This window comes from Oribacterium sp. P6A1 (genome assembly GCF_000702885.1).
Lineage (GTDB): Bacteria > Bacillota > Clostridia > Lachnospirales > Lachnospiraceae > Oribacterium.
In genome coordinates, this window is record NZ_JNKO01000011.1 from 1 (window position 1) to 57,671 (window position 57,671).

The 57,671-nt window shown below is 44.5% G+C and carries 48 protein-coding genes, 4 tRNA genes, 1 rRNA gene and 2 pseudogenes (1 of these 55 running past the window's edge); 4 read left to right on the top strand and 51 right to left on the bottom strand.

The features are described from left to right. The 10 genes and pseudogenes from T515_RS17375 to T515_RS09055 form a co-directional block, all read right to left on the bottom strand. Nucleotides 1–94, bottom strand: a 16S ribosomal RNA gene (locus tag T515_RS17375); the annotation flags it as partial. Between the two features lie 608 nt (nucleotides 95–702). After that, nucleotides 703–873 (bottom strand): hypothetical protein, encoded by a 171-nt coding sequence (locus tag T515_RS17380; RefSeq protein ID WP_155988341.1) that lies wholly within the window; start codon nucleotides 871–873, stop codon nucleotides 703–705. Between the two features lie 289 nt (nucleotides 874–1,162). Further along, nucleotides 1,163–1,873, bottom strand: coding sequence for a response regulator transcription factor (locus T515_RS09020; RefSeq protein ID WP_036610067.1), 711 nt, complete (start codon nucleotides 1,871–1,873; stop codon nucleotides 1,163–1,165). Nucleotides 1,874–2,015: 142 nt separating this feature from the next. Beyond that, entirely contained in the window at nucleotides 2,016–3,998 is a 1,983-nt protein-coding gene (locus tag T515_RS09025; protein ID WP_051671594.1) for a DUF4118 domain-containing protein, read from the bottom strand. 104 nt (nucleotides 3,999–4,102) lie between these two features. Continuing rightward, nucleotides 4,103–4,750 (bottom strand): potassium channel family protein, encoded by a 648-nt coding sequence (locus T515_RS09030; RefSeq protein WP_036610072.1) that lies wholly within the window; start codon nucleotides 4,748–4,750, stop codon nucleotides 4,103–4,105. Nucleotides 4,751–4,857: 107 nt separating this feature from the next. Further along, a pseudogene (locus T515_RS09035) lies at nucleotides 4,858–5,831 on the bottom strand (potassium transporter TrkG). Nucleotides 5,832–6,055: 224 nt separating this feature from the next. After that, complete coding sequence (locus T515_RS09040) at nucleotides 6,056–8,215, bottom strand: ATP-dependent helicase (RefSeq protein ID WP_036610075.1); 2,160 nt, start codon at nucleotides 8,213–8,215, stop codon at nucleotides 6,056–6,058. A 383-nt stretch (nucleotides 8,216–8,598) separates the two neighbouring features. After that, nucleotides 8,599–10,638, bottom strand: a complete 2,040-nt coding sequence (locus T515_RS09045; protein WP_036610079.1) for a HelD family protein — start codon at nucleotides 10,636–10,638, stop codon at nucleotides 8,599–8,601. Nucleotides 10,639–10,724: 86 nt separating this feature from the next. Further along, nucleotides 10,725–11,765 (bottom strand): GTP-binding protein, encoded by a 1,041-nt coding sequence (locus tag T515_RS09050; RefSeq protein ID WP_036610081.1) that lies wholly within the window; start codon nucleotides 11,763–11,765, stop codon nucleotides 10,725–10,727. Between the two features lie 25 nt (nucleotides 11,766–11,790). Continuing rightward, a complete protein-coding gene (locus tag T515_RS09055; RefSeq protein WP_036610084.1) occupies nucleotides 11,791–12,591 on the bottom strand; it encodes a sigma-70 family RNA polymerase sigma factor in 801 nt (266 codons plus the stop codon). Between the two features lie 148 nt (nucleotides 12,592–12,739). On the opposite strand from T515_RS09055, the gene T515_RS09060 reads away from it, so the two are divergent. Then, the gene (locus T515_RS09060) at nucleotides 12,740–13,558 is read left to right on the top strand and encodes a Cof-type HAD-IIB family hydrolase (RefSeq protein ID WP_036610087.1); all 819 of its coding nucleotides are present in this window, start codon (nucleotides 12,740–12,742) and stop codon (nucleotides 13,556–13,558) included. A gap of 131 nt (nucleotides 13,559–13,689) precedes the next feature. Here the strand turns inward: T515_RS09060 and T515_RS09065 are convergent, their stop codons facing one another. The 8 genes from T515_RS09065 to T515_RS09100 all read right to left on the bottom strand — a co-directional run bounded on the left by T515_RS09065 (nucleotide 13,690) and on the right by T515_RS09100 (nucleotide 22,387). Next, a complete protein-coding gene (locus tag T515_RS09065) occupies nucleotides 13,690–15,150 on the bottom strand; it encodes an SseB family protein (protein ID WP_036610089.1) in 1,461 nt (486 codons plus the stop codon). After that, a complete protein-coding gene (locus T515_RS09070) occupies nucleotides 15,090–15,404 on the bottom strand; it encodes a hypothetical protein (RefSeq protein WP_036610091.1) in 315 nt (104 codons plus the stop codon). The genes T515_RS09065 and T515_RS09070 overlap by 61 nt, the downstream gene beginning before the upstream one ends. Before the next feature lie 142 nt (nucleotides 15,405–15,546). Beyond that, entirely contained in the window at nucleotides 15,547–16,392 is an 846-nt protein-coding gene (locus tag T515_RS09075; protein ID WP_036610093.1) for an HAD-IIB family hydrolase, read from the bottom strand. A gap of 74 nt (nucleotides 16,393–16,466) precedes the next feature. After that, on the bottom strand, nucleotides 16,467–18,128 hold the full coding sequence (locus tag T515_RS09080; RefSeq protein ID WP_036610095.1) for a diguanylate cyclase: 1,662 nt from the start codon (nucleotides 18,126–18,128) through the stop codon (nucleotides 16,467–16,469). 243 nt (nucleotides 18,129–18,371) lie between these two features. Further along, entirely contained in the window at nucleotides 18,372–19,658 is a 1,287-nt protein-coding gene (locus T515_RS09085) for a TRAP transporter large permease (RefSeq protein ID WP_036610097.1), read from the bottom strand. 3 nt (nucleotides 19,659–19,661) lie between these two features. Continuing rightward, nucleotides 19,662–20,144, bottom strand: coding sequence for a TRAP transporter small permease (locus T515_RS09090; protein ID WP_036610099.1), 483 nt, complete (start codon nucleotides 20,142–20,144; stop codon nucleotides 19,662–19,664). A 187-nt stretch (nucleotides 20,145–20,331) separates the two neighbouring features. Next, entirely contained in the window at nucleotides 20,332–21,456 is a 1,125-nt protein-coding gene (locus tag T515_RS09095; protein WP_242839359.1) for a C4-dicarboxylate TRAP transporter substrate-binding protein, read from the bottom strand. A 193-nt stretch (nucleotides 21,457–21,649) separates the two neighbouring features. Beyond that, the gene (locus tag T515_RS09100) at nucleotides 21,650–22,387 is read right to left on the bottom strand and encodes a glycerophosphodiester phosphodiesterase (RefSeq protein ID WP_036610101.1); all 738 of its coding nucleotides are present in this window, start codon (nucleotides 22,385–22,387) and stop codon (nucleotides 21,650–21,652) included. 552 nt (nucleotides 22,388–22,939) lie between these two features. Between T515_RS09100 and T515_RS09105 the strand changes: the two genes are divergently transcribed. Beyond that, nucleotides 22,940–23,584: a hypothetical protein gene (locus tag T515_RS09105; protein ID WP_036610104.1), complete on the top strand. Its 645-nt coding sequence runs from the start codon at nucleotides 22,940–22,942 to the stop codon at nucleotides 23,582–23,584. Nucleotides 23,585–23,824: 240 nt separating this feature from the next. On the opposite strand, the gene T515_RS09110 is transcribed toward T515_RS09105, so the two are convergent. From T515_RS09110 to T515_RS09190, 17 genes are all read right to left on the bottom strand, one after another. Continuing rightward, nucleotides 23,825–24,193: a DUF1667 domain-containing protein gene (locus T515_RS09110; protein ID WP_036610106.1), complete on the bottom strand. Its 369-nt coding sequence runs from the start codon at nucleotides 24,191–24,193 to the stop codon at nucleotides 23,825–23,827. 14 nt (nucleotides 24,194–24,207) lie between these two features. Beyond that, nucleotides 24,208–25,476, bottom strand: a complete 1,269-nt coding sequence (locus T515_RS09115; protein ID WP_036610108.1) for an NAD(P)/FAD-dependent oxidoreductase — start codon at nucleotides 25,474–25,476, stop codon at nucleotides 24,208–24,210. After that, nucleotides 25,473–26,918, bottom strand: a complete 1,446-nt coding sequence (locus T515_RS09120) for an NAD(P)/FAD-dependent oxidoreductase (RefSeq protein WP_036610111.1) — start codon at nucleotides 26,916–26,918, stop codon at nucleotides 25,473–25,475. Before T515_RS09120 ends, T515_RS09115 begins: the two co-directional genes overlap by 4 nt. A gap of 239 nt (nucleotides 26,919–27,157) precedes the next feature. After that, nucleotides 27,158–28,657 (bottom strand): glycerol kinase GlpK, encoded by a 1,500-nt coding sequence (gene glpK, locus T515_RS09125; protein WP_036610113.1) that lies wholly within the window; start codon nucleotides 28,655–28,657, stop codon nucleotides 27,158–27,160. A 90-nt stretch (nucleotides 28,658–28,747) separates the two neighbouring features. Then, entirely contained in the window at nucleotides 28,748–29,323 is a 576-nt protein-coding gene (locus T515_RS09130) for a glycerol-3-phosphate responsive antiterminator (RefSeq protein WP_036610115.1), read from the bottom strand. A gap of 368 nt (nucleotides 29,324–29,691) precedes the next feature. Beyond that, the gene (locus T515_RS16620) at nucleotides 29,692–30,399 is read right to left on the bottom strand and encodes an MgtC/SapB family protein (RefSeq protein ID WP_051671597.1); all 708 of its coding nucleotides are present in this window, start codon (nucleotides 30,397–30,399) and stop codon (nucleotides 29,692–29,694) included. A 4-nt stretch (nucleotides 30,400–30,403) separates the two neighbouring features. Further along, nucleotides 30,404–31,132: an MgtC/SapB family protein gene (locus T515_RS09140; protein ID WP_036610118.1), complete on the bottom strand. Its 729-nt coding sequence runs from the start codon at nucleotides 31,130–31,132 to the stop codon at nucleotides 30,404–30,406. Nucleotides 31,133–31,506: 374 nt separating this feature from the next. Further along, a complete protein-coding gene (locus T515_RS09145; protein WP_036610121.1) occupies nucleotides 31,507–32,781 on the bottom strand; it encodes a dihydroorotase in 1,275 nt (424 codons plus the stop codon). Nucleotides 32,782–33,333: 552 nt separating this feature from the next. Continuing rightward, the gene (gene trxA, locus T515_RS09150) at nucleotides 33,334–33,651 is read right to left on the bottom strand and encodes a thioredoxin (RefSeq protein ID WP_036610123.1); all 318 of its coding nucleotides are present in this window, start codon (nucleotides 33,649–33,651) and stop codon (nucleotides 33,334–33,336) included. A 218-nt stretch (nucleotides 33,652–33,869) separates the two neighbouring features. Beyond that, nucleotides 33,870–33,942 (bottom strand) — tRNA-Thr (locus T515_RS09155). A 267-nt stretch (nucleotides 33,943–34,209) separates the two neighbouring features. Then, on the bottom strand, nucleotides 34,210–35,094 hold the full coding sequence (locus T515_RS09160; protein ID WP_197026418.1) for a quinate/shikimate dehydrogenase: 885 nt from the start codon (nucleotides 35,092–35,094) through the stop codon (nucleotides 34,210–34,212). Between the two features lie 18 nt (nucleotides 35,095–35,112). Next, nucleotides 35,113–35,832: a YoaK family protein gene (locus T515_RS09165; RefSeq protein WP_036610129.1), complete on the bottom strand. Its 720-nt coding sequence runs from the start codon at nucleotides 35,830–35,832 to the stop codon at nucleotides 35,113–35,115. 275 nt (nucleotides 35,833–36,107) lie between these two features. Continuing rightward, the gene (locus T515_RS09170) at nucleotides 36,108–36,311 is read right to left on the bottom strand and encodes a helix-turn-helix transcriptional regulator (RefSeq protein ID WP_155988343.1); all 204 of its coding nucleotides are present in this window, start codon (nucleotides 36,309–36,311) and stop codon (nucleotides 36,108–36,110) included. A gap of 45 nt (nucleotides 36,312–36,356) precedes the next feature. Further along, on the bottom strand, nucleotides 36,357–37,100 hold the full coding sequence (gene rlmB / locus T515_RS09175; RefSeq protein WP_036610134.1) for a 23S rRNA (guanosine(2251)-2'-O)-methyltransferase RlmB: 744 nt from the start codon (nucleotides 37,098–37,100) through the stop codon (nucleotides 36,357–36,359). A 28-nt stretch (nucleotides 37,101–37,128) separates the two neighbouring features. After that, nucleotides 37,129–37,662, bottom strand: a complete 534-nt coding sequence (locus tag T515_RS09180) for a Mini-ribonuclease 3 (protein ID WP_081832756.1) — start codon at nucleotides 37,660–37,662, stop codon at nucleotides 37,129–37,131. A gap of 12 nt (nucleotides 37,663–37,674) precedes the next feature. Further along, nucleotides 37,675–39,081: a cysteine--tRNA ligase gene (cysS, locus tag T515_RS09185; RefSeq protein WP_036610137.1), complete on the bottom strand. Its 1,407-nt coding sequence runs from the start codon at nucleotides 39,079–39,081 to the stop codon at nucleotides 37,675–37,677. A 219-nt stretch (nucleotides 39,082–39,300) separates the two neighbouring features. Continuing rightward, the gene (locus tag T515_RS09190) at nucleotides 39,301–40,755 is read right to left on the bottom strand and encodes a S1C family serine protease (protein WP_036610142.1); all 1,455 of its coding nucleotides are present in this window, start codon (nucleotides 40,753–40,755) and stop codon (nucleotides 39,301–39,303) included. 242 nt (nucleotides 40,756–40,997) lie between these two features. Here T515_RS09190 and T515_RS09195 point away from each other — a divergent pair, with 242 nt between their 5' ends. Beyond that, nucleotides 40,998–41,930 carry a diacylglycerol/lipid kinase family protein gene (locus T515_RS09195; RefSeq protein ID WP_036610145.1) on the top strand — a complete coding sequence of 311 codons (933 nt, stop codon included), beginning with the start codon at nucleotides 40,998–41,000 and terminating at the stop codon, nucleotides 41,928–41,930. Nucleotides 41,931–42,017: 87 nt separating this feature from the next. Here the strand turns inward: T515_RS09195 and ispF are convergent, their stop codons facing one another. From ispF to T515_RS09275, 16 genes and pseudogenes are all read right to left on the bottom strand, one after another. Beyond that, the gene (gene ispF / locus T515_RS09200; protein ID WP_036610147.1) at nucleotides 42,018–42,485 is read right to left on the bottom strand and encodes a 2-C-methyl-D-erythritol 2,4-cyclodiphosphate synthase; all 468 of its coding nucleotides are present in this window, start codon (nucleotides 42,483–42,485) and stop codon (nucleotides 42,018–42,020) included. Between the two features lie 12 nt (nucleotides 42,486–42,497). Continuing rightward, a complete protein-coding gene (locus T515_RS09205; RefSeq protein WP_051671598.1) occupies nucleotides 42,498–44,027 on the bottom strand; it encodes a S41 family peptidase in 1,530 nt (509 codons plus the stop codon). Between the two features lie 160 nt (nucleotides 44,028–44,187). Further along, nucleotides 44,188–45,447 carry a murein hydrolase activator EnvC family protein gene (locus T515_RS09210; protein WP_242839360.1) on the bottom strand — a complete coding sequence of 420 codons (1,260 nt, stop codon included), beginning with the start codon at nucleotides 45,445–45,447 and terminating at the stop codon, nucleotides 44,188–44,190. Next, the gene (locus T515_RS09215) at nucleotides 45,448–46,356 is read right to left on the bottom strand and encodes a cell division protein FtsX (RefSeq protein ID WP_036610149.1); all 909 of its coding nucleotides are present in this window, start codon (nucleotides 46,354–46,356) and stop codon (nucleotides 45,448–45,450) included. Nucleotides 46,357–46,763: 407 nt separating this feature from the next. Further along, nucleotides 46,764–47,417 (bottom strand): annotated as a pseudogene (gene ftsE, locus T515_RS18450) (cell division ATP-binding protein FtsE); the annotation flags it as partial. A gap of 275 nt (nucleotides 47,418–47,692) precedes the next feature. After that, nucleotides 47,693–48,784, bottom strand: coding sequence for a PucR family transcriptional regulator (locus tag T515_RS09225; RefSeq protein WP_036610152.1), 1,092 nt, complete (start codon nucleotides 48,782–48,784; stop codon nucleotides 47,693–47,695). A 307-nt stretch (nucleotides 48,785–49,091) separates the two neighbouring features. Continuing rightward, a complete protein-coding gene (locus T515_RS09230) occupies nucleotides 49,092–50,204 on the bottom strand; it encodes an ABC transporter ATP-binding protein (RefSeq protein ID WP_036610155.1) in 1,113 nt (370 codons plus the stop codon). Between the two features lie 169 nt (nucleotides 50,205–50,373). Next, a complete protein-coding gene (locus T515_RS09235) occupies nucleotides 50,374–51,024 on the bottom strand; it encodes a S1-like domain-containing RNA-binding protein (RefSeq protein ID WP_036610158.1) in 651 nt (216 codons plus the stop codon). A 114-nt stretch (nucleotides 51,025–51,138) separates the two neighbouring features. Then, nucleotides 51,139–51,864 (bottom strand): acyl-[acyl-carrier-protein] thioesterase, encoded by a 726-nt coding sequence (locus T515_RS09240; RefSeq protein ID WP_036610161.1) that lies wholly within the window; start codon nucleotides 51,862–51,864, stop codon nucleotides 51,139–51,141. 303 nt (nucleotides 51,865–52,167) lie between these two features. Further along, the gene (gene mscL, locus T515_RS09245; RefSeq protein WP_036610164.1) at nucleotides 52,168–52,644 is read right to left on the bottom strand and encodes a large conductance mechanosensitive channel protein MscL; all 477 of its coding nucleotides are present in this window, start codon (nucleotides 52,642–52,644) and stop codon (nucleotides 52,168–52,170) included. A 152-nt stretch (nucleotides 52,645–52,796) separates the two neighbouring features. Continuing rightward, on the bottom strand, nucleotides 52,797–54,326 hold the full coding sequence (locus T515_RS09250; protein WP_036610167.1) for a hypothetical protein: 1,530 nt from the start codon (nucleotides 54,324–54,326) through the stop codon (nucleotides 52,797–52,799). Further along, entirely contained in the window at nucleotides 54,323–55,204 is an 882-nt protein-coding gene (locus tag T515_RS09255; protein WP_036610170.1) for an ABC transporter ATP-binding protein, read from the bottom strand. Before T515_RS09255 ends, T515_RS09250 begins: the two co-directional genes overlap by 4 nt. Beyond that, nucleotides 55,197–55,556 carry a GntR family transcriptional regulator gene (locus T515_RS09260; RefSeq protein ID WP_036610173.1) on the bottom strand — a complete coding sequence of 120 codons (360 nt, stop codon included), beginning with the start codon at nucleotides 55,554–55,556 and terminating at the stop codon, nucleotides 55,197–55,199. The genes T515_RS09255 and T515_RS09260 overlap by 8 nt, the downstream gene beginning before the upstream one ends. Nucleotides 55,557–55,987: 431 nt before the next feature. Beyond that, nucleotides 55,988–56,059, bottom strand: a tRNA-Gln gene (locus T515_RS09265). 33 nt (nucleotides 56,060–56,092) lie between these two features. After that, nucleotides 56,093–56,164: transfer RNA gene (locus T515_RS09270), tRNA-Gln, on the bottom strand. 116 nt (nucleotides 56,165–56,280) lie between these two features. Then, nucleotides 56,281–57,468 (bottom strand): FAD:protein FMN transferase, encoded by a 1,188-nt coding sequence (locus T515_RS09275; protein WP_051671599.1) that lies wholly within the window; start codon nucleotides 57,466–57,468, stop codon nucleotides 56,281–56,283. Nucleotides 57,469–57,653: 185 nt separating this feature from the next. Here T515_RS09275 and T515_RS09280 point away from each other — a divergent pair. After that, a tRNA-Ser gene (locus T515_RS09280) sits at nucleotides 57,654–57,671 on the top strand; it runs 68 nt beyond the window's last position.

Genomic DNA, 57,671 nt, shown 5'->3' on the forward strand with positions numbered 1-57,671 from the left:
AGAATCACTAGGTTTCATCTCTCGCTCGTTCGACTTGCATGTGTTAGGCACGCCGCCAGCGTTCATCCTGAGCCAGGATCGAACTCTCATCTTAAATGTTAAGAGATTTCTCTCTTTAAGTTCTTCCCGTTCAAAACTTAAGCTTGGCTTTTGTTCTGTCCGTTATTCTTTACTGCGAATAAATTCGCTTACGATTTGCATCGTTTCTGAAAATCTAATTCTTAGAATCTTCAGGGTCTGTGTATTAATCGATCTTTGATTTTCAAGGTTCGTTATCACTCATTTTCAAGAACTGGTGTTCCGGTTCTCTCGAGCGCTTAGTTATATTAGCAACTCGATTTGTAGATGTCAAACACTTTTTGAAAAAAATTTGATCTTTGAAAAATGAGTAAAAAATGACGGAATTCTGAGGTCAGAATAACGAAAAATGGTCACGGAACTATATCGACGTTAGAGGGTCTGATACATAAATGTATAACAAAAACACATCCGTGGTATTTCGACTACGGATGTGTTTTGAAAGGTAGTTTGATTATTGGTAAAAAAGAAAGATAGTTACTATCTTAAAATAAGAATTGAGTGTTAAAATTCGATATCATTCTTCTCTACATCATCGATAGCGTCTTCCGCTGTATTAACACTGGACTCTGCTGTATCTATGCTTTCTTTAAAGTCATCTTCTGCTTTTGATACGTCAGAAGCTCAGGTTTCGTGACTGTCTGTTGTATCAGTTGTCTCGGTGGAAGCCTTTGCATCAGATGATTCATCGGCTTTTGTTCCGGCTAAAGCTGTCATTGGCTGAAGAGCCATGCTCGCGGAAATACCGATTGCCAATGCCTTTACGATCTGCTTCTCGAGTTTGTTCTTTCTCATTCTACTACCCTCTTTTTAAAAATAATCAAACACTGTAAATTGTTTTTACCCAATGCGTAATATCCTACAGTACGTGATATTAAACATGGAATCAAAACTTAAATTTGATTTGCGAATTTACAATTAATAATTAAGTAAATAAGCTGATTTTTAATAAAATCATAAAAAAAGTACCCACAGTGTGAAGCCGTTGGTACTTTTAGAGATAAATAATTAAATTGTATGTAAGGGTCAAAGGACGGTAGTTATGAGTATTCAGCATCATTCGAAGGCTCTAAACAGGAAATAATCAGTCCACTTTCAGCATCCTGTAGCCGATGCCTATGTGAGTCTGAATATAGTGAGGAGAATCCGGTGTGGCTTCAAGTTTTTTTCTAAGTGTTACCATAAAAACTCTTAATGAGGCTATGTCATTATCCCAGCTCTTTCCCCAGATATTTTCTGTTATGTAGGTATGAGTCAGCACCTTTCCGGTGTTTTTGGCCAAAAGACAGAGAAGCTTGTATTCCATAGGGGTGAGCTTCATTTCTTCTCCGTCAAGATAGGCGCATCCCGCCGAATACTCTATCTTCAGTTTACCGTTAGTATAGACAGAACTGTCGGAAGAGCTGTCGCTCTTCATCAGCGCAAGACGTCTTACCGTAACTCTGAGTCTGGCCAGCAGCTCTTCCACTGAGAAGGGCTTCGTGAGATAGTCATCTGCCCCTGCGTCCAATGCCTCTATCTTGTCTGCATCATCACTTCTGGCGCTAATGACTATAATGGGCATGTTGGACCAGCTTCTTATCTGTTTTATGACTTCTATTCCATCCATATCGGGAAGCCCCAGGTCCAGAAAAACAACCTCAGGATTGTGAGATGAGGCCATCATAACTGCCTCGTTTCCGTTATTGGCTTTTAAATATCTGTAATCATGGGTTTTTAATGTGGTTATGATGAGATTCTGTATGGGGATATCATCTTCTACCACCAAAACAACAGGACTATTGGAATTATTCATTTGAACCTCTTCTATTTATTATTTCGCCTGAGACTTAGGCATTAAACAGGTTAAGACTACTATTCGCCGGTATATTTAACCGCAAATACTCCACAGCTGTCTGCATTATCCAGGATGCAAAGCTGAAATCGCTATAGTTTCATCATATATCAATCTTTGCGGCGCCTATGTCCATGGGCAATTCTATCTCAAAGCAGCAGCCGGTGGGAACATTGTCCTTAAGGCTTATCTTTCCGCTGTGTGCTTCAACTATGGATTTGCAAAGTGCAAGTCCCAGCCCCAGACCTCTTCGTCCGTCGGCTACCTTGGATTGTCCGGTGTAGAACATCTCAAATATATGAGGTTTTATGGAATCCGGGATGCCCGGTCCGTTGTCTATGACACTCACCACCGCTGTGCTGCCCCTCTGTTCGCTTCGTATCATAATCTCTGAACCTGTCTGAGTATTCTTTATGGCATTGTTTATAAGATTGATCAGCACCTGCATGATCAGTCTTGAGTCAATGTTTACGAGAAATATGTCATCGCTGTTCTGAAGGCTTACGTGATGCTGACAAATATTTCTGTCCACATGCTTAAGGGCTTCCTCGATAACATCGTTTATTACATCCATGGACATATGAAGTTCCATCTGGCCATTTTCGATTCGGGAAATGGACAGAAGATTCTCCACCAGATCCACCAGCCACTCGGAATCGTCGTAGATATCTGAGAATATTTGCTTCAGCGTTTCTGTATCCAGCTGCTCAAAATGATTTAGGAGATTGCTCGCATTTCCGGATATGGAAGTAAGGGGAGTACGGATATCATGGGAAATGGAACGTAGGAGGTTTGATCTCAGCTGTTCATTACGCACCATGATGGAGGCCTTTTCCTTTTCTTCCGCATTTCGGAGACTTTCAAGTGCCAAAGCACATTCTCCAAGTATAGACATAAAAACGCTGTTTTCAAAGGTCTCCAGAGGAATTCCGTTCAGACGGATGGCGATGACACCGTAGCAGTAGTCATTGAGACAGATAGCATGGTATTGGGATTCCGCGGTACTGTATTTTTCCAGTTTCAGACCCGCTGCCTGACGGTTTTTGAATACCCATTTGGCTATCTCATATTCGTTTTCGTCTGACAGCTCTTCTTCATCCGGATAATTTGATGAGTTGAAAGCTGCTGCCCTGCCAAGATCACCCTTCATATCTCTCGGATAAACCATAACATCTTTATCAAGAAGGGTGATGATCTGGTAGGCGGTTATCCTTATTACTTCCTCTGAACCATCTGCCTTCTGGAGAAGCTGGTTGGTATCAAAAAGAACCTTCGCCCTGAAAGCTTCCCGTGCGGACTGCTGAGCGTTTTTCTTCAGTTTGTTGGCCAGAGAACCGGTTATAAGTGAGGACGTAAGCATGATGATGAAGGTGACTACGTACTCTGTCTCATAGGTATGGAAGCTGAATCTGGGCTCTATAAAGAACCAGTTAAAGAGAAGTACGCTGGCAAGAGAACCCAGGACACTGTAAAAAGGGCTTACGGTGATGACCGAAATCACCAGAACGCCAAGTATAAAGACGGTTATGATGTTGGATTCGGAAAATCCGAACAATGTAAAAATCAGTCCTAACCCTGTAGATGCCATTAATAAAAGTAGTGTAAGTATGGCATCCTTCAGTGTAGGACGGATTTGATCGGTTATATGGCTTTTTTCTTTCTGCTGTTTAAGGTCTGCAACAGAGTCAGGGATGATGTACACGTCAACGTCGGGAGCATTGAGAATGATCTGCTCTGTCAGGGACATCTTTCCCCAAAGGTGCCGCCTCCTGGCACCGCTTCTTCCCACAACGATTTTTGTGGTGTTGGAGATGTGGGCGTATTCTGCGATCTGAAGAGACACATCATCTCCGATTATGGTGGTGACGGAAGCACCCTTCTCTTCTGCATATTTTATGTTATTCTGCAGTCTTACCTTATCTTTTTCCGGAAGGCTGTCATAGTTTGCCGATTTGATATAGAGAGCGGTAAGTGTTGCATGGAATGCTTCCGCCATTTTGGAAGCAGCCTTTATTACTTTTATGTTTGAGGGGGATGGTGATATACAAACCAGTATATGCTCGTCCTTTTCCATATTTTTGTCCATTAATTCCTCCATGGGTCAGGCTTGAGCCGGATTTATCAGAGCCCTTATCTGACCCGCCAAATAAGTTTAAAACTTTTTTCTCCATGGGAGTGGCGTCTTTTCTGTCACATATGGAAACATTTCTGTATGGATTTCTGTTCTCCAAGTACCAGCATGGTTTTCCCGCTGTCCAGGACCATTTCCGGGGTGACTGTCAGATTCATTTTACCGTTTTCCTTTACCGCCATGATATTTATTCCGTATTTTTTTCTGATGTCAATGTTTCCGATGCTCTTTCCTTCCCATTCTTTTGGGACAGGCACCTCAAATATAGCATAGTTTTCATCTAGTTTGATGTAATCAAGAATGTGATCTGAAGCATAGCGTATGGCTGCCCACTCTGCTATCTGTTTTTCCGGGCTAATGACTTCATCGGCGCCGTTTCTAAGGAGGAATTTTGCCTGAACCTCCCGGTCAGCTCTTGATACCACCAGCTTTCCGCCCAGTTCCTTGAGAAGTGAAGTGGTCTCCAGGGAACTCTGGAAATCTCCACCTATGGTAACTATACAAACGTCATAGTTGTTTATGCCGAGGGAACGAAGAAAGGTCTCGTTGGTGCTGTCTCCTATCTGGGCATCTGTAACTATGGGGAGCACGCTGTTTATGCGTTCTTCATCTTTATCTACGGCCATGACTTCATGACCAAGGGAATGGAACTCTCTTGCAAGGAGTGAACCGAAGCGGTTTACTCCTATAAGTAATATTGATTTCATTGTAAAAATCCTCCCGGCGGGGATATATTTATTCATTCCGGTATATCTGAATGTAAATTATCTTGTAGTTTTAGTTTTGTGATTCAGTGTATTTATAATATGGGTGTCTAACCTACATTTATCTTCTCTATGGGGCATCTCGCCACTTCCATTCCGGTGCTGTTCACAGCGGCGAAAAGAAGTGTAAGTCCTCCAACACGTCCGAAGAACATGAGAAGTATTAGTATCATATGAGAAAATGTACTGAGACTTGGGGTAAGTCCCAATGAAAGACCTACGGTTCCTATGGCTGAAGCTGTTTCAGCGGTAGCATGGAAAAATCGTAGAAGAAAAATATGGCTGTAGGAACGGTAATAAGCATGAAGGTGGTAGTCAGTATGACTTTGCTCTGCATCCTGTAGCGCTTGAAATTAAGTTTATGAACAGCCATATCATCCCAGGTGAGGAAACCTATACCGCCCAAAACGATCAGAAGTGATATGGGAAGTATGATGGTGACATCATCACTTAGTGCTGTTAAGGATGAAAATGCTCCCGACTTGTTGCCCATGAGGTCAAAGCCCGCATTACAGAAGGCCGACACTGAATGGAAAATCGCCATCCAAATGCCCTTTATTCCGAATTTAGAGCAGAATGAAGGCAGCATCATGACAGCTCCTATGGCTTCTGTAAAAAAAGATACCTTAAATATGAAGGCGGTCATCTTAACTATGCCGCCTATATGGTGGGCGGAAATGCTGTCCTGCAGCATACTCCTTTGAAGTAAAGATATCTTTTTTCCGGAAACTGTTGCTATAAATGCAGTTACGGAAATTATGCCGAGTCCCCCTATCTGTATAAGAAGCATGATAATAAGCTGTCCGAATGCTGACCAGTAGCTTGAGGTATCACGAATTACGAGGCCTGTTACGCAGACAGCTGAAGTTGAGGTAAAAAGAGCCTCTTCCGGTGATGTCCATTGCCCAAGGGCTGATGATAGGGGCAGCATAAGAAGCAAGGCACCTATTATTATCACACTAAGAAAACCTATTATTATGATCTGGAAAGAAGTTAGTTTTTTCTCCAGTAACTCTATATTCATCATGATCCTCCGTTATCTTACTGTACTCATATGATACAGAGGATCTGACAAAGATGGTGTTAAGGATATGATGACTGATATTAAGATTGTATTAATGGCTTCCCATGCCTTTTGGCAAGGCATGAGGAGATATGAAAGAAAAAAGGATGTGCCATGGGAATCCTGAGGCACATCCTTTTCCTGTAGAGCGCCCCGCGGCGCACGTTACTAACGGGTTGTATTTATCAGTTTTCTGCGGGAGTCATCTTCACCCTGAAGGAAATCTGCCGCTCTGTCGGCATGTCATCAAACTTTATGGTGTAGGCATTTTTGTCCATATCCACTTCTTTGATGGTGCCGGTTCCGAAGGCTTTATGCTTTATCCTGTCTCCGATGGAGAAAAGATCAGAATGTGTTGTTGCACGGAAATGTGAATCTATAAGTGCTATGTAGCTTCTGGTCTCAGACAAGAGAGAAGCTTTTGGTGCCTCTGTGTAACTGAGAAGCCCGGGATCTATGTCCAGGATGAATCTTGAAGGGTATCTGGGTGATCCGTCAAAGTTTCTGCCGGCAGCTTCTGAAATATAGAGGCCCTTTTCCGCGCGGCTCATGGCAACAAAAGCAAGGCGGCGCTCCTCTTCCATGCCTTCCAGAGTGTTGGTCTTCTTCGACGGAAATATTCCCTCTGACATGCTGCAAAGGAATACGTAAGGAAATTCCAGTCCCTTTGCGGTATGGACTGTCATGAGACGGACTCTGTCAGTGGTATCCCGGATATCCATGTTTGAGAACATGGAAACACTTTTGAGATAGCTCTCAAGATCTGTCTCTTCTCCGGCTCCGGTTTCGAATTCGAAAACAGACTGCTTTAATTCTGCAAGATTGTCCAAACGCTCCTGGGATCCTTCGGTACGGAGCATGTTTTCATAACCGGATTCATTCAGAATGGAGATCAGTACCTCGGAAATGTTCTTTTCTTCATAGGAAGCTGCATATTTCTCAATGAGAGCTATGAACTTCTGAGCCTGGGTTCCTTTGAAAAGATCATTATCAACATTCTTAACCAGCGCTTCATAGAGAGTTCCCCCATGCTCCGCTGTGTAGTCTTCAAGAAATTTCATGCGGCGGACACCCAGGTTCCGCTTGGGAACATTGGCGATGCGTCGGAAAGAAAGGTCGTCTTTGAAGACCACCATTCTGAGATAACAAAGAGCATCCTTTATCTCCATGCGCCCGAAGAACTGAACACCGGAATAAATGGTGTAGGGAATCTTTGATTTCAGGAACACCTCTTCTATGGTTCTTGTTACATAATGGGCACGGTAAAGACAGGTTATATCCTTATACTCCACTCCCATCTGGTGCAGGGTCTCAATGTTTTTCACTATCCATGTGGCTTCCTGAACAGCATCATCTGCGAGATGACAGACAACGGGAACACCCTCAGGGAGAACAGGCTTCAGATCCTTGGACATTCGCTGTTTATTCTTACTGATAAGGGAATTGCAGACCTTCAGTATCTCCGGAGTGGAACGATAGTTATCAAGCATCATGATGGTCTTGGTTCCAGGGAAGTGCTTATCGAAATCCAAAAGATATTTAACATTGGCACCTCGCCATGTGTAGATGGTCTGGTCCGGATCTCCCACTATAAAAAGATTCTTGTGATAAGCGCACAGAACCTCCATGAGACGGTACTGCAGAGGGTCAATATCCTGGAATTCATCGATTTCAATGTACTCAAGCCGCTTTTGCCACTTAAGGGCTATTTCGGGATGCTCCTGAAAAATATAGAGACTGAGTATGATGAGGTCGTTGTAATCCACCGCAAAGGTCTTTCTTTCCTGGTAGAGATAACCGTAGAAAAGGATGTCATTGACCTCAGTGGCCTCCATATATTTCTTATGAAGCTGATCTATGGGAAGATTTATCATGTCAAGGAAATAGGAAGGTTCGGATATGCACTTTCGCATCTCGAACATGTCCCTTGCGTTTCCAAAGGTTTTGTCCCGAAGAGTCAGCCCCCTTTCTTCATATATGATCTTCAGCATCTCATCTATGTCGCCGTTGTCCAGTACCATAAAGCTTTTCGGATAGCTGATGGCATGGCTGTCCTCCTGCAGGATGTTGACACAGAAGCCATGGAAGGTGTTGATATAGCCGGTATCGTTGTCACCTGTCAGCTTGTGGATACGCTGGCGCATCTCATTGGCAGCCTTGTTTGTGAAGGTTACGCACAGGATATTCCCGGGAAGAACTCCGAGTTCATTTACGAGATATGCAAATCTGTGGGTCAGAGCCCGGGTCTTTCCTGAGCCGGCCCCTGCGATCACACGGACAAAGCCTTCTGTTGATGTGACTGCATCAGTTTGTGCTTCATTTAATCCTGCAAGAATATCTTCCATAGAACTACATCTTTCTATCAAACTACATGTAAAGTATTGTTAATGTAAATATACTAGCACGTTTGTTCTGTAAAATCAACAGAACCATTGCTGTGGATTTTGATTATTCAGGGTCAGTTTAGCAGCATTATCCTGAAATAAACGAAAAAAGCCACTGAGCTTTTGATAACTCAGTGGCTTTGATTTATAGGATTTAAGGTATATGCCCCAGGAGATTTATTTACGGAAAAACGTAACGGTTTTCGTGGCAGAGGGGCACAGCCGGTGATTCCCTGTCCCATGTAGACAGAACAAATTCATCACATATCCATGCGGTCAAAAGAGAGGCACAAGTGGTGCCGGGCTTTTGGTGTTGCCTTTAAACTCAGAATTCCCTGCTGTTATCAAAGAGTCACAAGGGGTGAAAGCTTGCCGTCAGCCAATACTATGATCTTCTCTGTGGCTCTTGATATAGCAGTGTACAGTCTGTGTCTGAAAAGCGGTCTGTCTGGGTATTCGCCGGCTGTTACATCAGGAAGGATGACAGTGTCAAATTCCAGGCCCTTTGCAAGTTTCAGTTCCATCATTACCACTCCGCTCTTGGGAAGAGCTTCATAGGAACGAATCACGTGAGGTGTATCGTCTCCCAGAGTTCTGGTTATCAGATTAATGCCGGAACGGTCCTCACAGATGATGGCGGTGAGACCCTCTGCACGGGTATTCTCCGCAATAACAGATCTGAGCTTTTCTGCATATTCCTCATGAGTTTCACAGGCTATGACAGTAGGCTCTATCCCCTCTCTCTGAACAGAATTTGTCTGTATGCGGATCTCCTTCGGAAGGAGACTTGTGAACAGCTTTGTGATCTCAGGGGAAGAACGGTAGCTGGTCATGAGGGAAAGATTTGTAACTTCCTTTCCCTGGGATGTGAACCAGTTTTCGATGTCCTTGAATGTGGCGGTTCCGCTGTGGATGGACTGGAACTCGTCTCCCAGCATCATGAAGTGAGCATTTTTAAAATACTTGGTCATGATCATGAGCTGTGCCTCTGTGTAGTCCTGAACCTCATCAACTATCACATAACGTGTGTTATGATCACTGAAACCCGTGAGGGACATCTTCAGATAGGTATACTCTGCCGGAGTAAGATCCTCCTTGCCCAGTATGTGCTTGCCTATGGCGCTGATATCCAGCCAGTCAAGGCTTCTTATCTTCTCTGCTACGCCTCCGAACTGGTTTTCATCAGGATCCTGATCATCAAAGCTGATATCATCGGCTCCAAGTTCCCTGTTCTTACGCTCCATCTTTCTTGCGTTTTTACGGGCCAGCTCCTGCAGTTCCTCAACGGCTGTCTGGATTATCCAGGAAGTTGAGGAAGAATTACCGTGCCTTCTGAGAACCCCGGCAATCTGCTTTTTATCGAGAACTCTCACGCGCTTAAGATTAATATTGTGAAGATAACGCTCATCCAGCTTGAAGCCCCTGAGGCCCTCATCTATCTGATGAAGAGAGTCTGCTTCTGTGATGTCAGCCTCTCCGAGACTGTCGACTCCGAGAGAATCAAGGAAGTCTGACCAGGTCATGGTGGTAGGATTGGCCTCTCCCATCTCAGGCAGTACATGATCAATGTACTGCTGGAAAACAGGATTTAATGTTATGAGGCATACCTGATTAGGACGGAGATTTTTACGTCTTCTGTAGAAAAGATAGGCTATACGCTGAAGAAGAACAGAGGTTTTTCCGCTTCCTGCGATTCCCTGTACCAAAAGAACAGGAACATCCGGATGCCTGATAATGGCATTCTGTTCCTTCTGAATGGTCTCGGTGATTGACTGCATCTTATCTGTACGTTTTCTCGTAAGGGAATGTATGAGAAGCGGGTCTTCCAGTGCGATCTTTGTATCAAAATAAGCTTTCAGCACATTCTGTTCGATGTCAAACTGACGGCGCAGCTTCAGATCCACAGGAATCTTTCTTCCGTCAACCTCATAGGAAGTCTCACCCATCTGCTGGTTATAGTACACTTCGGCTATGGGGCTTCGCCAGTCAATGACAACGGGCTCATGATCCTCATTTGAAACGGAGGTGGTTCCGATATAATAGGACTCTTCCTCAGTCTCCTCAGGGAACTGCACATTGATACGGGCAAAGTATGGTCTCGGCAAAAGTCTGTTGACTTTGGACAGAGCTGTGCTTACTGTACGGCTGCTGATGTTTAGCTCCTCTACTGCACGGCTCATGGTTTCAAACTCGATGAGGGTTTCCTGGGATTCCTCGATACCTACAAAGTCATACTGAAGATCGTCGCTGACAGTATTCTTCTCTTCCTGGGCCTGATTCTGGAGGTCAATGAGTTCTGCCTCCATCTGTGCCTTCATGTTTGTGAGCTTGTCATAAAGCTGGTTCAAATGTTTCTGTTCTTCTGTAAAAATATTATCCTGCATTATAAAATCTTTCCATAAAATGTGTAAATGTAAACGGACAGGTATCCCGGGTTTGACTGAGAAAATGAGTCCGAAAAACGATACCACTATACTGTAACGGCTCCGGGGAAATATCCCGATATTATATTCTTATCGAGCTTTTCTCCTATTATTATAAGAACCTCCTGAGTCGGTTTATCCAAGGGCTTTATCTCAATGTTTTGTCCGGTGGCATTTATTTCTGTAAATCTGTCTTCTGAAAGAGCCATAAAGCCCTTTATCCTGATAATGTTTCCGGCGCCGGTATCCTTAAAAAGTCTTGTGATTCGATCCCTTAAATCATTTACATCTGTTCTGAAACCAATGTAAAACAGGGTGCCGAAATCACTGCTGCTGAAAACAGGAAGCTTCACATGGCTCGCGTGCCGGTATCCTGCCTTCGTTACAGACTCAAAATCCTGATCTGTGAGGGTTTCCCAGTCCTTTGCAATTATGTCCCTTTCCATGGAAAATCTTCGCTTGCAGCTATACTTATCCATGTATTTGTTCAGTTGGTTGATTATCCTGTCTGCAATCTCAGACGGAGTTTCACAATTCACCGGAGATCTATCGGTATTTCCTGCCTGTTGGGAAGAATCACTTTGCAGCCGCCCTTTAAAAGGATATAAGGGATCACACAGCTTGCTGACTACTATCTTTCCGGCGCTTGCGCACTCGGACATGAAAAGGTACTCTGACTCTTCTGAAAGAGTTTCTGACATGCTGCCGTCCACTATAGAGATGACAGAACCTGTCTCATACCACCTGTCCAGAGGACTCTCGCAAAGAGTGTCAAAGAACTCGTCCATGTCGTATATGCCGCTTGGCTCTATGATGACTCTGGTATATCCCAGCATCCCCATACTGATAAGCTTGGTTCTGAATCTTCTCTGATGAGCCTCATGCCCGTCTCCCCCCACAACCATCTCAAGCTCGCAGCTGGGACCCAAAAGATCGTTCAGCAGAACCATGTCAATGTTTATGGCGCCGTAGTCGTTCTCGAGGATGCAGATCCTCTCTCCCTGCTCTATAAGGTATTTTGCGTATTTTTTAATAAAGCTTGTTTTTCCGGAACCCAAAAATCCGGTAATCAGATCAATTTTGATCAAAGTTCTGAATGTCCTCCTATTCAAGTCAGTTCAGTTCCTGACGGAGCTTCTTTAGAGCCCTCTGCTCACGCTGGCGTATCGCCTCGATGGAGACCCCGTATAGTCCGGCTATCTCCTTAAGTGTGTGCTGTTTGCCATCATAAAGTCCGTAACGAAGCACCAGAGTATCACGCTCATCATCCGAAAGTGTGCTGAGGGAGCGATACAGTTCCTGATGAAGCTCCTGCTCTATGACAGTATCCTCAACATTGTCCGGAGAAATCTCCAGATCCATCAGTTCTGATGAATCCTCCTCATCCTTTCCTATCTTCCGGTTGAGAGAAGTTGTTCCCAGTACGATGTTGCTTAGACTAAGGCACCGCTGGACCTCTTCTTCAGAGAAACCGGTATCCTGCATGATGGCGTGAATCATAGCAGTTCCTTCAAGGTGTTCAAGGTCATATTTTCTCACAACAGACTGAACCTTAAAGATTCTTTCAAGCTGGTGGTTTGAAAGTCTGATACCGAAGCCTGCGTTGTATATCTCTTTTACTATACTGTCCCGGATCCAGTAGACCGCATAAGTGGAGAATTTGGTACCAAAAGATGGGTCATAGTTTTTTGCGGCACGGATCAGACCTATCTTTCCTACACTTTCCAGATCCTCTCCGCTCAAAGTGTGGTTTGACAGGTTCACATAGTTTCGGACTATCTGCATAATGAGACCTTTGTTTTTGTTGCAGAGTTCTGCCTCGGCCTGAGAAGTGCCTGCGCTGTTTTGGATAGCTTCCACCAGTGCCCTGTTCTCTTTTTCCAGCTCTTCATAGTTGATGGATGTCTTGTCCAAAATAAGCCTCCAAAAGTTAAAAAAACTTTGTTTTGTCCGAAGTAATCTATCTATTATATATTTTTCCTATTTCTTAATCAACTGTGCTATGATGGTGCAGTGTAAAATATGGATGGAATTATACATATTTAATAAGGCGGGGAAAAGCATGAAATATAAGATGATAGCTCTGGATCTGGATGGGACACTCACAAATTCCCAAAAGACAGTTTCAGAGAGAAATAAAGAAGCATTGAAAAAGGCTGCAGAGATGGGGGTACATATAGTTCTTGCCTCAGGAAGACCCCTGGTGGGGATCAGGCCTGTGGCGGATATGGTAGGTCTCAAAGAAATCGGAGGATATATGCTTGCCTATAACGGTGCACATATTGTAGATGGTGTTACCGGTGAGACCATCATGGAGACTATGATCCCTGAAGGATACTATCGGGATATAGTCAAATATGGTTCCATGTATGAAGATGTAACCATAGTAAGCTATAACCATGAGGGGGCGGTCACCCTTGATGATACCAATGCTTATGCTCTTCTTGAAGCAAAGATCAATAAGGTTCCTCTCCGTAAAGTGGATGATCTTTGCGAAGCTTTGGATGGACCTGTCTGCAAGTTCCTTTGTGTAGGTGAACACAGTCATCTCCGTGAAATAGAAAGGCTGCTGAAAGAAAAGTATGGAGATAAGCTCAGTATCTTCTTTTCTGAGACCTACTTCCTTGAGATAGTTCCCCCCGGAATAGAAAAGGCGGCCTCTCTCAGAAAGCTGATGGAAAAGTTTGGAATTGACCGTACGGAACTTATCGCCTGCGGTGATGGTATGAATGACATAACCATGATAGATTACGCAGGACTTGGTGTGGCTATGGAGAACGCACAGGATGCTCTCAGGTCAAGAGCAGATTATATTACAGACACCAATGATAACGACGGTGTCGCGGAAGTGATAGAAAAGTTTATTCTTGAAAAGCAGTGATAAGAAAAAGGCGATTCCGGATTTGTCCGGAACCGCCTTTTATAATACATGGTTTTGTTATGATGGGGTGTCATAAGCAGCTCTGTGCATCAATTACCCCTTATAAACACAGCGTACACATATGTATCGGATTATTTATTTCTTCTTGAATTAAGGCTGATAACGTTTGAATCTGCCCCGTCATTAGCTTCTGCAGCAGGAGCCTGAGGTGCAGTCTTAGCGGCTTCGTTAGCCTGAGGAGCCTCGCGGCGCTCGATAACCATGCCCTGTCCCTTAGGATTTATGATGATACCGTTATAGTTGCCGATAAATCTGTTCACACCCTTGAAGTCAGCACGAATAGGCTTGAAAGGTGTGTTTCCGAAACTCTTTGAATACTCAAAGATATCTGTGAAAACAGGAAGCATATTTTTGTTGTTAATGCTTATAACCGGTAACTGAATGCGATGATTCTGCTTCTGAGCGTTTTCTGCAGCAGAATCTGCATCTTCTGTAGCCTGATTTGCGGCCTCTGTGTTTGAAGGAACATCAGATGGCTTTGCGGAATCTTCTTCCGCCTCATAAGGATTCTCGGTTTCACCGGCTTCAAGTGTACGAAGAGGAACGATAAATGTAGACTTCGGAACAAGCTGCATGATGCGGTTGAACTTGCCCTGAAGGATCTCCTGACGCTTGCCGTAGTTTACAGGCCACTTTATCTCTGCTACATAGTCGATAAGAGCAAAGCTTAAAGCAGGATTGTATGGAGGAATCTTTTCGGGATCCTCATTGATATAGAAAGGTGCGGAAATCTCGCTGCGGCGAAGGAAGCCCTTGTACCAGCCATTATCGACGATGACATTCTCCAGACCGAGGAAATACATGAAATCAAAGATCTTGAGCTGGATCTTTCCGTCAGGTCTTTCTGTGTTGACAGACATTCCTGGAACTTCGATGACACGTGTCATACGAAGCTGCTCGCCGTAAAGCTTTGCTGCGATGTTGGCATGTTCCTCATCAAGATACATCTGGGCATAACCGCCGTCCAGAAGAGGATAGCCTGTTCTGGCATCATAGATAACGTAAAGCTTCTCTGCGGAACGAACGAGATTCAGGAACTGGTTACGGATCTTCTGATGATTCTGCTCGTAGTTGTCGAGAGCCTTCATTCTGTTTGCTGTTACCATGGCAACCTCAAGGAAAAGAATCTCCTGAAGGCTCAAGTCCTTCAGCATCTCAGGCTTGATTTCCGGCTCAAATATGATCTTTCCGATCTCTGCCTTACGCTCTTCCGTAAGTGGATCCTCGATATTTGTTGAAGGAAGGACAGGCTTCTCATTTGTTTCTGCCGGGGTTGTCTCGGGAATCTGAGACTGAGCCTCTTCCTCAGTGTTTTCTTTACCTGCAGAACCGTTTACAACTGTGAGATGAGGTTTCTCTTCAGGCTTACGAACAAAAAGATTTATAGGCATAAGTCCCGGCCATTTAAGGTCCTTATGCTCATCTTCCTGACGCTTTACGGCCTGATCGTGCTGTTCCTGCTTCTGCTCCTCTATTTTCTGCTCAGCTTCAGCTTTTTTTCTGTTTCCACCAAAAAAGTCAAATAATGCCATTTTCTATGCTCCTGTAGATTTATTTTGCGGATGCCATTGCGTATTTCGTAAGGCGCAAGCTCTTCATCCAGCATTTGTACTGTGTGTAAAAGATTTACATACTTTCGAAGGTTGCCTTTATTTATCCACCAGTCATGCTGCTTCTTTTTCCCCTCATATTTCCCTAAACGGATGTACTCAAGCTGCAGCTTTCCGGCACTAAGGCGAAGTGTTTCCAACTCCTGCTTCTTTTTTTCGTAAAATTCTTTGGTCATTTTAACCCCACATAAGTGAATATTATAACAAAAAAGCCGAAAGCTTGCATTAGTTTTAATGTCAGGCTTTCGGAAAAATATATTACGACGTGAGTGTCAAAAGGGATATATGACCGCTTCGGACTTTGCAATCCTGCTTATATCATATTAAACCAAGTTCATTCATGGCATAGGCTATTCCGTCATCTTCAACCCGCTTTGTAATAAAAGGGTCAAATGCTTCAAGCTCAGGTGCGTGTTTTCCCATGGCTATGTTGTTTCCGCAGGCCTTGAACATCTCGATGTCGTTGGTGCTGTCTCCGAAACCATAGGCGTCATCCCTGGTAAGTCCGAGGTACCCGAGCATGCGGTCTACGGCATTGCCCTTGCCGTGTCCTTTGGGAACATTTTCATAGAACCCATTTCCGCGGTCGATGATATGGAACATACCTGAGAATTCTCTGAAAAAGCCCTCTGCATCAGACGGGTTATGGCTTGCAAAGGCCTCCCCCTTTCCGTTTCCCATGCCGTCATCGGAATGGACGCAGAACTTGGAGATCTCAAAGTCGCTGTCGTAGTCTGAGGTATCAAGGCCGCCTTCCGAACGGGTAAAAGCATCCATGTAACTGTAATAGTCCCTAAACAGCGGATGGGCTTCAAGGAGAGCATCCGTAGGGTTACAGTGCCATCCGTTCCTTCCTTCAAGGTACAGAAGCATACCGTATTTGTCGGAAGCCAGCTTGATCTGTTCCTTCATCTCCTTTGACAGTTTATAGTAGTAGACCGGAGACCCCTTATATATCAGCTCAGTTCCGCAGCCGCAGAGATATCCGTCAACGGCAGCCATGCCCTGAACTTTTTTAAGCATCCCGCTGGTTCTTCCGGAATTGATAAAGACCTTGTTGCCGAGCTCTCTTGTTCTTTTTATGGCGGAAAGCGCACTTTCCGGTATTATATGTGTTTTTTCGTCAAGTAAAGTTCCGTCTACGTCAAAAAATAGTGCTTTCATATAGTGTTTCCCATGATGTGATTTAAAAGAATATGAATCATGACCGGTTTACGATCATGATTCACTAGCTAAGATTAATCAGTTATCTCCACTATCTGTATGCGGCCTTTTCGTTCCTTCTTTGCTTCATACAGAGCATTATCTGCATTCTGGAAAAATGCCCACTCCCTGTCATTATCCGAAGGAGTCTTGATATAAAGACCCTGAGAGATGGTGACAGGCACTTTGAAATCGATGCCTGTATTTTTGATATATTCCTCCAAAAGGTCCCTGACTGTTTCGGTGTAGGCGATCATCTCCTTTGGATGCATACCGTAATACAGAATGAAAAATTCATCTCCGCCGAATCTGGAAACTATGATCTCGGAATCCTCCAGAAGCTGTAAATGTTTATGACCGGAGTCTGAGGCTGCAGTTTGAGCCTCGAATTTTTCAGCCTTGTGTTCCTGATGAATGAGTATCAGCTTTTTCAGGACCTTTCCGATGGTCTTGAGAACGATGTCTCCGACCTGATGGCCGTAAGTGTCGTTTATCTCCTTGAAGTGGTCAAAGTCAAGCATTTCTACACCGAGAGGTCTTAAGTTGTATGAAGCCTCAAAGCACTTTGACAGCTTCTCTTCCATGACCCGTCTGTTTGGAATCTCGGTAAGAGTATCCATGCGGACTTCTATCTCCAGATGTTGCTTTTCCTTACTGATTTTTGCTATTTCTTCCTTAGAGGTAAAATATGACAGCAGCATCTTGCCATCGGCTACTTCTGCAAAATCCTGAAACTTCCAGTATCGTTTCAGCTCAGGCAGCAGCTTTTCGGTGTCGCCGGTCTCTTCATAATAGTTTATCCTCTTTCGGCAGATGTCCTGAAGGTGCCAGTAATAGTTCGTATTTTTCAGAATACCTTCAAACATTTCCGCTACCTTAAGCATATTGTCATAATGCCTTATTTCGTACAAACGATTCAGAAAGTCGTTTATTATCAGAAGGAACTCTCCCGCACGATCGGCGATCTCCAGGCAGTTGTCGATGGCCTGTTTCTCCACAAGGGCCGCGTCGGGAGCATTGGTCCAGTATTTATAAAAGAACTTCGGAACATAGTTGTAAGGAGAGTTCTTGAAGGTGGGCTTCATCTTTAAGGTTTTTTCAAAGGACTCCTGATAGTACTTTACCTTATCGTACTGCTTAAGAGCAGTGAGGGTCATAATGAAAGTTGCATAATGTATGGGAAGTGAATCTGTCTGGTTTATGAATTCCGGATATTTCTTTACTATCTGGTCTGCTTTCAAAGAATATCTCAGGGATTCTGCATACAGTTTTTTAAAGTACAGGCACTGTGCGAAATGCATGTAACTCTTGTAAATCGAAAGCGGAAGGTTCTGCTGCTCCGCTATCTCAAGTTCTCTTGAGTATGCTTCAAGGGCATTGGCAAGATTTCCCTGATTCATATATGAAACACCCAGCATGGAGATAACATGGCAGGCGGTGTCATAATCTTTGTAGTTAAGCAGGAAATGACTTGCTGTATTGAAATACCTGGTGCAGTTATCTGTATCCGACAGGATAAAGTATGCATAACCAAGGGAGTAGTAAAGTTCGCCGAGAACGTCATATTCGTTTGCGGCATTTGCTTCTCTCATAATCTCAGAAATAAGAGTTATACACTTTTGCGGGTCAGAACGGGATATTTTTTTGATCTTTAGATATTTCTTTCTGAAGGTTTCCGAGTATTTTCCCAGGGTCATGGTTCACCTCAAGTAAAGCAGGTTTAATAAAACAGGTTTTGAACGTCTCCATAAGGAAAAGCGTTAAAATTCAACCTAATATACTTTACTATATTTTGGCCTGTGTCACAATCCGTGACATAAAAAATCCGCGGAATGACATATAGATCATTTCGCGGATTTTATGAAGGAAAAGAATCAGCTTATTATGAAAGCGATGCAGGATCAGCACTACTACTGTTCCTGATCCTGTTTCGGAATTCACTAGAATAAAAGGTTCGGTATGAACAGTGTCAGATTCGGGAAATATGTGACTATAAAGAGAGCGACCAAAAGGGCCACAATAAATGCCACGTCTTCTTTTACAAATTCCGGAATGCTGCACTTGGTGATACTGCACACCGTGAACATCATGGAGCCGAAAGGCGGTGTCAGACCACCGATCATGATATTTACGATGATGATGAGACCGAAATGAACCAGATCGACACCCATGGTTGAAACTACAGGGATAAGGAGCGGCGCAAGAATGATCATTGCAGCTCCGCCTTCCATGAACATACCTACGATAAGAAGTATGCAGTTGATGATGAAAAGCATGAGGTACTTGTTGGAAGTGATGCTGAGGAGCGCTTTGGAGATAAGTCCCGGTATTCCTTCCCATGTCATGTACTGGCCGAAAACATTGGCAGCTACTATGATGAGAACTACACCGGCAGTACCTTCCACAGTCTCTTTAAGGATAGGTGCGATATGCTCGGGCTTCAGCTCCTTATAGATAAATGCTCCGACGATTATACAGTAGAGCACCGCTACTGCTCCGCACTCTGAAGGTGTGAAGATACCGATACGCATGCCGCCGATGATTCCGAAGGGGAAGAATATAGCCCAGATGGAATCAAGTGCCTGATGTCCGATTTCTTTTGCTGTTGCAGGCTTTTCTCTTGTTGGTTTATACCCTCTTTTTTTGGAAATGATGTGTACAGTCACCATAAGGCATATAGCCATGAAGATGCCGGGAATGTAACCGGCCATGAACATCTTTCCGACGGAGACATTGGCGATAAGGGCATAAATGATAAGGTTGATTCCCGGGGGGATGACAGGTGTTACTGCAGAGGATGCGGCAGTGATTGCAGCGGCAAAGCCTCTGTCGTAACCGCGGCGTTCCATCTCGGGAACAAGCATCTTCGCTTCCATGGCTGCGTCTGCGTTGGCAGAACCGGATACGCCGCCCATAAGCATACTGAGGAGGACATTGACCTGGGCAAGAGCTCCCGGCATGTGACCTGTCAGTACATCTGCAAAGGACATGAGCTTTTTACTGATGCCTGCGTAGTTCATGATGGAACCGGCCATTACGAAAAACGGGATGGCCAGAAGCGAAAAGGACTGTGAGCTTGTTATGAATTTCTGAAGGATCAGATGTGAAGGTGATCCTGTGTTGGCGAATGCAAAGTAGGCAAGTGTTGCGCCAAAAAGTGCATAGGCGATGGGAATACCTGTGAAGTATAAGATCAACACGATAAAAAGCGGGGTTAATCCTGACATCTCTTATGCCTCCTTTTCTGTTTTTTTAGGGAAAGCCATGATCATCTTTACGAGATGCACTACTGTATAAACAGTCGTAAGTCCGAATCCGGCGATAAGTGATGAGCTTACCCAGGCTGAGGAAATTCCGAGTACCGACGTTGCGATTTTGTGGGTCTTGTCAACGTAAACACAGGCAAGATAAAGAATGTATGCATTTACGGCGAAAAGCACCAGTTGAACCAGTATCTTCACGATCTTCTGTAAAGTCTCAGGAAGCATGTTTACCAACATGTCTATGCCAAGCTGTGTACCATTCCGATATGCTCCGGCACTTCCGATGAATATCGCCCACACAAAGCAGTTGGTGGCGACTTCTTCGCTCCAATATATACCCTTGTTCAGAAAATATCGGAAAAATACATTTGTGAGGACCAAAACCGTCGTGATGACAATCAGGAGGGCTGCAACGGCTTCCTCCGGATTCTGTCGTATGAATTTTTTCATATGCGCTCCGAACCTGTTTTTGTCAGCCCTTTTGGATTTCGCTTCGCGAGAGACTGACTTGATAATTAAATATTCAGGAAAGGAGGAAAGCTTAACTTCCTCCCTTCCTGAAGAATGATTCTATATTCTGTTTGTAATCCGGATATCAGCATGCATCAGTGTTTTGCATTTAACAGGCTGAATCTGATTACTGTGGCATGTTCTTGATGTACTCCTGGAACTTGTCATAAAGACCTGGTGTAACGCCCTTGTTCTCTTCCATATCCTTGTAAAGAGGAGCGATCTTTTCCTGGAATGCAGCAGAATCAACTTCGTTGAACTTGATTCCCTGATCCTTCTCAAGAGCTTCCATCTGAGCCTTCTCGTTCTCTGTGATCTCCTTGACCATCTCTACTGCACCCTTGTCGAACTCCTCCTGAAGGATGGTGCGGTACTTCTCAGGGATGCTGTTGTATACGTCAACATTGATATATGCGCCGCAAACACCGAGAAGGTGCTTTGTAAGAGCCATGTTCTTTGCAACTTCTGCGGAGCCGTTTGAACCGTAAGCGTCGATGGTTCCCTCGAGTCCGTCAACTACGCCCTGCTGAACTGCAGAGATGGTATCTGCAAATCCCATAGGTGTTGCTGTAGCGCCCATGGCATTTAAAGTATTTACATAAAGCTCTGACTTAGGTGTACGGATCTTCATTCCTACCAGGTCCTCAGGCTTTTCGATAACCTTGTTTGTCATCATGGAACGGAAACCGAAGATATAGCCGAGATTAAGAATCTTGATGCCCTGCTCCTCGAGCTTTGCTTCCATATCCTGTACTTCGGGAGTTGTAAGAAGGTACTGGTACTGCTCATAGCTTGTAACAAGCATAGGTCCTGCAAGAACGTTGAAGTCTTTTACATAGTCTGCAAGGTAGCTTGGATCCTCGACAGAAATAAAGTTAGCGCCCTGTGCAACCTGTGCTACGCCGTCCTGATATACAGGGAGCTGTGACTGTGGGAAACACTGAATGTCGATGGCACCGTTTGTCTTCTCTCTTACATTGTCAGCTATCTTCTGCATGTTCTTTGTAAGAGCCTCGTTAGGTGCGAATACGTGGCTTAATTTTAATTCAAGGTGATAGTCGTCGGGTGCTGCTTCAGCCTCTTTCTTTTCATCAGCCTTTGATTCTGCCGGCGCAGCAGCTTCTGTCTTGGCTGCCTCTGTTTTGGCTGCCTCTGTTGTTCCGCCTGCATTTGATCCGCCGCATCCTGCGATGGTTGCTGCTGTCATAGCTGCTGCCATGATAACTGCAAGTGCCTTGTTCATTTTTCTCATAAATGACCTCCTGGTTATAAATAGATGTGGGGCTAATGTTTCCGTCCCCCCATGGTGATACACCGGTTCCCTCATGAATACCGGGCATCTTTATACATAGACCCGTTACCTTTCTTTCGGGTCCTGGAAACTACTCTATACATCCGGAAAAACCTTCACGGTTCAGTTTCTCAGGGTTTTATGATGCGGTATATTATCCGCACATTTCTTTTCTTATTGCTGAAATCCTGTCAGGGAAGTTTCCGATGATGGTATCTACACCAACTCTTATCATCTCCCTGATATCTTCTTCCTTATTTACCGTCCAGGTGTTGATCTCCACACCTTCCTTTTTGATTTCATCAACTATTTCTTTTGTATTGTTGTAAAAAATAGGATGATAGCACTCTACTCCGGCTGCCTTCACATACTTTCCGGGGTTAAGTATCCATGATTCTGTAAGGAATCCGCACTTGATCCCGGGACAAATAGCCTTTGTCCGCATAACACTGTAGTGGTTAAAGGAAGAAATGATTATGCGATCCACCATATCGAATTCACGAACCAGATCCATGACCACCTTCTCGATACCTTCGTATACAAAGATACCGGTCTTAAGCTCTATGTTGGTTATGAGCTTTGTGGGTTCCAAAAGCTCCAGATACTCACGAAGCGTCATAATCTGCTGCGGTTCAACCTGCCCTGCAAATCTGAATGACAGGTCTGCCTTTTTCAATTCATCAAGGGTGTAATCTTTTACATAACCCTTCATATTTACGCAGGTTCTATCCAGAAGCTCGTCATGAATGATGACCGGTTTTCCGTCCTTTGTAAGATGGACGTCCATTTCGATACCGTCACAGCCGGGTGTTTCGATAGCTTTTTGGAAAGCAAGCTTTGTATTCTCCGGGAAGTTACCGGAAAAACCACGATGTCCAAAGTTTTTGACCATTTTTTCCTCCGTTCCGGCAGTATGAACTCAGTCATTTCACAAGGGTGAGCGCTGTGATACCTGCCTTGAACTGCTATTAAAATGATATATAGCGTATAAAAGATGGATTTCTTCTATAAAATTAAGTGATTTAAGCTGGAAAATAAGCAAATAAAGCAAAAAAATACGCCCGACTAAAAATCATCTGACAGAGCAAATGATTTTACAGCTGAACGTCGTCTCATCTCTCCAACACAACCGCATATCTCGTTACATTCCTATGATACATCTTTAGTGACATTTTCTCAAGAAATAATTGTGATAATTGCATAACAAATAGTGGGATTGTTAAAAAATATACATTATATTGCACAAAAACCGCACTGTATTAAAATTCAGGCAGCAGCTGCAAAAATCCATGCATTATTAAAAGATGAAACATGCATGTGATGCCGGAAACGGTGGAGTTTCACCGGAAATACAGAAATGCGGAACAGATTATTGTTTCCGGAAAATTGCCGAAATATATATTATGGCAGATTCGGTTTGAAGGTTTTAGGAAAGGAGCAAAACATGACGCATAAGTTAAAGAAAAAAATAACGGGTATTTTAGCTGTTGCAGTTCTCATATGCGGATTGCCGTTTACAGCATTTGCAAAAACAAACAGTAAAAGCTTTTCCAAGGGTGAAATCAAGGACAACAAGTATGTGAATGAATATTTCGGATACAGTATCGGTGCCCCCAAAGGATACAGCTTCTATGATGACAAAGATCTGGCGGAGTTCAATGAAGTGACTGAAGCTTTTATTAAAGATGCGGATGCCGTTAAAAAGAGTATAGATGCCGGAGAGGCTGTTATCTTAGCCTATGCCGAAGGAAGTGACGGATACAGCAATGTGAATGTAGGTGTGTCTCAGGGCGGCGCTGAAATCGAAAAGCTTGATGATAAAAAAGAGGTGTATGAAGAATATGTTGATGCAATAAAGGAAACTCTTGAATCTATGGGATTCACGGTTGAAAAAACCGGTGTTAAGGATGAAAAGATCGATGGAGAAAAGACATACTCCCTGTGGTCAAAGTCTTCCATCAAAGGTATAGATCTGTATCAGAAGCAGACCATGTTCTTCACCGATGACTATATCATGACCGTAACAGCCACCACCATAGGTGAAGATAAAACTGATGACATATTTAAGGAAATAAAGAAGCTGTCATAATTAAGATATGGCCTGACCTGCTAAAGGGCTTGATGATTAGTATATCCTCATTCGGAAAAATCAAAATTAATTATAAAGCACATTTTCTGAGGTAAAAAAAGGCTGTGGTCAGTGACCACAGCCTTTAAATTGCGAGAAGATATTCTTTTAGGTGTAAATCTCCGGACCGTAAAAGCTATACTCTGATGTGCGTTGAAAAGCCGATATCAGACTGCTTAACACTTTGCGCTGCCGGAAATCTCAGCCCACCTTTGCGATGTTTCTTGTGGCTACAACAGATACACCTGTGCCTGCCACATCCTCAATGAGAACGTCTCCGATATGTACCGGTGCATCACATTTTACGTGGTTTATGTCATGCATTACCGCAAAAATCTTATCCTTTGGAATATCCGATGCCGTTTTGCAGCATACTCTTGCCTTGTCTCCGCCTGTGACAGCTATGGTGGAAGTTACGATACGTGTCGGATTCGTAACTTCTTTTCTTGCATAGATATCGCCTCTCTTACAGGTATTTCCGGAAACGGATATAACCTCTCCCTTTTCCATCTCAACTGTTACCTGGCAGCCCATCGGACAGCCGATACATGTTAAATGTCTCTGTTCCATCTTCTGTCCTCCTTTCAGTCTTTCTCGATCTTGATGGTGATAGTTTCCATTTCAGGGCGATCAAGAAGATCCTGCTTTTTAACCATAACCTGCTCCATTTCTCCGGGAGCCAGGATCTGACGCTTTCTGTGCTGAACGCGCTCTTCACCGTAATAAACGCTTACATAGGAATCCTTGTAAACATCACCTACTCTGAAACGAACTGTGAGGTTATCGTCCATACGTCCGGGATCGATGGTTGAAGGAACTGTGTATCTTGCACCGTCGGTGGCATTGACATGAATAACCTTTCCGGTGGCGTCAGCATCGAGATTTCCGTTCACATATTTAACGGCGTTAAGACCTGCACGGCCTGCCTCCTCTGAAACATAGTCAACCAGATCGTGAACGTGGAGAACATTACCGCAGGCAAAAACACCCGGGATGTTGGTCTCCAGACTCTCGTTTACAACAGGACCTGAAGTGATGCGGCTCATCTCAACGCCGGCAGACTGTGACAGCTCATTTTCCGGAATGAGACCGCAGGAAAGAAGAAGTGTATCACAGGTATAGCGCTCTTCTGTTCCCGGAACAGGCTTTCTGTCAGGACCAACCTCAGCAATGGTTACAGCTGTAATGTGCTCTCTTCCCTCGATATCGATAACTGTGTGTGAAAGCTTGAGAGGGATTCCGTAATCATCAAGACACTGAACGATATTTCTCTTGAGACCGCCGGAGTATGGCATGAGCTCTGCCACAACCTTGACTTTGGCGCCTTCAAGTGTCATACGGCGTGCCATGATGAGGCCAATGTCTCCGGAACCAAGGATAACAACCTCTCTTCCGGGCATGTAACCCTCGATGTTTACAAGTCTCTGTGCGGTACCTGCGGAGAAGATTCCTGCAGGTCTGTAGCCCGGGATATTGAGAGCTCCTCTCGGACGCTCGCGGCAGCCCATGGCGAGGATAACTGACTTGGCCTGGATCTGGAACATGCCGTCTTCCTTGTTCATGGCTGTGATTACCTTTTCAGGTGAAATGTCCATGACCATGGTGTTTAATTTATATTCTATTCCCAGCTCAAGTACCTGTGTTATAAAGCGGCCAGCGTATTCAGGGCCTGTAAGCTCCTCCTTGAAGGTATGGAGGCCGAAACCGTTATGTATGCACTGGTTGAGGATTCCGCCAAGCTCTGAGTCTCTTTCCAGGATCAGAATGCTGTCGCAGCCTGCATTCTTTGCAGCAGCTGCTGCGGCAAGTCCTGCGGGGCCGCCGCCTACTATTACGATGTCTACTGTATTCATTCTGCTACCTCCTTGGAGTGTTCAAGAACAATGTTTGATTTTCCGCCGCTCTTTGTAATTTCTGTAAGGGGAAGTCCCAGCTCTCTGGAAAGGATATCCATAACACGGGGACTGCAGAAGCCTGACTGGCAGCGTCCCATGCCGGCACGGGTTCTGCGCTTTACGCCGTCAAGGGAACGGGCCCCAAGAGGTCTTCTGATGGCATCAAGGATCTCACCCTCTGTGACTGACTCACATCTGCAGATGATCTGACCGTAGGCAGGTTCTTTTTTAATGAGCTCATTTCTCTCTTCGATGGAAAGCTTCTTCGGATCGAGAATGTCTTTTCTTGTTCCGATCCAGTTTTCCTTTTCTGTGAGAGACATCTTGTCACGAAGGAGATTTCCAATGAACTCTCCGATAGCCGGTGAGCTTGTGAGTCCCGGAGACTCGATTCCTGCGCAGTCGATGAATCCCGGAGCATCTTTGACTTCACCCAGGATAAACTCGTGATGATCCTCATGGGCACGGAGTCCGGAGAAGGAAGTAATGACTGAACGAAGTGGCAGGTTCTTAACGTTCTCGGAAGCCTTTGTGGAAATCTCGTTGAGACCGAACTGTGTTGTGTTTGTAGCGTCCTTATCTTCCTGATCGATGGCTGTAGGTCCTACCAGAAGGTTTCCATGTACAGTCGGAGCCACAAGGATTCCCTTTCCGTACTTTGTAGGCTGTGGGAATATGGTATGACTTACGTGATCGCCAACGGTTCTGTCCAGGAGATAATACTCTCCGCGGCGCTCGATGATATTGATCTTTTCAGAGCTTACCATGTTGTGGAGCACATCTGCGTACACGCCGGCTGCATTAACAACATACTTTGCTGTGTATTCGCCGTTGTTTGTACGGATGTGCCAGAGACCGTCCTGCTTTCTCTCCAGCTTCTCGACCCGGGTGTTGAAGCGGAAGTCTACGCCGTTTACAGCTGCATTTTCAGCCATGGCGATGTTCAGTTTGAAAGGACAGATGATACCGGCTGTCTCTGCGTAAAGTGCGCCCTTTACATCATCGGAGATGTTGGGCTCCATTTCGAGAGCCTCTTCTCTTGTGAGAAGCTTCATGCCGGGAACTCCGTTCTTCACACCTCTGTCATAGAGATCCTTAAGTCCCGGAAGCAGCTCTTCATGGATGCAGACAACGAGGGAACCGTTTCTCTTGAAAGGAATGTCAAGGTCTCTGCAAAGATCGTCCATCATTTCGTTTCCGCGAACGTTCATCTTTGCCATGTTTGAGCCGGGCTCGGCATCGTAGCCAGCATGGATGATGGCGCTGTTTGCTTTGGAAGTTCCGCAGCAGACATCCTCTTCTTTTTCAAGTACGCATACCTCTGTCTGATAGCGTGAAAGCTCTCTCGCAACGGCTGCGCCGGTGACGCCGGCACCGATAACGATTACATCATAAGTCATATTCTATCCTCCCTTTTAGGAACTGAAGCCCATAAAGATTAGCTTTTTTTGGGCTGTTCTTCATAATTTTCGTGAAAATCCGGAATCTGAGGGAATCCTTGGCGGATTCCTTTGAAGAGCTCAAAGCCGCGTGGCTCCTTCGATTAAAAATCGAAGGCAGGTAAAGTCTGAATCCCTGCGGGATTCCCCTGAAGCGCTCAAAGCCGCGTGGCTCCTTCGATTAAAAATCGAAGGCAGGATCAACAACTCTCTCTGTCCCATCCGAAGGTGGCTTTTACTGCCTGATTCCATCCCCGGATTTCTTTTTCTCTGTCCACATCTCTCATTTCGGGATCGAACTTCCTGTCGATCTGCCAGTTCTTCTTGACATCTTCCTTACTGTCCCAGAAGCCTGTGGCAAGACCTGCCAGGTATGCAGCACCCATGGCTGTTGTCTCAACGCATTTTGGTCTGTGAACCGGAGCGTTGATGATGTCTGACTGGAACTGCATGAGGAAGTTGTTCTTGCAGGCTCCTCCGTCAACCTTAAGAGAAGTAAGGTGAATGTCAGAATCCTTTTCCATGGCTCTCAGAACATCGTTTGTCTGGAATGCCAGGGACTCCAGTGTGGCTCTGATGATGTGGTACTTGTTTACGCCTCTTGTGAGGCCTGTGATGACACCTCTTGCAAAAGGATCCCAGTAAGGTGCGCCGAGTCCTGTGAATGCAGGAACCACGTAGCAGCCGTTTGTGTTCTTGACTCTCGTTGCGAAATACTCTGAGTCCGCAGAACTGTCGATGACACGAAGTTCATCACGAAGCCACTGTATTGCGGCACCTGCCACATATACGGAACCTTCCAGTGCGTAATTAACTTTTCCGTCCAGTCCCCAGGCGATGGTGGTGAGGAGTCCGTTGCTTGAGAAAACCGGTTTTTCGCCTGTGTTCATCAGCATGAAGCATCCTGTACCGTAGGTGTTCTTTGCTTCACCCGGCTCAAAACAGGTCTGACCGAAAAGTGCGCACTGCTGGTCTCCGCCTGCTCCTGCTATCTTAATTGGGCCTCCAAAGAATTCAGGATCGGATTCGCCGTAGATATAGCTTGAAGGCTTAACTTCAGGAAGCATGCACTTGGGAATGTTCAGCTTCTTAAGGATATCCTCATCCCACTCAAGTGTATTTATATTGAAAAGCATGGTTCTGGAAGCATTGGAATAATCGGTTACATGAACCTTTCCCTTGGTGAGCTTCCAGATAAGCCAGCTGTCTACGGTTCCGAAAAGAAGTTCGCCCTTTTCAGCACGCTCCTGGGCGTTTGGCATGTGGCTCAGGATCCACTGGAGCTTTGTGGCTGAAAAATAAGGATCGATGATAAGTCCGGTCTTCTTCTGGAATGTTTCCTCAAGACCTTCAGCCTTTAACTTTTCTGCTTCTTCAGCGGTTCTTCTGCACTGCCATACGATGGCGTGACATATGGGCTGTCCTGTCAGCCTGTCCCATACGATGGTGGTCTCACGCTGATTTGTTATACCTATGGAAACGATATCTTCAAAGGTAGCCCCTATCTTCTGCATAGCCTGACGGGCAACTGACAGCTGTGACTGCCAGATTTCTGTGGCGTCATGCTCGACCCAGCCGGGCTGAGGGAAAAACTGTGTGAATTCTTTCTGCACTACTGAGCAGATATTTCCTGCCTTGTCGAAAAGGATGCAGCGGTTGCTTGTTGTACCTGCATCCAAAGCCATTACATATTTAGCCATATCCTGGATGTCCTCCTGTTCTCGGATAGAGTTTTTAGTGTTCGATGAATGTGTAAAAGTAGATATCGGACCGCTTCGCGCTCCTGTGATCTACATTTCCCAAATAGCCTGATTTGTGGTTGATATGGAGATAACTCCGTTATTCAGGGCGTTCAGGACTTCTGTTTTGTTTGTTATAAGTCCGCTTGCCATGAGTCTCACTTTCGAGATCTTTCTTATCTTCTCGAAAAATTCCGGAAGAAGTATTCCCGGAAGAACTTCAATTATGTCAGGCTGTACCTCTGCGTGACTCTGCTTTTCCACATTCTGAAGAGCGATGCTGTCCAGCATGAAAAATCTTAAAATGGTATTGAGTCCCAGCTCCTTTGCATGTTTTATGAGGTTTGGCTTTGTTGTGATGATACCGTCAGCCGAAGTGTAATTTCTGATAAAATCGAGAGACACTTCTTTGGAAGAAAGTCCGTTTATCAGGTCAACATGAATCACAACGGTTTTACCTGCATCCTTGATACGCTTCACTATCTCGGGGATGCTGCAGACATCACCGTAGAGAACAAATATGACGCCAATGTCTGTTTCCAGACACTTTTCAAGCCCGGCATCATCCTTAATGGCAGCGATAATCGGATTGTTTTCAATTTGTTCGATAAATTCTTTTCTTTGCATAGATTGATTTCCTCAATATGTAAATTTTTCGCTGCTTAAATTGAATGTGTATCCGAATTTACGCACAAAAAAAGAGAGTACACGCAAGCAAGCAGCTTTCATAAACTGCTTACTGCCATACTCTCTACTCTCTACGGCAAAATATTTATGAACCTATATTAGCACCTAAAGACAGGCAATACAACATAAAACAGTTTAAAGATTGAAAAAAATTTCTATATGGTCGTAAATGACCTGTGGGAGCAGAATGCAGATATCAGGTTTCTGATATCCGGCTCTTCATGGCTTCCGCACCTATATATGATATCCTATTTAAACTGTTCTTCCAAGAATCAGGTTAGGGAAACGCTGATATAATCAGTGTTCCCTCAGATGATTTCCAGCGTTTCGATTCCGTCCATGTTCTCAAAGTCGTGAAACAGTGAATCGAATTCGGCATTATCAACTTTGATGCTGTGAGATTCCAGATATATAACAGCTGAACGTAAGGAATAGTCACCTGTATTCTCGCCACGGCTGAGCTGAATGCTTTCGATCTCTATCCTCTTCTCTCTCAGCATGGAGAAAACCCTGTCCAGAATGGTATCCGAAGAATACTCAATGTAAATGATCTTTTTCGGCATCCTTTTGGTGAGCCAGTATTCCAGTTTTGAAAAAACCATTTCCGACAGGAGTATAAGAAAAGTAGCAAGTATACCGCCTTCATAGAAGCCGCCTCCGAAGCAAAGTCCTATAATGGCGCAGGTCCATAGTCCTGCGGAGGTAGTGAGTCCGCGGACCTGATTCTTGGGAGTCATGATGATGGCGCCTGCACCGATGAAACCTATACCTGCCACCACCTGGGCACCGAGACGGGACATATCCGTACTGTAGTGAAGGTTTATGGAGAGGTACTGCCCTGTGAGACTTGTGATGCATGCCCCAAGGCAAATCAGAATATGTGTGCGGAAACCTGCCGGGCGGCGCTTGTATTCGCGTTCAATGCCTATGATTCCGCTGCAGATGACTGCCAGAAACATTCGGAAAAACACGGAGGCAAAGTTTATATCCCTAAAATAGTAAAGTCCGTCTATCATGGCTTTATACCTCATCAATCATGGAAATGCAGTCAAGCTCCGAAAGCTTTTTGATGATATCTGTGTGCTTCATCCTTTTGGGAAGCTGCATAAGCAGAACCGCGCTTGGGTTGATACCGGACTTCGGCTGTCCCCTGTCCACATCAACGTCATAGATACGTATACCCATACTCTTTACATGGTGAAGAATCTTCCTTAGATCTGTTCCATGGCCGTATTCTATGAAGATATTGATATTTCTTGAATTTGAAATGATCTTTCTGGAAATGGTTCCGAAAAAGACATTGCACATGATGATCATGACGAAAGCGAACAGAACACATTCATAGAATCCGGCACCGATAACGATACCCGTACATCCTGAAGCCCAAAGACTGGCTGCGGTGGTGAGTCCCCGAACCTTCTGCTTTTTGTTGACTATAACTGTGCCTGCACTGAGGAAACCGATACCGTTTATTACTTGTGCGGAGTATCGGGATACATCGAGCTTTATGGAGTAGGTGTTAATGATTGATGTCCAATGTGAGTACATCATAAACACCTCATACTGACTGAGGAGCATGGTAAGGGCTGCTCCGATGCAGACGATCATATGGGTGCGCATGCCGGCAGCATTTTTGGTGCGGGTACGCTCCATGCCGATAAAAGCCCCAAGAAACAAGGCCAGTATGAGCCTCAGAGCAACGGAGAACAGATTGAATTGGTGAATATATAAGTAGAAATCCCGTGCCATATAAATAAAGAGAGACTCCTGAATCAAAAGTCAATACCGGCAGTCTCTCATCTCCTTGCGATATAGTATAAATCATCACGAACAAATAATTAATTTAAGTATAGCACACAATAAAAATCCCTCAAGTTTAAGATATAGGGAGGACAAACTTGAGGGATTCTTACCTGTAATCGATGCCATTGGATTGGTCACATCAATTATTTCTTTCTTATGTGACTTAAGTGTATCACTCGAAATGTCACAATAGTGTCACAAATTAAGGAGAAATTTGCGTTTTGATTAAGAAAGTTACAAATTTTTTACTTTGCATTAATCATATCGACAGAGTTTCCGGGACTATTAGTATGATTTTTAAAATTTTTTCGGCCGGGAGGTCAGTTGTCCCGGAATACTACATTTCCTCCGCAGATGGTGGCTTTGACTTTTCCATACAGCTTCATGTCTATAAACGGGGAATTGCATGCCTTTGAGACAAAGTGATCGGGAACTGTCCACTGCTCTTCGGGATCAAATATCACCATATCCGCAGGGGCGCCTTCTGAGAGGGTGCCTGCATTAAGCTTATAAAGCTTTGCCGGGTTTATGGTAAGGGCTTTTATGATTTGTGCAAGGGAAAGCTGCCCGGTGCGTACCGTATGTGTGATGACAAGTCCGAGAGCTGTCTCGAGTCCTATCATGCCGCTGGGGGCTTCTGATACAGGCTTTGACTTTTCTTCGCTGCTGTGAGGTGCGTGATCTGTTGCGATCATATCGATGGTACCGTCTGCAAGGCCGCGGATGAGAGCCTGCCGGTCCTCTTCTGTACGGAGGGGAGGGTTTACCTTCGCAAGAGCACCCTTTGTGAGCACCAGATCTTCTGTTGCGGAAAGGTGCTGGGGAGTAACCTCACCGTATACTTTTATGCCCGATTTTTTTGCGGCACGAATAACATCCACAGTGACGCCGCTTGATATGTGCTGTATGTCAAGCTTTGCACCTGTTTTTCTGTTAAGAAGGATATCTCTTGCCGCAAGGACATACTCGGCTTCGTCAGGCGCGCCGCCAAGTCCGAGCTTTTCTGATACTGGGCCTTTGTTGACTCCGGCACTGAACATAAGAGAAGGATCCTCCTCGTGAAGTGAGATGGGCACGTCCAGTTCCTTGCATTTTGCCAATGCTTTTACCATGAGCTTTTCGTCGGCAATAGGCACTCCGTCATCGGTAAATCCTACTGCGCCTGCTGAATGAAGCGCGTCCATATCTGTCAGTTCCCTTCCCTGCATGGAAAGGGTGACATTGGCAGTTTGAAGTACGTGTATGGGAAGCTGCTTCTCTCTTTCGGTAAGCTCCGTAAGGATTTCGACAGAATCAACCGGCGGCTTTGTATTTGCCATGCAGATAACTGTTGTGTATCCTCCGGCAGCAGCCGCACGGGCTCCGGTCTCGATATCTTCCTTATAAGTGAGGCCCGGATCACGGAAATGAACATGGACATCCACAAAGCCGGGAGCCACCACCTTTCCCTCTGCGTCTATGACATCTTCGCAGGAATCTTCAGCATCATAATCTCCCACCCTTTGTATCCTTCCCGAATCATCTATGAGGATGTCGGTAATCCGGTCAATATTGTTTGCAGGATCAATTACTCTTCCGCCTTTAATCAGTTTCATATATGCCTCCCGTTTTTATTCTGATATCTACTTTTTACACTCACATCATAATAACACATATGGAAGTGACACAAATATTAAATATGAAAACACGGGAAAATCTTACGATTCTTAAGAAATGATGGAATCAGGGAAAGAAAAAGACTGATATGTTTTTGGGGCAACAAAAAAGAGGTAAGCCATTGTATTGGTCACTTACCTCTATATTGCTGTAGGTTTCATTAGTCCCTACCTCCTACTTATCGTAGAATTTTGCTTAAATTTAGTATAGATTAATGCAAGGATTTTTGCAAGATTTTCGTAAGATTTATGTTATAAAAATTATATATGACGGGCATATAAAAGTTAGATAAAAGATAAATCAGAAGTGCTTGACATCAATATCTATGTGAATTTGCGCCTGAACCCCAATAAGCATTTTCGGTGCCATGGGTTAAGTTATACAGGCGGGAACATATAACAAAAAAACGGTGTCTGTAAGATTTTTTTGGTAAAAAAACTGCCTATGAGCTGATCATAGGCAGTCTGAACGTCAATGGGTGTAATCCGTTATCAGATAAGCTTGTTGAGCTTTTCTTCCAGTGCTTCCTTAGAAAGGGCGCCAACGATGTTTTCTACTACCTTGCCGTCCTTAATCAGGAAAAATGAAGGGATGCTGCGTACCTGGAAAGATGTTGCAAGCTCCATTTCCTCATCGGAATTAACCTTGCCAACCTTGATCTTACCGTCATACTGCTCTGCAAGGGCCTCTACTACAGGGAACATCATCTTGCATGGTCCGCACCAGTCTGCGTAGAAATCAACCAGTACAGGGATATCACTCTCTAAAACTTCCTTCTGAAAATTGTCTTTTGTAAACTTGTATTCCATGTTAATAACCTCCGTTAAAAAATCAATTGACTGATATTAATAATGCGCCAATAGATTGTGCGCGATTTATTTGCATAACTTAAGTATACACATAATCAAAAACAAATCAAGCATAACTTTTGCATAACCGGTAATCCGGAAAACAAAAAAGGCCGAAAACCAACGTAAACACGTGGTTTTTCGGCCTTAATTTTCATGGAAATATCAGCAATAAAAAAAGCTGGTAACCGGAATCGGACCGGTGACCTCCGCACTACCAATGCGACGCACTACCGACTGTGCTATACCAGCATGCTCTCAACTGAGAACTTGTTAAATTTAGCATATGAACAGAATAAAGTCAATCAGTATTTTCAAAAGGCACTTGACTCCGGCAGGAATTTGATTTTTTCCGGAATCCGGTGCAGTCAGACACAAGCTTGATTTAAACAGCAATAGTATCTGACCCGCAAACAGGTTTAAAAGTTTTAATTTTTAACCTTCTTCACCGGCAACGGTTGAATTCATAATCATCCTAAACAAAACAGACCGTTAATTTGTTATATCTTTACGCTCACATCATTTAAAATACTTCTCTTTTACTGTCTCAACAGGCATCTTCTGTCCTGTCCAGAGTTCGAAGGCTGCGGCCCCCTGATAGAGCAGCATATACATGCCGTTGAAAGCATTGAGACCGCACTCTTCTGCCATTTCAAGAAGTCTGGTTTTTCTTGGGTTATAGATTACATCAGAAACGGCGAGGGGTTCTGTGATGCCCGGAGCCCGTTCTGTGAGCCAGGTCGGGTCCTTGATCAGGTTTCCGCCGATATCAGGAGCCATTCCCACATTTGTTGCATTGATAAGAAGAGCTGATTCCGAAATCTCCTTTTTCAAGAGGGAATCTTCATAGTCCAGAACATTGACTCTGCAGGAGGTACGGGTGTTAAGTTCACTGACTACCTTTGCCGTGCGATCCTTAAAGCGGCTTCCTGCCCGCTCAAACACGGTGATTTCACCAGCTCCGTCAAGGGCCAGCTGGACAAGTATAGCTATGCCTGCACCGCCTGTTCCGAGTAACGTAACTTTCTTTCCGACGAAATTCACACCGGACTGACGGGCAGATTCGGTAAATCCTGTTCCGTCAGTGGTATGACCTGTTACGGTGCCGTCCTCTTCTATCACCACAGTATTGACTGAACCGGCTATTTCAGCAGCGGTACTCAGCCTGTCGCAAAGAGCTACGGCTTCGGTTTTAAGAGGCATGGTGAGGTTAAAACCACGGACTCTCATCTTTTTAAAGCTGTCCAGTACTCCCTTCAGTTCTCCTTCCTTTACGTCAAAGGCAAGATATCTGTAGTCGAGATCCAACTGACAGAAGCCTTCATTATGCATGGCAGGTGAAAGGCTGTGAGCTACGGGACTGCCTAAAAGGCAGATCATTTTTGTTCTTCCTGATATTTCCATGATAAACCTCTCTTTCTTTTAATGACCATGAGGAGTTATATAAAGCTTATCCTTTTCGTAGGTTCTGTCTGCATGGAGAAGCTTTATGAATACGACGAAAAGCACTGCTCCTGCACCCCATATGGAATGAAGTCCCATAATATTACTAAGGATAGTTCCCGCAAGTACACCCATGAAGAAAAGCAGCATCATGCTGAAATGAAGTTTAGCTTTTCTTTTATAGGAATGGTCGTTGCTTCTCAGGAATTTAACCAGAAAAGAACCGAACTGCCTCAGGTGGTTGGTGCAGAAAGTGGTGGCCATTCCGATGCCCTCAGCCTGTCTGAAAGTGTTGAACTGCATGGCGCAGATGAAGTTAAGTGTTATCTGACAAATCTGGTCAGGCCATGATGCAGGCATAAGGCCTAACATAATTACGGTTATTAATTCAAATCCCACAAGAAGTGTGTCCCATCGAAGGAAGTGAAATCTTTTTATCTCCTTTGCCCATATTTCTGACAGTATGGTACCGCCGAGATAAGCTGAAAAAGGAATGAGATAGTATGCGGCCTGCCCGAATTCTCCGTTTCCTATATGCATACTCATAAGTACTATGTTTGCGGTCTGTGCATTGCAAAAAACTCCGCCTCTCAGGCAGTAGGTATAGGCGCCGTAAAAGCCGCCTACAAAGATCAGAGCCCAAAAGACCCATAGTTTTTCGCATTCCAAAAATATATCTTTTTCTGATTTTGATTCCATATATTCTCCGTTATTTTCCCAAAAAGGAAGTTCATGTTCAAGTGTAATGGACTTTTATCGTCGTTTCCTTAGGATACGCCTTTTTTCAAAAAAAGAAAAGCCGGGCAGCATACCCGGCTTTTATATCTGACATGATGTTCTTTATTTAGTGCAAAAATGCACATGGAACAGCGATAATGTTCATATTCGCGCACACGCAAAAGGGATTATAACAAATAAACGGTAACCAAACGAAAACCGCAGCCCGGAATATATGCAGGCTGCGGTTTTTTAAGTTATTCGGGTTCATACCAGCCGGGAATCAGAATTGAAGGATTTACCCCTATCTCCTTTTTAAATACCTTGCTGAAGTAGTAAATATCGGAAAAGCCGCATTGTGCTGCAACCTGTGATACATTGTACTCTCCGCTGCAAAGCATGTTTTTTGCGAAATCCAGACGGATTTCCATGAGTTTCTGATTAAAGCTTACCTGTTCCATGATGATAAGCTTTGCCCCCTCAAACAAATTTCAGCTGAATAAGGATCAACCATTCAGTCTCTGTCTTACGATTTCATAAGCCAGAACACCGCAGGCTACGGAAGCATTGAGGGAATCAATGTCTCCGAACATAGGGATGGATGCCACCATATCACACTTCTCTTTTACAAGACGTGAAACGCCCTCTCCCTCGTTTCCGATGACGAGACCTATGGCTCCCTTCAGGTTGAGGCGGTACATACTCTCCCCGCCCATATCCGCGCAAACGAACCAGAGACCTTCTTTCTTAAGTTCCTCTATGGTCTGTCCTATATTTGTGACCTTTGCGACTCTTGTATGCTCAAGAGCTCCTGCTGAAGTCTTGGCAACAGTCGAAGTGAGACCTACAGCACGTCTTTCGCGAATGATAACGCCATGAGCTCCTGCAAGGTTGGCTGTACGTATCATGGCTCCAAGGTTATGAGGATCCTCAATGCCGTCAAGAACGAAGATAAATGGACTTTCGTTCTTTGTACGCGCATACTCCAGAATTTCTTCCACACTGCTGTAATGGAATGCCGCAAGATAAGCTATGACGCCCTGGTGCGCGCCCTGTCCCGCTATCTCATCAAGTCTTTCTTTTTTAACGAATTCCGGTTTGATTCCGGCTTTCTTTGCTTCCCTTATAATGGTGGAAATAGGACCGTCATGTATTCCGTCCTGAAGGAAGAGTCTGTCTACAGCTTTTCCTGCCCTGAAAGCTTCAATGACCGGATTTCTTCCGATGATGGTAAATTGTTCGTCTCTCATTTATAGAACCTTTCTGAAGATATGACATTCACGTCATAGTATCATCTTGCGCCGATTGTGTATCGGCCTCTTTTTTCTTTAAAGAAGTTTTGCTTTTCTTTGGATTTATATGACCGTCACGGTCAAGCAGCTCCTGAAGATGACCTATGCCGGATGCTTCAATCCCGATAAGTCTTTCGTACTGTTTTGTAAGATACAGATAGCCTATCAGTGCTTCAAACCCTGTGGCTCTGCGGTAATCCTGAATGGAACTGTTCTTGCTGTGTGTTGCAGACTTATGGTTCCTTCCCCGTCTGTACACGGACATTTCGTCTTCGGTGAGCATGTCATTTCCTATGAGCCATCCCATGATTTCTGCCTGGGCATGGGCACAGACAAATTCCGTCTTTTTACGGTTGATGTCATTGACGGATCCGGGAAAATGAGTCACCACGTACTCGCGGATAGCCATATCATAGATACAGTCTCCTATGTACGCAAAGATAAGCGGTGAAGTTGTCTGCACATCCACCGCTTTAAGATCAAGTTTTTCTTTATAAAGTTCGAATAAATTATCTGCCATAAAACTCCGGGCTTACGCTCTGCTCCACTTAACGCCTTCGCGGGTATCCTTAAGTACGATGCCCATCTCGAGAAGTTTGTCGCGGATCTCATCAGCCTTTGCAAAATCCTTTGCCTTGCGGGCTGCCTGACGCTCCTCAATGAGCTTCTCAACAGCACTGTCAAGATCATCCTTTTCTACAACTGTCCTGATACCAAGTACGCTCATGAGAAGCTCAAGCTTTTCAAGCACGTAGTCTGTAAATGCCTTTGAGCTCTCATCTGTGGCGGAGACATTGGCAATCTTCACAAGTTCGAATACTGCTGTGATGGCATCGGCAGTGTTGAGATCGTCATCCATCTTCTGGTTGAACATCTCCTGCTGTGCATCCACAGACTTGATTGTCTCAAGCTCCGAAGCACTCATCTCTGTTCCTGAAGCCTTTGCGCTCAGCTCTCTCAGACGCTCGATGGCTGTCTGGATACGCTCAAGGGAAGTCTTGGCGCTGTCCATAAGGTCTCTTGAGAAGTTAAGCGGATTTCTGTAATGGGCGCTCAGCATGTAGAAACGAAGCACACGAGGGTCATACTGTGAAGTGATGTCACGTACTGTGAAGAAGTTTCCAAGAGATTTTGACATCTTCTGATTGTTAATGTTTATGAATGCGTTGTGCATCCAGTAGTTGGCGAATTTCTCGTCGTGAGCCATCTCATACTGGGCGATCTCATTCTCATGATGAGGGAAAATAAGGTCCTCTCCGCCGGCATGGATGTCAAGACGCCCGCCGCAGTACTTGGGGGCCATGACGCAGCACTCTGTGTGCCAGCCCGGACGGCCATCACACCATGGAGACTCCCAGTAAGGCTCTCCTTCCTTCTTTGGCTTCCAGAGAACGAAGTCGGTTGAGGTCCTCTTTCCGTCTTCACCTGATACCTTTAAATCACGGAAGCCTGACTGGAGCTCGTCGATGTTCTTGTGGCTGAGCTCTCCGTAGTCCTTGAAAGAGGTGGTATCAAAGTACACTGTTCCGTCTTTTGCCACGTAGGCAGCATTTCTGTCAACCAGCTCCTTTATAAGGTCTATCATGCCCTGAATCTCTTCTGTTGCCTTTGGATGAACGGCTTCCTCAATGTTGAGATCGGACATATCCTTTTCAACTTCCGAGATAAATCTTTTTGTGATATCAGAGCAGCTGACACCCTCTTCTATGGATTCCTTGATGATCTTATCATCTACATCTGTGTAGTTTGAAACGTAGGTCACCTTGTACCCCTGATACTCCATGTATCTTCTGAATGTATCAAAAACAATCATAGGACGGGCATTGCCGATATGGATAAAATTGTAAACCGTTGGACCGCATACATACATACGGATCTTCCCGGGCTCAATCGGCTTGAACTCTTCCTTCATTCGAGACATTGTATTGAAAATCTTCATAAAATTCTCCTTTGCCATTGGGAGGTCATGCAGGCCGTTCATCTCTGAACAGAATTCATCCGTAAACGGTACATGAAATAACGATATTCGCCCTGAAGGCGCGCCTCTTCCGCAGGCTTACATGCCAATTATTGTAATATTTTAGCCCTTATGAGTCAATAATAAGAAAACAGGCGCCCGGGAGTTGTTTCGCCTGAGCACCTGTAATTAGATTAAAAGTTATCGCTGATACTGATTTATGAAATCCTGGAATGCTTTAATGATATCCTCCGGATTGATATTGCCGTTATCACCGCTCTGACCGTCTGAGCCGTTATTTCCGGAATTGCCGTCATTGTTGTTTCCGTTCTGGCCGTTGTTTGGATCGTAGTCTCTTGAGAACGGGTCATTTTTTTCGCCTGAAGTACCGGCAGAACCGGAACCGTCCTTTGTGTTCGAAGAAGTTGCCGCTGATCCGAGAATAACCTCTACGGTCAGCTCATCGTATTTGTCGCCGTTTGGTCTTTGAACTGTCAGACTTACCTTTTCACCGGCTTTATATTTTGAAAGAATTTCTCCGAGCTCGTTAAAGTTGGTTACGCCCTGACCTTCGATGGCTGTGATGATATCCTTCTCGTGGAGATCATCATTCTTTGCATCTGAACCCTCTGTGTGCTTATAAACGAAAACACCCTGCGGCATATCAAAGCTTGCCGATGTCTGTGCGTCGATGGTTTTAACGGTTACGCCGAGATATCCGCGCTCTTCCTTGGAAACTTCCGAGCGTGTTTCAATTTTTGAAAGCTTTTCAACAACCTTCTTTGCTGTTGAAGAAGGTATGGAATAGCACATTCCCTCGATATCTGTTGAAGCTGATTTGGCAACATTGATACCGATGACCTCTCCCTTCATATTGAGAAGAGCTCCGCCGGAGTTGCCCGGGTTTATGGCTGCATCGGTCTGGATGAGACCGGTTCTTGAACCCTTGTTTGTGGCAATGTCTCTGTTCTTCGCAGAGATGATTCCTGTGGTTACTGACTGTCCGTAGCCGAGAGCATTACCTATGGCAACAACCTGTTCGCCGATTTCTGCTGCATCGCTGTCTCCGAAAGTGGCAATGGATATGGCGTTCAATGTCTTGGTAGGTATGTTTTCAAGCTTAATGGATAAGAGCGCAATGTCTGCATTGGCATCCGTACCTTTTATCTCGGCGTCAAGGGTTTCATCGTCTATGAAAGTTACTGAAAGAGACTCGGATGATGAGATAACGTGGTTGTTGGTAAGAATCAGAAGTTCTGTATCATTCTTTCCGATGATAACACCTGAACCGCTGGCCGGAATCTCAGTCTCATAGCTCTGATAGTCTCCGAAAATGGAGAAACCGTTCTGACGGTACTTCACCATGTTGGTGATGGAGACAACGGAAGGCATGGCGTTTTTAACCACGTCAGTAACGCCTGTGATATTTGAACTTGTGGCTATTCTTATAGATGTGTTGCTGCTGTTGTCAGCCGTTCCGGAAGTTTCCGGCTGTGCGGCTGTGTTCTCCTGAGGCTTTATTTCAGCTATCATGTCAGTGGACTGCTGATATGTGAAACCTGCCCGCTGTGCGGCTACATTGACACCTACCATGGCGGCGCCGGCAACTGCTCCGAACAAAACAGCTCCCGCAATAATTCCTGCTACTCGTTTCATTCTCTGTTTCCCTCCTGAAACTGTTCCAATATCGATTTCTGACACTTATGTTGTCATAGTATACTGATTCGTATTTTAATTTTCTTGTATGATACCTATATTATGTGTTCAATTTGTGTTCTCAATAATAAAATTTTCATATAGTGAAAAAGGGCATTTTTTGATTTATTTTTATACTCTTTTTAGAAATGATTTGAGGGTTCGATGCTATACTCTGTGTGTGTCTGAAACATGGAGGTTCAATGTATTATTTCATCGTAAATCCGCATGCGTCTGAAGGCAGAGGACGTAAAATCTGGGATCAGGTTCTCAGATATCTCAGTAAAACGCAAAATGCCGAAAACTTTGAGGCTTATATAACCGAAAAGATCGGGGACGCAAGGGAATTTGCCCATCAGTTGTCTGAGAATTGTCAGTTTGAAAAAACCATCACTGTTATAGGAGGGGAAGGAACCTTCAACGAAGTGGTGGATGGTATAAATATGGACTGTAATAAGGTATCCATTGCATATATCCCTACCAAGTCTGACAATGACATAGCCCGCTCATTCAGAAGAAAATACAATTTAAAAGCCCAGCTCAAGAGACTGTTCAGTGATTCCGATGAGGTACTTTTGGATTACGGAGTGCTTAACTGCTCTTCCCTGAACCGGCGTTTCGCCATCTGTTCCGGAATAGGTCTTGATGCAGCTATATTTGATGATATCTACGCAGTTAAGTGCACCTGTGAGAATCAGCCGAAAAAACTCAATCATATTAAAAAATTCAGATATCTAAAGACTATGATCAGGGAGTTTTTCAAGCTTAAGCCCACCAGAGGATACGTGATACTTGATGGTGAAAAGAGGCATGAATTTAACAATATCATGTTCATCTCAGCCCATGTACACCCCTATGAGGGAGGGTATCTTATCTGTCCCAATGCCAGCGGTGTTGACGGAAAGCTTGATATCTGTATAGTGAGCACCAGGCATAAGTGGCGTTTACTGTGGATCATGCTTTCCAGTGTATTCGGTACTCATGTTACCCGGACAGGATTTCATCTTTACAGATGTAAAGAGGTGGAGATACATACTTCAAATCCCCTTCCGGTGCATGTGGACGGAGAAGTTGTTGGAAAAAATTCTGACATCACCCTGAACTGCATCCCGAAGAAGTTAAGGTTAAAGATGTAAGTGATAAGCATTGCGAGGACTTATCACTGTAAAAAAGAGGAAGCCGGTACGAAAATCTGTACCGGCTTCCTCTTTTTTATATCTCTATCACACTAAAAGCGCAACAGCCTGGGAGCTGATGCCCTCGCCTCTTCCCGTGAATCCGAGACGTTCTTCAGTGGTTGCCTTTATGGAAACCTGACTTATGTCGATGTCCAGTGCCTCTGCCACATTCTTACGCATCTCCGGCAGATAGCTCATAAGCTTTGGCTTCTGAGCTATGATGGTTGAATCGATATTTCCGACTTTATATCCTGCTTTAGAAAGTATGTTTCCTACCTCACGCAAAAGACTTATGGAATCAGCGCCTTCGTATTTCGGGTCGTTGTCGGGAAAATGCTGACCGATATCGCCCAAAGCAGCCGCTCCGAGAAGTGCGTCCATGATGGCGTGGGTGATGACATCTGCGTCGCTGTGGCCTAAAAGCCCAAGCTCATACGGAATTGTAACACCTCCCAGGATTAGCTTTCTGTCCGGTACCAATTTATGAACGTCGTAACCTGTTCCTATTCTCATAGTTCTGCCTTTCTAAAAATTCTTTCTGATCGCATCAACTGCTGCCAGCATCTGCCTGTCTTCACTGAGAGTCACCATATACTCTTCCGCATTGCTGCCAAGTTCAACAGAGATGTCCGGAGTGATACCCAACCTGTGAATATTCTGACCGGATGGGATGTAGTAGTAATGAGTGGTGAACTCTACGGCAGAACCATCCTGAAGTGATGTAATGGTCTGGACTATGCCCTTTCCGTAAGACTTTGTTCCCACGATGGTTGCACGGCCATAATCCTTGAGACAGCCTGAGAAAAGCTCTGCAGCAGAAGCGGAATTCTGATTCTGGAGCACAACTATAGGGATGTCTATCTCGTGTCCGTCACCTGCATACCACTCCTGGCCCTTTCCGTTCTTGTCTCTGGTGTAGGCGAAAAGTGTCTTTCCCTGCTGGAATCCGCTGTTTCCGTCTGTGTACTTTGTGAGATCATCGGGAAGGATGTAATCGAGAAGTGATGAAGCTACCTCGATATCACCACCGCCGTTTCCTCTTAAGTCAATGATGAGTGCTTTTATCTTTGCTGTTTCAACAAGTGTGTCCAGGGCCTGCTTTGCCTGTCTTTCCTCCACATCATAGAAATTGGCAAAGGACAGATAGCCTACCTCACTTGGGGAAAGTGATGAAGTCGTATCGGAGGTTTCGGAAGGAAGATCCTTAAAATCGATACCAATCTCGTCAAGGGTTCCGTAGCGGATACGGGGAACCTCCACATTGCCTCTCGAAATGCGCATGGATATTTCCTGACCGTAACGCTTTACCACGCAGTTAAAGGTGGTGCCGTCCTCACCCTGAATCAGATTGGGAAGCACATAGGAAATAGACATTCCGGAAATGTCTATTCCGTCAACTTTGTAAAGAACGTCTCCTACCTGAAGACCTGCCTCTTCTGCGGGGCTGCCCTCATAGACCTTTGTTACAACGATTTCATTGGTGCCCTCAAGCTGCTGGACCATGGCTCCTATACCATGATAGGTCGATTGTTTGCTTGATTTGCTTTCACGCATCTCTTCTGCGCTGTAGTAGTGGGCATAAGGGTCGTCGTCTGTCAGTGAAGCAAGCAGTCCCTTGTAAATATAGGTGGCTGCCTTGTCGGGATCCTCAGGGAAAAGGTAGTTCTGATCAAGGATACTCTGGAGCATACCAAGTTTCCTTGTGATGGCTGCCATATTGACGGAACTTTTGACCACACCGGCAGAACCGCCCGTTTCAGTTCCGGCATCAGCTCCTTCTGCTGCCAATGAATAGCCCTTGTCGCCTGTCTGAAGCTCCGATGCACTGGCCAGCGTCAGGGAAGCATTGCCCGCTCCGCGGTTGACCAGAAGATCGTTGAGGAAAGGCGGTATGCCGAAGAAGTACACATAAAAAGTGCTTCCTCCGATTATGAACATGACCGCAAGTCCCAAAAGGAAACCATAGACGAAGTCAAAGTTTCCGAAAAGTGGCTTCTTTTGTTTCTTTGTTGAATTTTCAGTTTCGTTTGTTTGATTTTTTTCTTCGTTTTGCATACAAACTATTATAGGTTGCGTTTTACGTAATGCCAAACAAAATTTTCATAAATCGTATAGTGTATGAAAAAAGAGAACCCTTCTTTAAAGGAAGGATTCTCTTACGGATAATGCAGGAATACTGCCGGCTTATGAAAACTGCTGTCATGTCATCAGATAGTTACAGGTAGCTCTCAGGATCCACATATGAGCCGTTTTTTCTGATCCCGAAGTGAAGGTGCGGGCCTGTGGAGTACCCTGTTGATCCCACGGCGCCTATGGTATCACCCTGGGATACCTCATCACCTTCTGAAACATTGAGACTGGACATATGCATATAGACGGTGTAGATTCCGCTGCCGTGACTTATCATGATGTAGTTGCCGGCGCTTGCGGAGTAGGTGGAAATGACGACCTTTCCTCCGGCAGCTGCTATGACCCTGGAGCCTGTCGGAGCTGCGATGTCAATGCCTTTGTGATAGGAGCTTGCACCCTCCGTCGGTGACTCCCGGGAGCCGAAACCGCTTGATATGGTACCGCTGGCTGGGCAAGGCCATTTGAACCCGCCGCTCATGGTTCGTTCCTTATATTCGGAACCGTTTTTCTCGGCCTTCTTTCTGGCTTCCTCCTCCTGACGGGCTATCTCACGCTCCATGGCTTCGATATTGGCCTCCTGGGCTTTGATGGCAGCCTTCAGATCATCAATGCTGTTCTGCTGCTCTTCGATTTCGTTTTCGGCACTGGCGATCTTTTTGCTGTATGCGGTGAGCTCTGCCGTTTTCTCATCGAGAAGAGCCTGTATGCTGTCCTGCTTTGCCTGAGCCTGTGTTCTCAGGTCTGTAAGCTGGGCGTTCTCAGCCTGGAGCTGGTTTTCTGTATCCTCCACCAGCTGTCTGGTCTCTTCGTATTCCGTCAGCTTTTCCCGGTCATAGCGGGTGATCCTCGATATGTACTCGGCCTTGTTCAGAAGATCGGACCAGCTCTTCGCATTCAGGATCATATCGATAAAGCTGGTGTCGCCTTTTTCGTACATGAACTTGATTCGGAGCTTCATGCTGGCGTACTGATCGGATGCCGTCTGGGTCGCCTTCGCGAGCTGTTCCTGGGTGAACTGGATGTCCAGCTGCTTCTTCTCAATGGAATCATTGATGGATATAAGCTCGTTTGTGATCTCAGTCATGTTCTGATCCAGTGCTTTTACATAAGCGGCAGTGTCGGCCTTCAGCTCTTCAAGTTCCTCTATCTTTTTGTTGACCTTTTTCTGCTCCGCTGCCAATGCATCTATTTTTTCCTTGCTGTCACTTATTATCTGCTTTGAATCCTTTATGGACTGCTGCTCTTTCTCTGCCGCTGAAACAGGCAGGGATGCACAGATAAGGGACAGGATGGTTATTACAGATAGTAATTTGAGTTTTTTGATTCCCGATATTTTCATAAGCATTTACACTCTTAGAGATTTCCTGATGGTAAAGAAGGATACTACAAAGCCGACTCCTACACCGAGGCCCATTGCTGCTGCCATCATTTCCGGGAAGATGGTTCCGATGGGAATAGGTGCAAAGAGGGTGCTTATACCGAGGAAGTGATCATTAACATAGGTCACTGCCTTGCCGTATATAAGATATATGCCTATGAGCGGGATGACTGCTCCTGCAAATCCAAGGACTACACCTTCAACAAGGAAAGGAAGGCGTATCATGAAATTGGTGGCACCTATCATTTTCATTATCTCATTTTCCTTGCGCCTGAACTGGGCCGCTACGGAAATGGTATTGGAAATAAGGAAAACAGAAACAGCAAGAAGGACTCCGATTATGACGGCGCTCAGTGATGAGATGAGTCGTTCCAGGGAACTGAGACCTTCTATCGCTGCGCTTGAGTAATTTATCTGCCTGACTATTGAAAAGCTGTAGAGCCAGTCCACTATACTCTGCTGATCTTCTATGTTGTTAAGGAATATTTCATAGCTTTGGGAGCCTGCAAGGGGGTTATCCTCTGCAAAGGCCTGAGCCATCAACTCGTTGTTGTGAAAATAATCTGTCTTGAATTCACTCCACGCGTCTTCCGCTGAGGTATAGTCTGCACTTTTGATCTCTTCTCTTTTTTCTATTTCCTGCCCCAGTTCCTTTACCTGTTCTTCTGTTGCATCATCATTGAAAAAAACAGTGATGCCTACAGTGGTCTCTGCTGTTTTTGCCATGTTCTGGACGTTGGTCAGAATGGCAAAGAAAAGGCAGAAAAGAAAGATACAGGCTGAAATGGTAGCGGTGGAAGCTGCCGAAAAAAGCTTATTATGGAAAAGGTTTTTGAAACCTGAGCGTATACAGTAGCTCCATGCATTTGCCTTCATCGTATTGTACCCTCCTTTCCTGATTTATGGTGTGGGCGATGAGAGCCCTTCAGACCGCGGGAAGTTTTTCCGGTATCGGAAGTGGTATCGTCACCGGTTTCGGTACTTGTGCCGGTATAGACATTGGCATCGGAAACAGCCCCGGTATTTACTGCTTCAGCAGATATTTCAACTGTGTCGTGTTTGCTGAGAATATCTGAATCATTTATATCTTCCTTTGATTTGATCCGGATTTTTTCATCGGCAGGGCTGTCTTCAAATTCGTCATCCAGCCAATCCTCTTCATTTTGCTCTTCGTTTTGATCGTCCTTCCGGTCTTCGTCCCAGTCTTCAACCCAGTCGTCAGTCCAGTCTGTTTTTTCTTCCGTTTCAAAAGTGTCTTTGGAAGTATCCGGTCCTGAAATCCGGTCTGAAATAATCTGGCCCATGGACATGGAAACAGTTCGTTTATTCATTCGCTCCACCATGGCTTTATCGTGAGTGATGATGATAACTGTGGTACCCTGACTGTTGATACGAAGAAGAAGCTTCATGATTTCTTCCGCATTTTCGTGATCCAGATTTCCCGTGGGTTCATCCGCTATCAGAATCTCCGGACGATTGACCAGGGCTCTTGCAATGGCTGTACGCTGCTGTTCTCCGCCGCTGAGCTGCCGCGGGTATGAATCAGCCTTGGCACTGAGTCCTGTAAGACTGAGGATTTTTGTTACATTCTCGAAAATCTCATCATCCGGCTTTCCGATGATCAATTGTGCAAATGCTATATTCTCGTATACAGTCCTGTCCTCCAGCAGTCTGAAATCCTGAAATACAACCCCGAGACGTCTTCTGTAGGCCGGCACCTGACTTCGTTTCAGCTTTTGGAGGTCTGTGTCGTTGACTACTATGCTTCCACGGTCTGCATCAAGTTCCTTCGTGAGAAGGCGTACCAGTGTGGATTTGCCGGAACCGCTTTTTCCGACAATAAAACAGAACTCTCCATCTCTGATGGAGAGATTTATATTACGGAGTGCATGGACTCCGGTGCGATATGTCTTTGAGACATCTTTAAGTTCTATCATATATGAATTCTTTCGTTAAATTGAAATTTGTATGTGTATAAAGCCATACGGATTGCTTCGTTGCTCTGCGACAACAGAAATCTCGAATCCACGCTATCGCGTTGCTTCTCGATTTCTGTTGTCGTATCAGATGCATATTCATCCATACAAGCGAGCTTGCATGGATGAATACGCGCCTGATACCGGACTTATACACTAATGATATAAAAAAGCCGGTTAAGGTGTAAACACCAATAACCGACTTTTATATTTCAATTATCTTAATAATGCGAGGATCAATAATCGATGGACTCCATATACTTCATATACTTCACTACCATAAGGGCGATCTTGAAGGTTATGGCGTCATCAAATACTCTCAGATCGAGACCGGTGGATCTCTGAAGCTTATCCAGTCTGTAAACAAGAGTGTTTCTGTGGATGTAGAGCTGTCTTGAAGTCTCGGATACGTTAAGGTTGTTTTCAAAGAACTTGTTAATGGTTGTAAGTGTTTCCTCATCGAACTCATCAGGAGAAATGGTTGTGAAGATCTCCTTGATAAACATCTTGCAAAGAGGAAGGGGAAGCTGATAAATCAGACGTCCGATACCGAGACGGTTGTATGCGATGATGTTTCTGTCCTCGTAGAAGATCTTTCCTACTTCGAGGGCCATCTTTGCCTCCTTGTAAGACTTGGAAACGTCCTTGATCTCGTTTACAACTGTTCCGAAGCTTACCCGTGCGTGGATCATGGCCTCTGTCTCCAGCATATCCAGGATGGTCTCACCGACATGGTAAAGCTCCTCTGCTGACTCGTTTGGCTTAACTTCCTTAACTACGATAACATTCTTCTCATCGACAGCTGTAACGAAATCCTTTGTCTTTGTTGCAAAAAGTGTCTTAAGTGCATCCAAAGCACCTGAATCGTTAGAGCCCTTATCTGTTTCGATGATGTAAACAACACGCTTTACGCCAATGTCTATATGAAGCTTCTTTGCGCGATTGTAGATATCTACAAGAAGCAGATTGTCGAGAAGAAGGTTCTTGATGAAATTATCCTTATCGAACTTCTCTTTGTAAGCTACGAGAAGAGTCTGGATCTGGAAGGATGCAAGCTTTCCTACCATGTAAACATCATCGGTGTCGCCCTTTGCTATAAGAACGTACTCAAGCTGATGCTCATCGAAAATCTTGAAAAACTGATATCCGCCTACTGCCTGGCTGTCTGCCTGGGAATCTGCAAAGGAGGATACCATAGACTCTGTGTACTGCTCATCTGAAAAAGTAGAAGAAAGAATCTTGCCGTCGATATCAGCGATAGCAATATCAACTCTTGTAATACCTTTCAGTGAGTCAATGGTGCTCTGTAAAACCTGATTTGAAATCATATGTTCTCCTATCTTAACGGAAAAAAGAAAAATGTCCGCTGTTACCCATAATTAATTGTATTTTACTAAAATCAACATTTAAGTTCAAGGTTTCTTTATAGAATAGAATAATTGACAAAAAGATTCAAGTAACAATCTGCTTTTTGTTAAAGACAAATTGCCTATTCTGTTATTCGGCAGTATGAGAGGTTTTAATAACAAATTGCAAAAAGCTCTTGGGGACTTTAGGGATGAGTTCTCGTACAACCCGCAGAGCTTTTTACATAAAAAGATCCGAAGCACTTTCTGCTCCGGATCTCTGAAAATCTTAGTTTGTGATGGTCTTCTCTGTCTCTTTGTCGAAGACGTGGATCTTTGACTCGTCGATGGCGAATGTAACATTGGAACCTGTACGGGCAGCTGTCTTAGGATTAACTCTTGCAACCCATGAAGCATCTCCGAGATCGAAGTAAAGAAGTGTCTCAGCGCCGAGCATCTCGTAAACCTTGATCTCTGCCTGAAGTGTCTGCTTTGGATGAGCTGCTACGAAATCAGCCTCATCGTGAAGGTGCTCAGGTCTGATACCGAGAGTAACGGTCTTGCCTACATATCCGCCTTCCTTAAGCTTGGCAGCCTTCTCCTTGCTGAGGGCGATGGTGTGACCTGCGAATGTAAGTGTTACGTCGCCGTCCTTCTCAGCACACTCTGCATCGATCATGTTCATCTGAGGTGAACCGATGAATCCTGCAACGAACTTGTTGCAAGGTGTATCGTAAAGGTTCTCAGGTGAATCAACCTGCTGGATGATACCATCCTTGAGAACAACGATTCTTGTTCCGAGTGTCATAGCCTCTGTCTGATCGTGAGTAACGTAGATGATAGTTGTCTCAAGAGACTTATGAAGCTTTGCGATCTCTACACGCATCTGAGCTCTCAGCTTTGCATCGAGGTTTGAAAGAGGCTCGTCCATAAGGAATACCTTAGGTCTTCTTACGATTGCACGTCCCATAGCAACACGCTGTCTCTGTCCACCTGAAAGAGCCTTTGGCTTTCTGTCAAGAAGGTGCTCAAGGTCAAGGATTCTTGCTGCCTCATGTACCTTCTGATCGATCTCATCCTTAGGAACCTTACGAAGCTTAAGACCGAATGCCATGTTATCGTAAACTGTCATATGAGGATACAGAGCGTAGTTCTGGAATACCATCGCGATGTCTCTGTCCTTAGGTTCTACATCGTTCATTCTCTTTCCGTCAATCATGAGATCACCGCTTGAGATATCCTCAAGACCTGCGATCATACGGAGAGTTGTGGACTTACCACATCCTGATGGTCCTACGAAAATGATAAACTCCTGATCCTTTACATCAAGATTGAACTCCTTAACGGCAACGAATCCGTTAGGATACTTCTTTGTGACGTCTTTAAGAACTACACTTGCCATAATTGTATGTCTCCTTATCAGCTATACATCTAGTACTATTTGCGGTTTTTATCTCCGCTGTTTCGAACTATCCGTATAATACTCTAATAGATTTTCAATCTCTACGGCATTGCTAGCCAAAAAGGTACGTCAAATTTTAGACAAAGTGTCAGTGGGAAAACCGGTTTTGTTAATAAAGACAAAAAATCGAAGTTTTTGTAATCTTAATCTTCCCTTCTTTCAGCAATTTGCCTACGGCACGCTTAAATGCGGCCTTTGACATGCCGAAATCCCGCTGAATTTCGTCAGGTTGTACAGTTTTGTCCGTGTATGGTACATGTCCATCGAACTTTTCTTTCAGAATGGCAAGTACGTCATCGGCATTTTGCTCATAAAAATAGGTCTTGATTTTGTCATTTTTAATAACGGTAGCGTCTTCGTGCTTTCTTGTGTACATGGTAGCGGCAAGACGCTGGGAGTGATCCACATAAAGATAAACCTCTATGGTGTCACCTTTCTTTATGTCGTAGCGCATTTCGTGATATGGAAGAAGGACGTCTCTCTCCAGTCCGATATCAACAAATGCACCGATGTTGGTAACATCCTTTACCATCACCTTAGCAATCTCCCCCACTGACATGAGTGGTTTTTTGGTGGTTGCTATAAGACGGTCACGGGAATCCTTATATACGAAAACCTCGATCTCGTCTCCTGTGCTCTTTCCGTTTGGAACCTGCTTTTTTGGAAGGAGTACGGATGCGCCCTCCTCATCCTGCAGATAAACACCGAAATCCTTCTCGCGTGCTATCTTGAGTGTCTGTATCTTTCCTAATTCGATCATTTGAATTCCTTTCTATGTTTTCGTCAGATTTTCAGATCTGACCGGTACTGTTCAAAAAAGTGATAAAACTCATCTTCTGTATGGATACTTCCGACGATTTATTTTGGTTCTGACTTATGAGAATTCTATATTGCAGTATACTTCTCCTGCTTCGTTTTGGAGACTTACGACTACACTTCCGTTCTCTGTCTGTCCGTATCTGGGGAACATGATATCTCCCAGAACTGCGGCCTTTCTGTATTCTGCCCTGATGCGGCCGGAGGTAAAGTGTACCTTCCCTTCCGTTGCTTTTGTCAGGACATCGTCTGCAATCCGGATGTACTGGGCATTGTTCACATGGTGATTTGTGTCAATGTGATGCTGCTCTATTTTTATGGCCTCTCCTGTGGTGAGCTCCTCCGGTGCCGTCACTCTTCTGTCGCTGACCGGAAGTTTAAGGACATCATTTATCCCGCCAAAGGGGTCTATCATGTTTGCTTCTATTTTTACGGGACGCATGCGCTCCGTATCGAAGTTGAACCAAAGGCTGTCTGCTTTCAAAAGAAAATTTCCCGCCTTGTCTTTTACCCAGAAGTTACGATGGGCAAGGACGCCCCTGAATTCATGAGGGCTTGTTCCGATAGATATATTTTCGTACAAACGAGGCATACGTTCAATATAAATATCCCAATAGCTGAGAAGCCATGCCCTGTGAATCTCATTGAGATAGTCCACCGTAAGACCTACATCTGCAGAATGAAAGGTGCTGCAGTCCTGAAGATAGTTCACAAGGGCTGTTATGGTAATGTTTTGGGTCTCATCTGTTTCTGAATAACGTACTCTTGCATCAAATTCGTACATGGTGTTCCTTTTCTTATAAACGAATAAAGCAGGTTCAACGTTCCCGCTAAACCTGCTTTTATACTTTGGGTTTTAGGGTCTTTCGTTCGCTTCGTTTATCTGCTATCCGGTCCAACAGAGTCAGTTTGGCGGAAAATCCGCCGTGAGTGATGTCGATATATTAAGCTCATTCAAAGATAAAATCAATAGATATCTTTCTTTTGAACAAGACTTTTTTTATTTTTTATAAAAAGACGGACATGCCGAAAAGTCTCAGTTCTTTCCGCGGTAAATCCAAATAATCCAAAATACTGATGTTATGAATCAGGCATTGAGTTCGGCTGCATCTATCTTGAAGCCTTCAAGCTTTGAAGTACAGTTAGGGCATCTTGTTGCCTCGATTTTGATCTCAGACTTACAGTATGGGCATTCCTTGGTGGTTGGAGCTGCCGGAGCCTCAGGCTCTTCTTTTCTGAGCTTGTTCATTCCCTTTACAAAAAGGAAAACCACAAATGCCATAATAAGGAATGATATGCCCTGGGTTATGAATTTTCCGTAACCGAAAACGGCACCTTCCTCCACAGCGGTGGCATAGACCTTTGTTGTCTGTCCTGCCAGAGGGATGAACATGTTGTTGAAATCAATTTTGCCGGTGAAGATGGAAAGAACAGGCATCACCAGGTCGTCAACCACACTTTTTACGAGAGATGTGAATGCTGAACCGATGATCATGCCGACTGCCAGGTCAATCATGTTTCCTTTTACTGCAAACTCTTTGAACTCTTTGATGAAATCCTTCATTTTTATCCCCTTCTGCCCCTTGCAACACCACTTGTATAAGTCCTGACCGCAACGACCTGCTTACACATTAAAAAAGAAACCGGAGCAACGTAATTTAATAGTTACATTTTACTCCGGTTCCGGTGAAAATTCTATGAAATTTAGAGATGATTTTATTTTGACCGTGTTTCTCTCCAGTGAAGGAATTCATCGAGATTCATATCATTCAAAGAATCATACTCCCTGTCGGTTACATTATCATCCTCACTGTCATTTATGACGTAGATTGTTATCTCACATTTTTCGCTAATGGCCTTAAGCTCCTTTTCCGATAAAGGGGGAACCCGGTTGTAATCGTAATAATTCATGTAGGGGCCATCTTCTTTTGCTTTATTAAAGATGCTGAGATTTATTTCGGTGCTTGGGTCTGAGGCACCATAATGATAAAAGTTTGATATGGCATCATTTCTCAGAGTTTCAAATCTGTCGATCAGACTTGCGTATTCTGAGGCCTTTTCTTTAGGTATGCAGAGTTCAAAACTAAGATATGCCCGGTCCTGATTATAATCGGGAACCTGCTTTCCCAAATCTTCTATAGTTACATCCGCCGAGTAATTATAGTGAAGGTATCTCTCCGGAAAAAGCTCATGCGGCAGATGGCTCAGTCCGAAGCCCTCCGTTGTCCATCCTGCCTTTGCAAAGATAAGTGTGGCTGCACATGCACAGATGAAAAATGCTACAGGCTTCCAGGTTATCTTCAGGGTGCGTTTGTACACAAAGGATGCAACGATATATATGAAAAACAGCAGGAGGTATGCAAACTCAAGTCCGTTCATACTGTCTGAAACCACCGACCATGCGAGTGAAAGGAGGATAAGTATAAGGTAAGCATTGATAATAAACGGATATGACAGCGCTTCATCAGATATCTGATCGGTTCTCTCTGCCTTTCTGTTTATGAAATGGATTTTGAGTATGACTAAAGACAAAAGTCCGTATACGAGCTGCACCACAATATAGTAAGGATTGAAGATTTCCTGCCCACCGTCATTGGGAGCCAGCAGGTATTCCAGATTGTTGAAGAACAGAGTTGAGGGGGACAACAGAGTTCCTATACGATATATGAAACTGTCGTAGGGAACGAAATTGCCTGCAATCATGGAATATATAAAGGTCGTTACGGTGATCATAACCACTGCCGGGAGGATGGAATAGGCTCCTATCATGACTATGCCGTCAAAGACGGAATTTGCAAGTACGTAAACCGCTGAGAAAAACAGTATCAGAACCAGGAAGGAGTATGCTGAAAAAAGCTGTATAAAAACCAGAGTTCTGATTCGGACAACGCAGTTAAGCCTGGCAGCCCATACTATGAGGGTTCCCAGAAAAAAACTGCCGTAAGCCATCAGCCATGTGAGCACAACAGTGGTTATGAGCTGCTCTTTTCTTGAGACCGGAAGAGCCAGGTACATGTCAGCGCTGCTTTTTCTGTGGATGTAGGAAAAAAGCAGGACCGGTATGGCGGCAGTGAGAAAAACAGAAAGGACTCCGCCGATATTGGTACTGAGCTGAAAGGTGTCCAGAGGATATTCGGGGTCATAGCTTGTGAAGGAAATGAGCTGAAATGCTATGCATATAAGAGTGAAAAACAGTATGGATACCTTACGGCTCTTTATCAGCCATTTAAAGTAGTTTTTGTTCATGATTTTTTGCCTCTGCTTTCTAATTCGTATATGAAAAGCTCCTCGAAATTTACCGGAAGCACATTTAAAAGTATGGGGTTCATGGCTCTCAGTTTCTCTTCCACCATAACTTCATCCCCCCTGATAACCAGTTTATAAACCTGACCTTCCTTCTCGAACTGAAGGATTTCGAGATCTGCGAAATCATCCCGGGTCATGTCTTCTCTGAACGCCAGCTGGTATTTGTTAATGTTTCCCTTGGACTCTGTCAGGTCTCCTCCGCTCATGATGCTTCCGTTTTCAAGCATGGCAAAGCTGTCACAGATGTCCTCCAGTTCCTTCAGGCTGTGAGATGAGATGACGACGGAAACATCTTCGTCTTCCAGAAGGTCTGTCAGTGCATTTTTGAAATGAAGTCTTGCCAGGGGTTCCAGACCATCGTAGGCCTCATCGAGAAGCAGAAGCTTTGGATGAACGGAAAGGGCGAACATCAGTGATACCCGGCGCTTCATACCCTTTGAAAAAGTGGAAATGGAGGCTTTCGGATCGAGCTCAAACATACTCAGGTACCTGCTGAATGCTGATTTGTCAAAATCGTACATGCACTCGTAAAAAAGCTTCAGGCTGTTGATGGTGGCTCCCATTGGAAAGTAGGCCTCATCACTTACGAAGGCTATCTTTTTCTTTGTTTCCATGTCGTAATAGGTGCTTTTTCCGTCAAGGGTTATGACGCCTTTTTCGGGAGCGTAAACTCCTGCTATGGAGCGGAGCAATGTTGACTTTCCGGCACCGTTTACGCCAACAAGACCTGTTATGGATTTGTCGGGAACTGTGAGGCACAGATCCTTAAGAACTTCTTTTTTCTTGAAATTTTTTGATAGATTTCGGATATCAAGCATTGTCATCCTCCCCGTATACCCTGTTGATGGCTTCTATCAGCTCTTCTCTGGTTATACCGTTTTCTTTTAATGGTTTTATCAGCGCTTCCATCTGAAGCATCTTTGAGTTTTCCATACTTATCTCCGCAACATAGACGCCCTTTTTGGGCAGATTGTAAACGTAACCCTTCTGCTCCAGCTGTGCATAGGCTTTTGCCACTGTGTTTGGGTTAATGCCGTTTTCTGTAGCCAGCTGCCGGACAGAAGGAAGCTTGTCACCGGGATTAAGTACCCCGGCTTCTATGAAGCTCAGTATCTGGGCCTGAATCTGCTGAAATATGGGCTCCTTACTTTGTAGGTTTAGAAGAAACATAGCTATCTCCTGTTTTCTTTTGCGTCATTCATGTTTTTATGGGATTCTAAAATGCAATTATTTACAGAGCTTTTGATGATGTTCTCATGAACCATACCGCATCTTAAGAAATCAAATTCCATGAATGATTCCACAGATTACTGAAAAAAACGAATCTGTATCATTTGTATCAACTGTATTAACTGTACTACCTTGTGGGTATAATTCAATAGTCTTTTTTGAAACTTAAGAAAATATTGCGTGGATTGAAATATAAAAAGAAATGATTATACGAAGAATTTAAGATAAGCCTGTTATCTGATTTATGATTTGAATTTAGGACTATGGGAAAGAATCATAATCTGATACTGCATGGGGGTATAGATCAGAGATTCAGCAACGGTATTTTCACGCAAACAAAAACCGGAACAATCATGTTCCGGTTTCACTAGCAGCGCTACCAGGATTCGAACCTGGGAATGACGGAATCAGAATCCGTTGCCTTACCACTTGGCGACAGCGCTATATGAAATTTTTAACTTGTACTGCTACAAGAGCAGCGCTACCAGGATTCGAACCTGGGAATGACGGAATCAGAATCCGTTGCCTTACCACTTGGCGACAGCGCTATAATATGTGTCGCTTCAAGCGACTTGTATATACTACACTAAGGCTTCAGTTATGTCAACAATAAAATTAATTTTTATGATTAATGCCCGCAGAGAGAAAATCCGCGGGCATGTTCTTATTTCTTTGTTATATCAGAGAACCCATCGGTGAATTCCTGGGTTCCGTCGGCTTCGATCCACATGGCATCGATCCGGCCTACTCTCTCACTGTTTCCGAGGGAACTGGTTCCTTCGGAAATTGACTTGATAAGGGTTTTTCCGTCTTCAACGCTCATACAGAAAAGTGCTGTGGAAAGAGCGTCCGCAAGAGCTGAATCATGAGTCAGGATGGTGACACTGCGGTGATACTTTGCAGGATACATGGTGTCTGGGTCTATTATGTGATGATAACGCTCTCCGTCCACCACATAGTAACGCTCGTAGTCACCTGATGTAACGAGAGAAGCATTCTCAAGATAAGTAACTACCGCGTACTGGTCTCCGGTCTGATTGTCCCTGAAGGTTGGATTCTCAACCGGGCATACCCACTTCTCTGTATTGTCCTTTAATCCTATGGCGCGGAGGTTTCCTCCAAGATTCAGCATGAAGCTGTCTGAACCGGCTCCCTCTATAAGTTTCGCAGCATCCTCAGTGGCATAGCCCTTTGCAATTCCGCCTACATCAAGGCTCATTTCCGGATCCTTAAGAAAAACGGTTCCTGCCTCTTCGTCAATGATTACATCATCGATATTGGTGTGCTTTGCGGCCTCTTTAAGAGCTTCTTCATCAGGAAGTTCACCCTTTGAAGGGTCAGCCATTCCTATCTCGCGCTTCTCGTGCCAGAGACGAAGAACTGCGCCGTAGGCGATGTTCAGCTTTCCGTCTGTGAGGGTGTAGATTTCTTTTCCCCACTTAAGGAGTTCGATGAGTTTCGCATCTACCTTCACAGGTTCCTTGCCTGCATTGTCATTGATGGTTTTGATGTTGTTGATTCCATCGTAGTCGTTGTAAATATCGAATAGCTGATGCTCCTTGAGAAGCAGTTCGTGAGAATCCTTGTATCTGGATTTGAAAGTATCTTCGTCCGCTTCGTAGCCTATCTCCATGGAGACAGTGTCGAAAACGTCCAGGAACTGAGCGTTGTATCGCTGTTTTTTAGCGGAAGTCTGCTGTGCGTTTGAAGCTGATTCATTAGATACATTTCCCCGGGACTGTCCGTTTTGCTGACCGGTCTGTCCGCAGCCTGTTGATGTTATGGCAAGTACTGCTGCTGTCATAATCGCTGCAGCAGTTTTAAATCTTTTTTTGAATAAAATCTTTTTCAATGCTGACCTCTCTGATTTTTGGATATCACTTATATCATATTAAAACTCAGCCATTATAGCACAAGAGCCGGGATTTTGCGGATAGCAATGACGGGATTTATATAAAAGTAAGTTTAAATGACTTCAGTGATTTGCCATTTGACTTTGATGTTCCGGTGTATTATATTTTTTAGGTACGATTTTTTGGAGATGTACCCAAGAGG

Bases quoted from the DNA above. Each gene is read 5' to 3' on its own strand.
- T515_RS09190 (WP_036610142.1), bottom strand. From the start codon at position 40,755: ATGAAACGAGTAGCAGGAATTATTGCGGGAGCTGTTTTGTTCGGAGCA.
- T515_RS09240 (WP_036610161.1), bottom strand. From the start codon at position 51,864: ATGTACGAATTTGATGCAAGAGTACGTTATTCAGAAACAGATGAGACC.
- T515_RS09115 (WP_036610108.1), bottom strand. From the start codon at position 25,476: ATGAATACAGTAGACATCGTAATAGTAGGCGGCGGCCCCGCAGGACTT.
- T515_RS09095 (WP_242839359.1), bottom strand. From the start codon at position 21,456: ATGAGAAAAATGAACAAGGCACTTGCAGTTATCATGGCAGCAGCTATG.
- T515_RS09170 (WP_155988343.1), bottom strand. From the start codon at position 36,311: ATGGAACAGGTAAGCTTTAATCAGAAACTCATGGAAATCCGTCTGGAT.
- T515_RS09105 (WP_036610104.1), top strand. From the start codon at position 22,940: ATGACGCATAAGTTAAAGAAAAAAATAACGGGTATTTTAGCTGTTGCA.
- glpK (WP_036610113.1), bottom strand. From the start codon at position 28,657: ATGGCTAAATATGTAATGGCTTTGGATGCAGGTACAACAAGCAACCGC.
- T515_RS16620 (WP_051671597.1), bottom strand. From the start codon at position 30,399: ATGATAGACGGACTTTACTATTTTAGGGATATAAACTTTGCCTCCGTG.
- T515_RS09210 (WP_242839360.1), bottom strand. From the start codon at position 45,447: ATGCTTATGAAAATATCGGGAATCAAAAAACTCAAATTACTATCTGTA.
- T515_RS09065 (WP_036610089.1), bottom strand. From the start codon at position 15,150: ATGGCATTATTTGACTTTTTTGGTGGAAACAGAAAAAAAGCTGAAGCT.
- T515_RS09130 (WP_036610115.1), bottom strand. From the start codon at position 29,323: ATGCAAAGAAAAGAATTTATCGAACAAATTGAAAACAATCCGATTATC.
- T515_RS09140 (WP_036610118.1), bottom strand. From the start codon at position 31,132: ATGGCACGGGATTTCTACTTATATATTCACCAATTCAATCTGTTCTCC.
- T515_RS09255 (WP_036610170.1), bottom strand. From the start codon at position 55,204: ATGCTTGATATCCGAAATCTATCAAAAAATTTCAAGAAAAAAGAAGTT.
- T515_RS09060 (WP_036610087.1), top strand. From the start codon at position 12,740: ATGAAATATAAGATGATAGCTCTGGATCTGGATGGGACACTCACAAAT.
- T515_RS09215 (WP_036610149.1), bottom strand. From the start codon at position 46,356: ATGAAGGCAAATGCATGGAGCTACTGTATACGCTCAGGTTTCAAAAAC.
- T515_RS09120 (WP_036610111.1), bottom strand. From the start codon at position 26,918: ATGACTTATGATGTAATCGTTATCGGTGCCGGCGTCACCGGCGCAGCC.
- T515_RS09195 (WP_036610145.1), top strand. From the start codon at position 40,998: ATGTATTATTTCATCGTAAATCCGCATGCGTCTGAAGGCAGAGGACGT.
- T515_RS09205 (WP_051671598.1), bottom strand. From the start codon at position 44,027: ATGCAAAACGAAGAAAAAAATCAAACAAACGAAACTGAAAATTCAACA.
- trxA (WP_036610123.1), bottom strand. From the start codon at position 33,651: ATGGAATACAAGTTTACAAAAGACAATTTTCAGAAGGAAGTTTTAGAG.
- T515_RS09040 (WP_036610075.1), bottom strand. From the start codon at position 8,215: ATGGAAGATATTCTTGCAGGATTAAATGAAGCACAAACTGATGCAGTC.
- T515_RS09160 (WP_197026418.1), bottom strand. From the start codon at position 35,094: ATGGAAATATCAGGAAGAACAAAAATGATCTGCCTTTTAGGCAGTCCC.
- T515_RS09235 (WP_036610158.1), bottom strand. From the start codon at position 51,024: ATGATCGAATTAGGAAAGATACAGACACTCAAGATAGCACGCGAGAAG.
- T515_RS09090 (WP_036610099.1), bottom strand. From the start codon at position 20,144: ATGAAAAAATTCATACGACAGAATCCGGAGGAAGCCGTTGCAGCCCTC.
- T515_RS09020 (WP_036610067.1), bottom strand. From the start codon at position 1,873: ATGAATAATTCCAATAGTCCTGTTGTTTTGGTGGTAGAAGATGATATC.
- T515_RS09165 (WP_036610129.1), bottom strand. From the start codon at position 35,832: ATGGAATCAAAATCAGAAAAAGATATATTTTTGGAATGCGAAAAACTA.
- cysS (WP_036610137.1), bottom strand. From the start codon at position 39,081: ATGAAGATTTTCAATACAATGTCTCGAATGAAGGAAGAGTTCAAGCCG.
- T515_RS09260 (WP_036610173.1), bottom strand. From the start codon at position 55,556: ATGTTTCTTCTAAACCTACAAAGTAAGGAGCCCATATTTCAGCAGATT.
- T515_RS09025 (WP_051671594.1), bottom strand. From the start codon at position 3,998: ATGGACAAAAATATGGAAAAGGACGAGCATATACTGGTTTGTATATCA.
- T515_RS09085 (WP_036610097.1), bottom strand. From the start codon at position 19,658: ATGTCAGGATTAACCCCGCTTTTTATCGTGTTGATCTTATACTTCACA.
- T515_RS09110 (WP_036610106.1), bottom strand. From the start codon at position 24,193: ATGGAACAGAGACATTTAACATGTATCGGCTGTCCGATGGGCTGCCAG.
- T515_RS09030 (WP_036610072.1), bottom strand. From the start codon at position 4,750: ATGAAATCAATATTACTTATAGGAGTAAACCGCTTCGGTTCACTCCTT.
- T515_RS09250 (WP_036610167.1), bottom strand. From the start codon at position 54,326: ATGAACAAAAACTACTTTAAATGGCTGATAAAGAGCCGTAAGGTATCC.
- T515_RS09230 (WP_036610155.1), bottom strand. From the start codon at position 50,204: ATGGCAAGTGTAGTTCTTAAAGACGTCACAAAGAAGTATCCTAACGGA.
- T515_RS09045 (WP_036610079.1), bottom strand. From the start codon at position 10,638: ATGCAGGATAATATTTTTACAGAAGAACAGAAACATTTGAACCAGCTT.
- T515_RS09075 (WP_036610093.1), bottom strand. From the start codon at position 16,392: ATGAAAGCACTATTTTTTGACGTAGACGGAACTTTACTTGACGAAAAA.
- T515_RS09070 (WP_036610091.1), bottom strand. From the start codon at position 15,404: ATGACCAAAGAATTTTACGAAAAAAAGAAGCAGGAGTTGGAAACACTT.
- ispF (WP_036610147.1), bottom strand. From the start codon at position 42,485: ATGAGAATAGGAACAGGTTACGACGTTCATAAATTGGTACCGGACAGA.
- T515_RS09145 (WP_036610121.1), bottom strand. From the start codon at position 32,781: ATGAAACTGATTAAAGGCGGAAGAGTAATTGATCCTGCAAACAATATT.
- rlmB (WP_036610134.1), bottom strand. From the start codon at position 37,100: ATGAGAGACGAACAATTTACCATCATCGGAAGAAATCCGGTCATTGAA.
- T515_RS17380 (WP_155988341.1), bottom strand. From the start codon at position 873: ATGAGAAAGAACAAACTCGAGAAGCAGATCGTAAAGGCATTGGCAATC.
- mscL (WP_036610164.1), bottom strand. From the start codon at position 52,644: ATGAAGGATTTCATCAAAGAGTTCAAAGAGTTTGCAGTAAAAGGAAAC.
- T515_RS09100 (WP_036610101.1), bottom strand. From the start codon at position 22,387: ATGGTCAAAAACTTTGGACATCGTGGTTTTTCCGGTAACTTCCCGGAG.
- T515_RS09080 (WP_036610095.1), bottom strand. From the start codon at position 18,128: ATGACCCTGGGAAAATACTCGGAAACCTTCAGAAAGAAATATCTAAAG.
- T515_RS09180 (WP_081832756.1), bottom strand. From the start codon at position 37,662: ATGGCAGATAATTTATTCGAACTTTATAAAGAAAAACTTGATCTTAAA.
- T515_RS09225 (WP_036610152.1), bottom strand. From the start codon at position 48,784: ATGATTTCAAATCAGGTTTTACAGAGCACCATTGACTCACTGAAAGGT.